This is a genomic window from Pseudomonas sp. GG8 (genome assembly GCF_052976945.1).
Window position 1 is genome coordinate 4,828,670 of record NZ_JBRIIP010000001.1, and the last position, 56,217, is coordinate 4,884,886.

Sequence of the window (56,217 nt, forward strand, 5' to 3'; positions counted from 1 at the left end):
CTGCACGCCGACGAAGATGTGCGCTTCGCGATCGGTGTGATAGCGGTAGTTGAATTCGGTGATCTGGCGTTTACCGATGGCTTTGCAGAAGGCTTTGAAGCTGCCCGGCTTCTCGGGAATGGTCACCGCGATGATCGCTTCGCGGCCTTCGCCCAGCTCGGCGCGTTCGGCAACGTGGCGCAGACGGTCGAAGTTGACGTTGGCCCCGGAGTCGATGGCCACCAGGGTCTGACCACTGACGCCGTAACGCTCGACGTACTTCTTGATCCCGGCCACGCCCAATGCACCGGCAGGCTCAGTGATCGAGCGGGTGTCGTCGTAGATGTCCTTGATCGCCGCGCAGATTTCGTCGGTGCTGACGGTGATCACTTCGTCGACGTAATCCTTGCAGATATCAAAGGTGTGCTTGCCAATCTGCGCCACCGCCACACCATCGGCAAACAGACCGACCTGACTCAGCACCACGCGCTCGCCTGCGGCCATGGCCGCTTGCAGGCAGTTGGAATCGTCAGGCTCGACGCCGATCACCTTGATCTCCGGGCGCAGGTATTTCACATACGCCGCGATGCCTGCGATCAAGCCGCCACCGCCCACCGGGACAAAAATCGCGTCCAGACGGCCCGGATGCTGACGCAGGATCTCCATCGCCACGGTGCCTTGCCCGGCAATGGTGTCCGGGTCGTCATACGGGTGGACGTAGACGTAGCCTTTTTCTTCGACCAGTTTCAGGGAGAACGCCAGCGCCTCGGGGAACGAGTCGCCGTGCAATACCACCTTGCCGCCGCGCGAACGCACGCCTTCGACCTTGATCTCGGGGGTGGTTTTTGGCATGACGATCGTGGCTTTGACCCCCAATACCTTGGCCGCCAACGCCAACCCCTGCGCGTGATTGCCGGCCGACGCGGTGACCACGCCCTTGGCCCGTTCGGCTTCGCTCAGTTGCGTCAGCTTGTTGTACGCGCCGCGAATCTTGAACGAGAACACCGGCTGCAAGTCTTCGCGCTTGAGCAATATCTGATTGCCGAGGCGCTCGGACAGCTGGCGAGCCTGCTGCAAGGGGGTTTCAACGGCCACGTCATAGACGCGCGAGGTGAGGATTTTCTTGACGTACTGTTCAAGCATCGGGAAAGCATCACTGGCGAATGGGGACGAGGTCGCGAAGTTTAACCCAGCACTCAGATACACGCCCACACGAATGACAGGGTTTTACGCCTGCCATGCCGCTATAATGCGCGTCCTTTTGCACACCTTTGGCACCGTGGAGCACGCATGACCCAGGATCAACTCAAACAGGCCGTGGCCCAAGCCGCTGTCGACTTCATCCTTCCAAAACTCAACGACAAGAGCGTTGTGGGTGTGGGTACCGGCTCCACGGCCAACTGTTTCATTGATGCGCTGGCCAAACACAAGGGTGCGTTCGACGGTGCTGTCGCCAGTTCCGAAGCCACTGCAGCGCGCCTCAAGGGCCACGGCATTCCGGTGTATGAACTGAATACCGTCAGTGACTTGGAGTTTTACATCGACGGTGCTGACGAAGCCGATGAGCACCTGCACCTGATCAAAGGCGGCGGCGCTGCGTTGACCCGGGAAAAAATCGTTGCGGCCGTGGCCCAGACCTTCATCTGCATCGCCGATGGCAGCAAGCTGGTGTCCGTGCTGGGTGCTTTCCCGCTGCCCGTCGAAGTGATCCCTATGGCCCGCAGCCATGTGGCCCGTCAGCTAGTGAAACTGGGCGGCGATCCGGTGTATCGCGAAGGCGTGGTGACCGACAACGGCAATATCATCCTCGACGTGTTCAACCTGAACATCACCAACCCGGTGGAGCTGGAAACCCAAATCAACGCCATCGTCGGAGTGGTCACCAACGGGTTGTTCGCTGCGCGTCCGGCTGACTTGCTGTTCTTGGGTACGGCTGAAGGCGTGAAGACACTTAAACGCTGAGACTACATTTGCAGCGGGACGCGTCCCGCTGCGAATGGTTTAGCGCACGCTGCTTTCGAAACGGCTCTTGCCGGTCAGCTCCAGCACGATTTCATCGCCCACATTGAGCGGACCGACACCCGCAGGGGTTCCGGTCATGATCACGTCACCGGCCTGCAAGGAGAAGTTCGACGCCATGTACTGAATCATCGGCACGATAGGGTTGAGCATCGCGCTGCTGTTGCCGTCCTGGCGCACTTCACCGTTGATGGTCAGGCGAATGCCGATATCGGTCAGGTCTTCATAGGCGTCAGCCGAGACGAAGGGCGCCAATACCGCAGCACCGTCAAACGACTTGGCGATCTCCCAAGGCAGGCCCTTTTCCTTGAGCCTGGACTGAACGTCACGCAAGGTCAGGTCGAGGCCAGGCGCAAAACCGGTGATCGCATCCAGCACTTCTTCACGCGACGGGTTACGCGTCAACGGTTTGCCGATCAACACCACGATTTCGGCTTCGTAGTGCACCGAGCCACGGTCGGCCGGAATAGTGAAACCACCGTCCAAAGCCACCACGCAACTGCCGGGCTTGATAAACAACAGCGGTTCGGTCGGCACCGGGTTATCCAATTCCTTGGCGTGTTCGGCATAGTTACGGCCGATACAGACGACTTTACCCACCGGGAAGTGGATCCGCGTACCGTCTACATACTGGTGCTGATAGCTCATGGGCGACTCCTGGGTCTCTCTATACGATACGGCCCGTTCAGGCCAACGGATCAAACAGCGAAAATTTTGCCAGGGTTCATGATCCCGTTCGGGTCGAACACCGCTTTAACCGCTTTCATGTACTCGATCTCTACCGGCGAACGACTGTACGTCAGGTAGTCACGCTTGGTCATGCCCACGCCATGCTCGGCAGAGATCGAGCCGTTGTACTTCTGCACGGTCTCGAACACCCACTTGTTGACTGTCGCGCACTTGGCGAAAAACTCATCCTTGCTCAGGTTGTCCGGCTTGAGGATGTTCAAGTGCAGGTTGCCGTCGCCAATGTGGCCGAACCAGACGATTTCGAAATCAGGATAGTGTTCGCCGACGATAGCGTCGATTTCCTTGAGGAACGCTGGCACTTTCGACACCGTCACCGAGATGTCGTTTTTGTACGGAGTCCAGTGTGAGATGGTCTCGGAAATGTACTCGCGCAACTTCCACAGGTTCTGCAACTGCTGGTCGCTCTGGCTCATTACGCCGTCAAGTACCCAGCCCTGTTCAACGCAATGCTCGAAGGTTGCCAGTGCATCGTTGGCCACGTCTTCGGAGATCGCCTCGAATTCCAGCAACGCGTAGAACGGGCAATCGGACTCGAAAGGTGCCGGAACATCGCCGCGCGCCAGCACCTTGGCCAGCGCTTTGTCGGAGAAAAATTCGAAAGCGGTCAGGTCGAGCTTGTTCTGGAACGCATGCAGTACCGGCATGATCGCGTCGAAATCACTGGTACCCAGGACCATGGCGGTCAGGTTTTTCGGCGCACGATCAAGGCGCATGGTGGCTTCGACAACGAAGCCAAGCGTACCCTCGGCGCCGATGAACAGCTGACGCAAGTCATAGCCGGTGGCGTTTTTGATCAAATCTTTATTGAGTTCGAGCAGGTCGCCTTTGCCGGTAACGACTTTGAGGCCCGCCACCCAATTGCGGGTCATACCGTAGCGAATGACCTTGATCCCGCCGGCATTGGTGCCGATATTGCCGCCAATCTGGCTGGAGCCGGCGGAAGCGAAGTCGACCGGGTAATACAGGCCGTTCTCTTCAGCCAAGGTCTGCAGCTGTGCGGTGATAACACCCGGCTGACAGGCCACGGTGCGGTCCGTGGTATTGAATTCCAACACCTGGTTCATGTAGTCGAACGCAACGACCACTTCGCCATTGGCAGCAACGGCCGCAGCGGAGAGCCCGGTCCGTCCCCCGGACGGTACCAGCGCAACCCGACGCTCATTGGCCCAACGGACAATGGCCTGTACCTGTTCGGTGCTTTTGGGAAACACAATGGCCAATGGCGCGGGCGCAAAATGCTTGGTCCAATCCTTGCCGTAAACGTTGAGGGAGTCGGCATCGGTCAGCACCTTGCCAGGCTCAACCAGGGTCTTCAGCTCATCTATCAAAGCAGGATGGGTCATCGAAGGAACTCTCGAACAATTCATGGTCATCCTGAGAACGCTTCACGTCCAGGAATGGGTGTTTCGCGGGGTGCATATGCTAGCATACGCCCCCCGCTAATCGTGCCTATGGCCGATCTGCGACCCCTGCCATTTTCTCCGGGACACAGGTTTACGCAGATGAGCAAGACTTCTCTCGATAAGAGCAAGATCAAGTTCCTTCTTCTCGAAGGCGTCCACCAATCCGCCGTGGACGTCCTCAAGGCGGCCGGGTACACAACTATTGAGTACCTCACCGGCTCTCTGCCGGAAGCCGAGCTGAAGGAAAAGATCGCCGATGCACACTTCATTGGCATCCGTTCCCGCACCCAACTGACTGAAGAAGTATTCGATTGCGCCAAGAAACTGGTCGCGGTCGGCTGTTTCTGCATCGGTACCAATCAGGTCGATCTCAATGCTGCCCGCGAACGCGGCATCGCTGTTTTCAACGCCCCCTACTCCAACACCCGTTCGGTGGCGGAGCTGGTACTGGCTGAAGCGATCCTGTTGCTGCGCGGCATCCCAGAGAAAAACGCTTCCTGCCACCGTGGTGGCTGGATCAAAAGCGCGGCCAACTCCTTCGAAATTCGCGGCAAGAAACTGGGCATCGTCGGCTACGGCTCGATCGGCACTCAGCTTTCGGTGCTGGCTGAAGGCCTGGGCATGCAGGTGTTTTTCTACGACACCCTGACCAAACTGCCGCTGGGCAACTCGACGCAGGTCTCCAGCCTGAACGAACTGTTGGGTCTGGCAGACATCGTCACCCTGCACGTTCCGGAAACCGCTGCGACCCAGTGGATGATCGGCGAAAAAGAAATCCGCTCGATGAAAAAGGGCAGCATCCTGATCAACGCCGCTCGCGGCACCGTGGTCGAACTGGATGCCCTGGCAGACGCCATCAAGGATAAACACTTGATCGGCGCGGCCATCGACGTCTTCCCGGTCGAGCCTCGCTCGAACAACGAAGAGTTCGAAAGCCCACTGCGTGGCCTGGACAACGTGATCCTGACCCCGCACATCGGTGGTTCGACAGCCGAAGCTCAGGCCAACATTGGTCTGGAAGTGGCTGAGAAGCTGGTCAAGTACAGCGACAATGGTACGTCGGTGTCCTCGGTCAACTTCCCGGAAGTGGCGTTGCCGGCTCACCCTGGCAAGCACCGTCTGCTGCACATCCACCAGAACATCCCGGGCGTGATGAGCGAGATCAACAAGGTCTTCGCCGAAAACGGTATCAACATCTCCGGTCAGTTCCTGCAAACCAACGAGAGAGTTGGTTACGTGGTGATCGATGTCGACGCCGAATACTCCGATCTGGCGCAAGAAAAGCTGCAGACCATCAACGGCACTATCCGTAGCCGCGTGCTGTTCTAGGTTTTTCAGATGTCAAAAAGGAGACCTTCGGGTCTCCTTTTTTATCGCGTCGAGTTCAGGTTACTTGACGTTTACCGTGATTTTCTTCGACTCGACCGGCGGGTTCAGCGGGATGTGGCTCTTGTCGCCCACCAGCAATTGCAGGGTGTGCTTGCCTGGCGTCAAGGTCAGTTCGGTTTCGGTCTGACCTTTGCCGAAGTGCTTGATGTTGTCGGTCACTGGCAGGGGTGCATCCATCGCGGGCTGATCTTTCACATCAATCAGCAGGTGATGGTGGCCGGTGTCTGGAATATCGACACCCGCAGGCGCAACGCCCATGCCTTTAAGGCCGAACTGGACCTTGAAGGTCTTGCCGACAGTGGCTCCATCTTTGGGTGAAATAATGTACACCTCGGCCCCCGCAGGTGAGGCGGTACGCGGAACATCGGCAGCGTTAGCTACTAAAGAAGCGCCTAACAAAGAGCCTCCCAATAACAACCCGGCGATAGTCGTTCTTGAAAATAAGGTCTTCATGGTTTCTCCAGGTAATTTTTTACACAAAATCGGACCTACAACAACAACTTCGGTTCATTTAAGTGTCCAAAGCTGCGGCCGACTAAGCTAAACACCATAAAGCATAGCGGTTGTGATTTCTTTTACCTTAGGAGCGTTCATGCATTTTGTGCCAAGCCTGTTATTTCTATCTGTCTTTTTGAGCCCCTTGGCTCATGCCGACTTGATCGACGAAGTGAATGATCGTGGCGAATTACGCATAGCCATGGAGGCAAACTTTGCGCCTTTCAGCTTCATGCAGGACGGCAAACTGACGGGCTTCGAAGTCGAACTCGGCCAGCTGTTGGCCGATGAGCTGGACGTACGCGCTTCGTTTGTCACTACCGACGCGGCCGACCTGCTGCCAGGTGTCGAAGGCGACAAATACGACATCGCCCTGAATCACATTGCGGTCACCCCGGAACTCAAGGCGCGCGTCGATTTCAGCGAGCCCTATAGCTATTCCAACGCGCAACTGATTGTGCGCAGTGAGGAAAAGCGCCCGTTGAGCACTCTGGACGCCCTTAAAGGTCTCTCGCTGGGCGTCGCCCAGAGCAGCCAGTTCGCCGAAGAGGCGCGTACCCGTGAAGGCATCGACCTGCGCAGCTACCCGGATGCACAGCAGCCGTTGAAGGCGCTGGCCAACGACCAGATCGACGCCGCGATCAGTGATCGCCTGCTAGTACCTTCTGCGATTCGTGACAGCCATCTGCCCGTCAAGCCCGGCAATGACGTCGGACCGCCCTTGGTCCTGGCAATCCCGTTTCAGAAGGGTAATCCAGCATTCCAGGGCGTGCTGGACGGGGCATTGCAGCGAATCAAAGCCGATGGCCGGTTGAGCGCGCTGTCTGAAAAATGGTTCGGTATTGATGCGAGCAAGCCGTCCAAACCGTAACCGGGTCAGAACGGATCATCCCCGCGTCGCCGAAACCAGCCCGTCAGGGAAAGGCGTTCGCGGGTCGACGGCAGCACCTCATGGGGAATTTCGCCAGAGAGGAACACCACCAGACAGCCGCCCTTGGGCTGCACGTCATGGTCGACGCCCTCTTTTAGAAACATGCGCAACTGGCCACCGTGCTCGGGCAACCAGCCTTGATTCAGGTAAAGCACCGCAGAGACCGTGCGCCGGTCATCGTCGCGGAAGCGGTCGACATGCTTGAGGTAGAACGCGCCCGGTGGGTAGAGCGAAAAATGGCTCTCATAGTCTTCCAGTCCGAGAAATAATCCGCGATTGAGCGCCTGGCGCAGGCTCTCCATCAAGCCCAGATAACGGTCACAGGCTGCGGACTCACTGGCTTCCAGCCACTGGATATGGTCACCGCGAACCCCCTCTCGCACTTCCTGAGTCGAGCCGCGTCCCACCGCCGCTGGCGACAGTTCGCCCTCAGCCGCACGCTCGCGGCACTCGGCGGCCAACTCGAGGGTCAGCGTTTCCGGCAAGAAAATATTCTGCTGTGACCAACCGTGAGCGGCCAGATCATCGACGATTCGTAGCAGTAGCGGGTGATCAGAGGGTATTTGCATGTCGCGCATAGTATCCATACGTCTTGAAAACCGACAGCACCGCCGAGCGAACGAAGTGTTAACTCGACAAGTCCCCGCCACCGCACTGAGAATAGCGGCCTGCTGACAGGAGTCCTTATGCGCCGTTTGTTTGTTTTGCTGTTGATGTTCTGCACGATGCCCGCGTGGGCAGACGGCCACGACCAGTTGTACACGGTCGCCGGTTGGCCAGAACAACGCGCGCATTTCAATGCTGCCTTGAGCGCGGCTCAACAACGCTATCGCAACAGCTTGCCGCCAGCGGTCTATGACGCATTGGTCAACAACAGCAATCAGCGCTTCGCTCCGCAGGCCATGGATCAGCGCGCCGAGCAACACTTGCGACAAGCCCTGAAAGACCCGGCGCCAGCGCTGCAGTTTTTCCAGTCGCCCCTGGGCCGCAAGATCGTCACCGCCGAACTGACCGCGACCCGCCCCGATCAACTGGCGAAAAACGCTCAAGGCCTGCCACACATTGAAGCCAGCGCAACCCGTCAATTACTGATCGGCCATCTGGCCCAGGACCTGCCCGCCCGTGAGGCGGGAGCCGAGGTCAGCCTTGCCATCGCCGGCGTTGCGGCCGACAGCCTGAGCCAGATGATCCCCGGCCTGCTGGGCGGTGGCCAGGCCCAAGGCATGTTGGATGGTCAGCGCGAACGCTTGATGGCGCAGATCGGCAACGACATGAACAACACCCTGCTCTACGTCTACCGCGACCTTTCAGACCCGGAACTGGAAGAGTTCACCACCTTCGCCGAATCCCCCGCAGGCAAAGCGTATTACAAAGCCGCGCTGGCAGCGATTCGCGCCGGGCTGGCGGTTGGGCAAAGTACATCGAGCCTGGCACCCGCAGGGCAGCCGGGGGGTTAAGCGCGGGTTAAGAACGCGCCTGCCCCATTCGCTCACTCAAAAATGCAAAATAACGCTGACGCAACGCAGGCAGTTCATTAGCCAGGTGATGCCGTGCCCCGCTCAGCATCAATATCTGTGGCTGGGCGAATTTATCCTTGAGCACCTCAAGGTTGTGACCCCAGTCGACGGTCATGTCCGCGTCACCCTGAACGATCAACGGGCTGCGGGTACTGCGTGGCGCGGCCTCGATACGTTTGATCCACTTGGCCAAGGCGCCTACCCAGGCGGTCGGCAGGCGTTGCGGTTGCAGCGGATCCGCCAACAAAAATGGCAGAAACGCAGGGTCATTGGAGTTTTCGCTGAAACGCCGGGCAATACCTTTGACGAAGGGGTTGAGCAGGTAATAACTGAGTTTCGACCAACCCCAGGCCCGTGGTCGGATCAACGGCGCCAGCAAGATCGCCTGCCCTTGCGCAGGGCTGTCGATGCCGTGGTTGAGCAGATGGTCGATCACTATCGCCCCGCCCGTACTTTGCCCGCACAGATGCCAGGGTTGCGGCAACTTTAGCCCCATCGCTTCGGCAAACAACGCGTGCAGCACCTCCTGGTACTCGGCGAAGTCATGGATGCTCGCGCGAGCACCGCTGGACAAGCCATGCCCCGGCAGATCGCAGGCAATCACTGCAAAATGCTGATCCAGCGCCCACTCGATGACATGCCGATACAAACCCATATGGTCGTAGAAACCATGGATCAAAAATAAGGTCGCGACAGGCTGTTCGGGCAGCCAGACCTGGCTGACTACTTGGTAACCACCAATGTCAAAGCGTCCCAGCCAACTGCGCACCGGAGCCGCGCGCCCGACAAACGTCAGGCCATAGAAGCGCTGATACGCCAGCCCTTGGCCGGACATTGGCTGCGCGGCGAGCAAAGGTTGCAGGCTGGATCGTAAAGAATCAGGGGCAAACGTGGCAGTCATGGGGTATCCAGGCAAAAACGGAGGTCATTTTCATCCGAACATGACAATGATTTGGCTGCGATATTCATCTGTCTCGTCAGGCATGGCAAGCTACGCCTCCCTAAACCGAACTGTCCCGCATGAACTCACGTCATCGCCCTACCCTCCTCGCGTGCCTGCTTGCCCTCATGTGCGCGGCCGGGCTGTGGGCGGCATACGATTGGTTCCAGGGCCGCTACATCCGCCCGTTCAGCGACCAGACGGCGCTGTTCGCCGGTGACGTACTGAGTCTGCCTGCCGAACTGGCCGGGCCGGGGCGAATTCGCCTGGTGCATTTCTGGGACCCGGCCTGCCCGTGCAACGTCGGCAATCAGCAGCACTTGAGCGAACTGGTCGAGCACTACGGCGGCGCACAGGGCGTGGACTTCTACTCGGTGCAGAAACCGGGAACCCACGGCCAATTACCCAGCACCCTGGACGCGATCAAACCGCTGGCCAGCCTGCCCGGTGCGGAGCGCATCACCGCCAGCCCCGCTGTCGCGATCTGGGACCGTGAAGGTCGCCTGGCCTACTTCGGTCCCTACAGCGAAGGCGCCACCTGCAATTCCGGCAACAGCTTTATCGAGCCGATTCTCCAGGCCCTGAGCGCCGGTCGCGCAGTCAATGCCACGCACACCATGGCTGTCGGTTGCTATTGCCCTTGGCGGGTCGGGCTGTGATCCGACATTCCGGACACTGATCAAGCCCCCGACGCCGCTACACAGGCCTAAAGCAACTCTGTAGCCTGCAAACCCCCGGCCTGAATCATTCACGAGAACGCAGATGAAGCGCAGCCTGACCGCCGTCACCCTCGTTATCACCCTCATCACGGGCGGTGGCGCCTGGTATATCCACAGCAAGCAGCCCGTGCGTCAGGGCGAAATGACCCTGGCCCACCTGCAGGCGCCAGTCACCGTACGTTACGACGAGCGCGGCGTGCCGCACATCCGCGCCGAAAACGAGGCGGATCTGTATCGCACCCTGGGTTATGTCCACGCGCAGGACCGGCTGTTTCAGATGGAGATGCTGCGGCGGCTGGCGCGTGGCGAACTGGCCGAGGTGCTGGGCCCCAAGCTGCTGGACACCGACAAACTGTTCCGCAGCCTGCGCATTCGTGAGCATGCCGACACCTACGTCGCCCAACAGGACAAACAAACGCCTGCCTGGAAGGCCCTGGAAGCGTATCTGGACGGTATTAACCAATATCAGGACACCCACGCCAAACCCATCGAGTTCGACCTGCTGGGCATCAAGAAGCGTCCGTTTACCGCCGAAGACACCCTGAGCGTCGGCGGCTACATGGCGTACAGCTTTGCCGCAGCCTTTCGCACCGAACCCTTGCTGACCTATGTGCGCGACCAGTTGGGGGCCGACTACCTGAAAGTCTTTGACCTCGCCTGGCAGCCACAAGGCGCGCTGGGCCAGGCACCCGCGCTCGCCAGTGCCGACTGGAAAGGTTTGAACGACCTGTCTCGCCTGAGCCTGCGCGCGCTGGAAGAGGCCGGCTTGCCGCAATTCGAAGGCAGTAACGCCTGGGCGATCTCCGGCAGCCGCACCCAAAGCGGTAAGCCGCTGCTGGCCGGCGACCCGCATATTCGGTTTGCCGTGCCGTCGGTGTGGTACGAAGCGCAATTGTCGGCGCCGGGATTCGAGCTGTATGGCCATCACCAGGCGCTCAACCCATTCGCGTCGCTGGGGCACAACCGCGACTTCGGCTGGAGCCTGACCATGTTCCAGAACGACGATCTGGACCTGATCGCCGAGAAGACCAACCCGGACAACCCCAATCAGGTCTGGTATCACGGGGCCTGGGTCGACATGATCCAAAGCGAGCAGCAAATCCTGGTCAAGGACGCGCCTGCCGTCACCCTGCACCTGCGCCAATCGCCTCACGGCCCGATCATCAACGATGCGTTGGGTGCGACAGCCGGCACCGCACCGGTCGCGATGTGGTGGTCGTTTCTGGCGTCCGAGAACCCGATTCTGCAAGGCTTCTACGAAGCTAATCGCGCCGACACCCTGAGCAAAATGCGCGCGGCGGCCGAAAAAATTCAATCGCCAGGGCTGAATGTGGTCTGGGCCAACGCCAAAGGCGACATCGGCTGGTGGGCCGCGGCACAACTGCCCATCAGGCCCGAGGGCGTGAACCCCACTTTCATCCTCGACGGCAGCACCGCGCAGGCAGACAAGGCAGGCTTCTACCCCTTCAGCGCCAACCCGCAGGAAGAGAACCCGGCACGCGGCTACATCGTCTCGGCCAACTTCCAGCCCGTGTCGCCGACAGGCATGGAAATTCCCGGTTACTACAACCTCGCAGACCGCGGTCAACAACTGAACAGGCAACTGAGCGACCCGGCCGTGAAGTGGGATCTGGAAAGCAGCAAAAAACTGCAACTGGGCACCCAGACCGACTACGCGCCACGGGTGTTGAAGCCACTGATTCCGGTCTTGCGCAGCGCCGTGGACGACCCCGAAGAACGGGCAATGGTCGAGCGCCTGGCCAACTGGAAAGGCGACTACTCACTGGATTCAGTCGGGGCGACGCTGTTCAATCAGTTCGTCTCGGACCTGATCCGGGAAGCGATGCACGATGAACTGGGCGATGGCTTTTTCGACACCTTGCTCTCGAGCCGTGTGATCGACGCGGCGCTGCCGCGATTGGTGGCCGATGCCGACTCACCGTGGTGGAACAACCGCAATTCACCCGCCGAAAAGAACCGGGCAGACGTGGTCAAAGCCGCGTGGCACGCCAGCGTCTTGCACCTCAAATCCCTGTATGGCGCTAACCCTGATGAATGGCGCTGGGGCAAGGCGCATACCTTGACCCATGGTCACCCGCTGGGTATGCAGAAACCGTTGGACGGGCTGTTCAACGTCGGCCCGTTTCCCGCGCCGGGCACCCATGAAGTGCCGAACAACCAGTCTGCCCGTATCAGTTCAGCGCCGTGGCCAGTGACCTATGGCCCCTCGACCCGACGCTTGATCGACTTTGCAGACCCGGCCCACAGCCTGGGCATCAACCCGGTTGGGCAAAGTGGCGTGTTGTTCGATGAGCATTATTCGGATCAAGCCAAGACCTACATCGAAGGCGGCTATGTGCAGGAGCATTTCGATGAAGGGGATGTAGCGGCAAATACGCGGGGGACGTTGAAGCTGGTGCCAGCCAGATAGAGTTCGCTGGCGCTGCCGGTCTCTCGGCAAAAGCCAAGTGCCAGACGCCGTTTATAACGACGTCCGGCACAATCAATCATGCGACTTCAGATACCTGCGCCCGACGTGGATCGGGTTGTGACCAGGTCTCGGCAGCAGCTTCGTCGATGGCGAGCTGGATAGCGCGCTTGCGCTGATCTTCAGCCCGACGGCTGAAGAACCAGACCATGAAGGTCGCTATCGAAACGGCCAACAGGATCAAGCTGGCGATGGCGTTGATTTCCGGTTTAACGCCCAGGCGCACGGCGGAGAACACTTCCATCGGTAAGGTCGTCGAGCCAGGGCCCGACACGAAACTGGCGAGGACCAGATCGTCCAGCGACAGGGCGAAAGACATCATCGCGCCCGCAGCCAGTGACGGCGCAATCATCGGGATGGTGATCTGGAAAAACACCTTCCACGGCCGCGCCCCCAGGTCCATGGCCGCTTCTTCAATGGACAGGTCCAACTCACGCAAGCGAGCCGAAACCACCACCGACACGTACGCCGCACAGAACGTTGTGTGAGCGATCCAGATGGTGACGATGCCGCGTTCCTGCGGCCAGCCGATCATCTGCGCCATGGCCACGAACAGCAGCAACAGCGACAGACCGGTGATCACTTCAGGCATCACCAGAGGGGCCGTCGCCAACCCACCGAACAGCGTCCGGCCTTTGAAGTGAGCGATACGCGTCAACACAAACGCAGCCATGGTCCCCAGCGCCACGGCGGCGATCGACGTATAGCACGCGATCTCCAGCGAACGCATGACAGAACCCATCAGTTGGGTGTTATCCAGCAGGCCAACGTACCACTTGATCGACCAGCCACCCCAGACCGTCACCAGCTTGGAGGCGTTGAACGAGTAGATAACCAGGATGACCATGGGGGCGTAGATAAATACCAGGCCCAATATCAGCATCATGTTCGAGAATCTGAAGCGCTTCATGCTTTAGCCTCCAGTTCTTTGGCCTGGCTACGGTTGAAGAGGATGATCGGCACGATCAGGATCGCCAGCATCACCACCGCCAGAGCAGACGCTACCGGCCAGTCACGGTTATTGAAGAACTCTTGCCACAGCACTTTACCAATCATCAACGTCTCGGGACCGCCCAGCAGTTCCGGGATCACGAACTCGCCCACTACCGGAATGAAGACCAGCATGCAGCCGGCGATAATGCCGTTTTTGGACAACGGCACGGTGATTTTCCAGAAGCTGTTGAAGGTGCTCGAACCCAGGTCCGAAGCGGCTTCAAGCAGGCTTTGATCATGTTTCACCAAGTTGGCGTACAGCGGCAGGATCATGAACGGAAGGTAGGAATACACCACGCCGATATAGACCGCCAGGTTGGTATTGAGTATCTGCAAGGGCTCGTTGATGACCCCCAGCCACATCAGGAAGCTGTTGAGCAGGCCGTTGTTGCTAAGGATGCCCATCCACGCGTAAACGCGAATCAGGATCGCGGTCCAGGTTGGCATCATGATCAATAGCAGCAAGACCGTCTGGCTTTCTTTGCGCGCCGTGGCGATGCCGTAGGCCATGGGATAGCCGATCAGCAAGCACAGCAGCGTGCTGAAAAACGCCATCTTCAGCGAGCCCAGGTAAGCAGCGATGTACAGCTCATCATCGCCGAGCATCGCGTAATTGCCGAGGTTGAGAATCAGCTGCAGTTTCTGTTCGATAACGTTGAAAATTTCGGTGTACGGCGGAATCGCAACGTCTGCCTCAGCGAAGCTGATTTTCAGCACGATGATGAACGGCAGCATGAAGAACAGGAACATCCAGAGGAAAGGGACCCCGATGACCAACTGCCGGCCACCGGGAATTATTCGGCTGAGCGTGCGTGTTATTTTTCGCATTTTCATGAGCGTAATACCACGCCGCTGTCGTCTTCCCACCATACGTAGACTTCATCGTCCCAGGTCGGACGTGCACCACGGCGTTCAGCGTTGGCAACGAACGACTGGACCATCTTGCCGCACGGCAACTCGACATAAAACACCGAGTGGCCCCCCAGGTAAGCGATGTCGTGTACTTTGCCGCGCGACCAGTTGTACTCGCAGCTTGGCATCATCGTGGTAACCAAAAGCTTTTCCGGACGAATCGCATAGGTAATGTGCTTGTCTTCAACCGACGTACTAATACCGTGGCCGACGAAGATATTGCGTTCCAGTTCCGGGCTTGCGATCAGCGCGTGACCTTCGGCGTCATCGACGACTTCGCCTTCGAACAGGTTGACGTTGCCGATGAATTCGCAGACCAGCCGGCTGGTCGGGGTTTCATAAATATCAATCGGGCTGCCAATCTGTGCGATCCAGCCCAGGTGCATAATTGCGATGCGCTGGGCCATGGTCATGGCCTCTTCCTGATCGTGGGTCACCATGATGCAGGTCACGCCAACGCGCTCGATGATCTCGACCAATTCCAGCTGCATTTGCGAGCGCAGTTTTTTGTCCAGCGCACCCATGGGTTCGTCGAGCAGCAACAGCTTCGGCTTTTTCGCCAGCGAGCGCGCCAGGGCCACACGCTGGCGCTGACCGCCGGACAACTGATGCGGCTTGCGCTTGGCGTACTGGCTCATCTGCACCAGCTTGAGCATCTCAGCCACGCGGGCATCGATCTCCTGAGCGGAAATCTTGTCCTGCTTTAAACCGAAGGCGATGTTCTGCGCGACGGTCATATGCGGGAACAGCGCGTAGGACTGGAACATCATGTTGATCGGCCGCTCGTAGGGCGGCATATCGGTGATATCCACGCCATCAAGGTAGATACGCCCCTCGGTCGGCCGCTCAAAGCCTGCGAGCATGCGCAGAAGCGTGGACTTTCCTGAACCAGAGCCGCCGAGCAAGGCAAAAATCTCGCCTTTATTGATTTGCAGGGACACGTCGTCCACGGCAATCGTCTCGTCGAACTTCTTCGTGACCCGGTCGATTTTGACCAGCACCTGTTTAGGTTGCTGACCACCTTCGAGGGCTTTCTTATAGGCGCCGGAGGCAACTGCCATTTGGTGAAACTCCCAACAAAATTTGCAGCCCGACCAGTACAGCCGGGCCTGGATTTTTCTTATTTACCCGACTTGACCTTAGTCCAGCTGCGGGTCATTAAACGTTGCACCTTCGGGGGCAACTCAGCATTGACGTAAAGCTTGTCCAGGACCTCTTGCGGTGGATAAACCGCGGCATCGGTGCGTACTTTCTGATCCATCAACGCGTCAGCCTTTAAGTTCGGGTTGGCATAGCCGACGGTGTCGCTGACCTGAGCAATCACCTCCGGCTTGAGCAGATAGTTAATGAAGGCATGGGCCTCTTTGACGTTGCTCGCATCACGGGGGATCGCCAGCATGTCAAACCACAGGTTGCCGCCTTCCTTGGGGATGACGTAAGCCACCTTCACGCCCTTGCCGGCTTCTGCCGCGCGGGCTCTTGCCTGGAACACATCACCGGAAAATCCGGCGGCCACGCAGATGTCGCCGTTGGCCAGGTCGGTGATGTATTTGGACGAGTTGAAGTACGTCACGTAGGGCCGGATGGCCAGTAACTTCGCTTCCGCTTTTTTGTAATCTTCCGGGTCTTCACTGTTGGGTTTCAGGCCCATGTAATTGAGCATGGCGGGAATCATTTCATCGCCAGAGTCGAGAAACGCTACGCCGCATTTAGAAAGCTTTTTGATGTTCTCGGGCTCGAACAACATTGCCCAGGAGTCGATCTTGTCGACACCCAGTACCGCCTTGATTTTATCGACGTTGTAACCAATACCATTGGTGCCCCATAGATACGGCACGGCGTACTGATTGCCCGGATCATTCTTCTGCAGACGCTTGAGCAGCGCCGGGTCGAGGTTCTGCCAATTGGGCAACTGGGCCTTGTCGAGTTTCTGGAACGCCCCGGCTTTGATCTGCTTGCCCAGGAAGTGGTTGGACGGAACGACCACGTCATAACCGGTATGCCCGGCGAGCAGCTTGCCTTCAAGCGTTTCGTTGGAATCGAATACGTCATACAACGGTTTGATGTGGGTGGCCGCTTCAAAGTCCACCAAGGTGGTCTCGCCGATATAATCAGACCAGTTATAAATATGCACCGTGGAAGCGGCTTGAACACTGACCGCCAAGGTCAAGCTCGCACCGACCAACAATGCGTTGTGAAAATAAGAAATAGACAATGGGGTGGTCCTCTTCTATTGCGGGCCTTTTGCCCGTGTCAGACAGCACGGTACCTGCCGAACAACAAAATCGGCGCGTAACTGACCTTCGATAAACCCATCCAGCCAAAAACACTTCAATAGCATGGGTGCGATCCCCTGCAAGAACCCATGTATTGGCGAAGGCGGCGTATCCATCACACCGCGTTGCGTTCTTCGCCAACACATCAGCCCCTGCAAGTGATCCACGCTGGTCTTACACGAGCATTACTTGCCCGATTTGATCTTGGTCCAGCTGCGCGTCAGAAGTCGCTGTGTTGCGGCATCCAAATCGCTGATGGCGTACAGTTTTGCCTGCACTTCGGTCGACGGATAAACGCCTGGGTCGGTACGGATATCTTCGTTGACCAACGGTGTTGCTGCGGCGTTGCCGTTAGGGAAGTGCACGCTGTTGGTGATTTCAGCCATGATTTCCGGTTTCTGCAGGAAGGTCATGAATTTGTAAGCACCTTCGACGTTCTCGGCATCCTTGGGAATCGCAACCATGTCGTAGAAGCTACCGGCCCCTTCCTTAGGAATGCTGTAGCTGACCTTGACCTTGCCACCGGCTTCTTCAGCACGGGCTTTGGCCTGGTAAACGTCACCCGAGTAACCGACCGCCACACAGATGTTGCCGTTGGCCAAGTCACCGATGTACTTGGAAGAGTGGAAATAGGTGATCGATGGGCGGATTTTCAGGAACAAGTCTTCAGCTTCTTTCAGCTGCTTTTTGTCCTTGGTGTCGGTTGGATAACCTAAGTAATGCAGGGCCACCGGAATCATCTCGGTTGGCGAGTCGAGGAAGCTGACGCCACAGCCCTTCAGCTTGGCTGCGTTCTCTGGCTTGAACAGCAAGTCCCAGGAATTGACCGGCGCATCAGCGCCCAAGGCTGCTTTAACTTTTTCGGCGTTGTAACCAATGCCGATCGAACCCCACATGTACGGGAAGGCATGCTTGTTACCTGGGTCGCTGGCTGCGCCCACGGTTTTGAGCAGATTCTCGTTCAGGTTTTTCCAGTTAGGCAGCTTGGAGCGGTCCAGTTCCTGATAAACGCCGGCTTTGATTTGCTTGGCCAGGAAGTTGTTGGACGGCACCACAATGTCGTAACCGGACTTGCCGGCCAACAACTTGGCTTCGAGTGTTTCGTTACTGTCAAAGACGTCGTAAACGACCTTGATGCCCGACTCTTTTTCAAATTTCGCGACGGTATCCGGTGCGATGTAGTCGGACCAGTTATAGACGTGCAGAACTTTGTCATCGGCCTGAGCAGCAGCGGCCACTACGCCCATAAGGGACAAGGCGAGGAGGGTCTTGCCAAATATCTTCATGCGTACAGCTCCGTTGTTTGAACACTAACCGTTGGGTAGCGGCAACTGAATCCGCCATGAGTCTGGCAAGATTCCGGGCGGGCTTTCAAGACCACATGGCCCGCCTTAATACCTGTCCACTGCATACATCAAAAACCAGCCCTGTTTAAAGTGAGTGAAAATCGTTGAACTTGCTACGGTTTCACTCACCTCAATCAAGCACTTTTCCACCTGATCCCAGCACTTAGCCTTGTATGGCACGTAAGGTCAGGTCCAGGCACGTACGAGCCTTGGTCACCAGCTCATCAATCTCAGCAAAACTGATCACCAGCGGCGGCGCAATGATCATGGTGTCGCCCACGGCGCGCATGATCAGGCCGTTATCGAAGCAGAACTGTCGGCAAATCATCCCGACGCCCTTGCCGGTATAACGCTCACGAGTGGATTTATCTTTCACCAGCTCGATTGCACCCAGCAGCCCTACGCCCCGAACTTCACCTACCAATGGGTGATCATTCAGCTCACGTAAACGCTTTTGCAAATAGGGTGCCGTTTCTTCCCGGACGTGCTCGATAATTTTTTCATCGCGCAAAATACGGATGTTTTCCAGGGCCACCGCAGCGGCAACCGGGTGACCGGAGTAAGTGAATCCGTGGTTGAAATCGCCGCCTTCGTTAAGCACGTCGACCACTTCATCGCGCACGATCAAACCACCCATCGGGATGTAACCCGAGGTCAGGCCTTTGGCGATGGTCATCATGTCCGGTCTCAGGCCGTAGAAATCGCTGCCGAACCATTCGCCGGTGCGACCAAACCCGCAGATCACTTCATCAGCGATAAACAGGATGTCGTACTTGGCGAGGATCTCTTTGATCTTCGGCCAGTAGGTGTCGGGTGGAACGATCACACCGCCCGCGCCCTGGATCGGCTCGGCAATAAAGGCGCCCACGTTGTCGACGCCCAACTCGAGAATTTTCTTCTCCAGTTGCTCGGCCGCCCAGACCCCGAATTCATCCGGGCTCATGTCGCCGCCTTCGCCGAACCAATACGGCTGTGCGATGTGGACGATGCCGGGGATCGGCAAGTCGCCCTGTTCATGCATGCCAACCATGCCACCCAAGCTGGCGCCAGCAACGGTCGAACCGTGATAGCCGTTGATTCGGCTGATGATTATTTTCTTCTTCGGCTGGCCTTTGATCGACCAGTAGTGACGCACCATGCGCAGCACGGTGTCGTTGCCTTCAGAGCCCGAACCAGTGAAGAACACATGGTTCATGCCTTCCGGCGCAATATCGGAAATGACTTTGGCCAACTCCAGGACCGGCGGGTGAGCGGTCTGGAAGAACAAGTTGTAATACGGCAGCTCGCGCATTTGCTTGCTGGCGGCATCGGCCAGTTCGTCACGGCCGTAACCGATGGCCACGCACCAGAGACCGGCCATGCCGTCGAGAATCTTGTTGCCTTCGCTGTCCCACAGATAAACGCCCTTGGCGCGAGTGATGATGCGCGGGCCTTTTTCTTTCAATTGTTTGAAGTCGCTGAACGGCGCCAGATGGTGATCATTGCTCAAGGCCTGCCAGACGCGCGTTTGTGGATTGTTATTACTCATGCCGCTCTCTCCGTATTCAAAGTGGCGCGGCCGACCATAGCCGCGCCCATCATAATCAGACCGCGAACAGCAGGAACTCACGTTCCCAAGAGCTGATCACGCGCTTGAAATTCTCATGCTCGGCACGCTTGACCGCGACGTAACCGACAATGAATTTCTTACCGAGGTATTTTTCGATTGTCTTGCTGTTTTCCATTCGCTCCAGCGCGTCTTCGATGGTCAACGGCAGACGCAGATTGCGTCGTTCATAACCACGCCCCACGACCGGCGCACTCGGATTGATTGCTTCGACCATCCCGATGTAGCCGCACAGCAGGCTCGCCGCGATGGCCAGATACGGGTTGGCGTCGGCACCCGGCAGGCGGTTTTCCACCCGACGGTTTTGCGGACCCGCATCTGGCACCCGAAGGCCCACGGTCCGGTTCTCTTCACCCCACTCCACGTTCACCGGTGCCGAAGTATCAGGCAGGAAGCGGCGGAACGAATTGACGTTCGGCGCGAACAACGGCAACAGCTCGGGGATGAATTTTTGCAGGCCACCGATGTGGCACAGGAACAACTCACTCATCGAACCGTCTTCGTTGGAGAAGATGTTTTTGCCGGTGGCGATATCGATCACGCTCTGGTGCAAGTGCATGGCGCTGCCTGGTTCGCCGGTCATCGGCTTGGCCATGAAGGTTGCCGCCACGTCGTGCTTCAGCGCGGCTTCACGCATGGTACGCTTGAACACCAGAATCTGGTCGGCCAGCGACAACGCATCACCGTGACGGAAGTTGATTTCCATCTGCGCCGTGCCGTCTTCGTGGATCAGTGTGTCCAGGTCCAGATTCTGCAGTTCGCACCAGTCGTAAACATCCTCGAACAACGGGTCGAATTCGTTGGCAGCTTCTATAGAGAACGATTGACGACCGGTTTCCGGGCGACCGGAGCGACCAATCGGCGGCTGCAACGGGAAGTCCGGGTCTTCGCAACGCTTGGTCAGGTAAAACTCCATTTCCGGGGCCACAATCGGCTGCCAGCCCTTGTCGGTATAGAGTTTCAGGACTTTCTTCAATACGTTGCGCGGCGACAGCTCGATCGGGTTGCCTTGCTTGTCGTAGGTGTCGTGAATCACCTGAGCCGTCGGTTCGATGGCCCATGGCACCAGGAACACCGCGTTCTGGTCCGGGCGGCAGATCATGTCGATGTCCGCCGGGTCCAGCAGTTCGTAATAGATGTCATCTTCGACATAATCGCCGGTGACCGTTTGCAGCAACACACTCTCGGGCAAGCGCATGCCTTTTTCGGCGATGAACTTATTGGTCGGTGAGATCTTCCCGCGAGTAATCCCAGTGAGGTCGGCAATCATGCATTCGACCTCAGTGATCTTGTGCTCTTTCAACCAATCGGTGAGCTGGTCGAGATTGGTACTCATAAATACCTCAGGAGGTAGACACCTTGGCCCCGAAGGGGTCAGGCACTTTCTGACGCGGCTGCGTCGCGTTGTATTGCCCGCTTTCTACAGGCATCGCCAAATGCCTGGAAAATCGCAAGATAATGCGGATTCGAGGTCACTTGCCACTCGGGGTGCCATTGCACACCTAAAGCAAAACCCGAGCCTGCCGCGACCGAGACCGCCTCGATCAACCCGTCAGGCGCCAGAGCCTCGACGCGCAAGCCCGGCGCCAGACGCTCAACGCCCTGACCATGAATCGAATTGACTTGAATGTCGCTTGGCAGGCCAAGGCCCGCGAGCACGCCGCCCGGCTGGATATGCAGGATATGGCTTGGCCCGTACTGGACTTCGAGCGGCTCGTTATCCTGTTCACGGTGGTCCATGAATGTTCCAACTTCATGAACACGCTGATGCAGGCTGCCACCGAAGGCCACGTTCATCTCCTGAAACCCCCGGCAAATTCCCAACACCGGTACGCCCGCCGCCACAGCAGCACGAATCAGGGGTAGAGTAGTGCGGTCACGATCAGGATCATGAGCGGTGCCCGGCGCGCTGGCTGGACCGTCGTAATAGGAGGGGTCGACATTGGAGGGCGAGCCGGTGAACAGGAGTCCATCGACGCTGGCGAGTATCTGGGCCGTGTTAAATAATTCAGCCAGTGACGGCAATATCAGCGGCAAGCCCTTGGCAGCGATTGCGACTGCGCGGACGTACTTGTCGCCACTGATGTGATAACTGTGCAGACCGATCTGCTTGGTGCAGGCGGTCACGCCGATTAACGGCAGGCGAGACATGGAACCCCCGAGTATTATTGCTGTTATGGGTTGCAATCGAGCTTAGCCTTGTTCATTTTTTTTCACAACACCCCCGTAAAAAATAGAACACAGCCCGCTCAAGCCCGCAGATTCTAAGGCTGTCAAAACGCAATACTTGCCCTAATTTGCGGCAAAAACGGCCTCTGAGCGCTTTTTGAGTGCAAAAAAGAGCTCTATTGACTTCATGATGGCTTTCGGATTGACTGAATCCCACGAAGCTCGATGATTGATATTTTTAACAACAAAGGTGTTGCATCATGTCGGTACCCCCGCGTGCCGTTCAGCTTAACGAAGCGAACGCGTTCCTTAAGGAACATCCTGAGGTTCTGTACGTTGACCTTCTGATTGCAGATATGAATGGTGTGGTGCGTGGTAAGCGCATAGAACGCACCAGCCTCCATAAGGTTTACGAGAAAGGCATTAACTTGCCTGCCTCTTTATTTGCCTTGGATATCAATGGCTCAACGGTGGAAAGCACCGGTCTGGGTCTGGATATCGGTGATGCTGACCGAATCTGTTATCCGATCCCGGGCACCCTGTGCAATGAGCCGTGGCAAAAGCGCCCAACCGCGCAACTGCTGATGACCATGCACGAAATCGAAGGCGAACCCTTCTTTGCCGACCCCCGCGAAGTACTGCGTCAGGTCGTCAGCAAGTTCGACGAAATGGGCCTGACTATCTGCGCCGCATTCGAACTTGAGTTCTACCTGATCGATCAGGAGAACGTGAACGGTCGCCCACAACCTCCGCGCTCGCCGATTTCCGGCAAACGCCCTCACTCGACTCAGGTTTACCTGATCGATGACCTGGACGAATACGTCGACTGCCTCCAGGACGTTCTGGAAGGTGCCAAGGAACAAGGCATCCCGGCTGACGCCATCGTCAAGGAAAGTGCCCCGGCGCAGTTCGAAGTGAACCTGCACCACGTTGCCGACCCGATCAAGGCATGCGACTACGCGGTACTGCTCAAGCGCCTGATCAAGAACATCGCTTACGACCACGAAATGGATTCGACCTTTATGGCCAAACCCTATCCGGGTCAGGCGGGTAACGGTCTTCACGTCCACATCTCGATCCTTGATCGCGATGGTAAAAACATCTTCACCAGTGAGGATCCCGAGCAGAACGCCGCATTACGTCACGCGATCGGCGGTGTGCTCGAGACCCTACCGGCATCAATGGCGTTCTTGTGCCCGAACGTTAACTCCTATCGTCGTTTCGGCGCACAGTTCTACGTGCCGAACTCGCCGTGCTGGGGCCTGGACAACCGGACGGTCGCGTTGCGCGTTCCGACCGACGCTCCCGATGCCGTGCGTATCGAACACCGCGTAGCCGGTGCCGATGCCAACCCGTACTTGCTGCTGGCCTCTGTGCTGGCGGGCGTGCACCACGGCTTGACCAACAAGATCGAGCCAGGCGCCCCCGTAGAAGGCAACTCCTACGAGCAGAACGAACAAAGCCTGCCCAACAACTTGCGTGATGCCCTGCGCGAGCTGGACGACAGTGAAATCATGGCGCGCTATATCGACCCGAAATACATCGATATCTTCGTCGCCTGTAAGGAAAGTGAGCTGGAAGAGTTCGAACACTCCATCTCCGACCTCGAATACAACTGGTACCTGCACACCGTCTAACGCTGTGCGATAAAAAGAACGCCGTCGGCCGCAAGGTTGGCGGCGTTTTTTTGTGGCCGCTGCACTGCAACCCGTACAATGCCCACTGCCCAAAACAGGAAATCACCCATGACGCGACTCGCCGCGCCCCGTAAACCCCGCGCACGCAGCCAGGCCCGGATCGACTCGATTCTCGATGCCGCCCGCACGCTGCTTGCCGCCGAAGGGGTGGCCAGTCTGTCGATCTACAGCGTTGCCGAACGTGCGCAAATACCACCGTCTTCGGTTTATCACTTCTTTGCCGGCGTCCCGGCCCTGCTCGAAGCCTTGACCGCAGACGTCCACGCTGCCTTTCGCGCCTGCCTGCAAGCGCCCATAGAACACGAACAGCTGACGAGCTGGCGCGACCTGTCACGACTGGTCGAGCAACGGATGTTGAGTATCTACAGCGCCGATGCCGCCGCCCGCCAACTGATCCTCGCACAACACGGCCTGACCGAAGTCACCCAGGCCGACCGGCAGCACGATATCGAGCTCGGCAATCTGATGCACGCGCTGTTCGCCCGGCACTTCCAGCTCCCTGCCCTGCCGGACGATGTCGACGTGTTTGCGTTGGCGATGGAACTCGGCGACCGGGTTTACGCCCGTTCGGTGCAGCTCCACGACCAGATCACCCCGCGCCTGGCCGAAGAAGGCATGCGGGTGTTCGATGCGTACCTTGGATTGTATTTACCGCCGTATCTGCCCAAGAAACACATCGCCCCCCTGTAGGAGCGCGCTTGCCCGCGATAAGACGGGGCAAGGGCGCTTACATGGATTGCGTTTTTCACATAAAAAACCCCGAAGGGCTTTGGCCGTCCGGGGTTGTCTGCAACGCATCGATCACAGCTTGGCGATCGATACCTCAGTGGATTTGACGAAGGCGATCACTTCGCTGCCAACCACCAGCTCCAACTCTTTGACCGAGCGGGTAGTGATCACGGAAGTGACGACACCTGACGCTGTTTGTACGTCGATTTCCGACAACACCGGGCCTTCGAGGATTTCTTTGATGGTGCCTTTGAACTGGTTACGAACGTTGATAGCTTTAATAGTCATGATGTATTTCCTGTAAGAGTTGGGGGTTCAAACGGTATCGGTACGGTTCGGTTATTGGGCCCAACGCAACTGCGTGGGCAACGGTGATACGGGCTCCGGTTCAGGCGGCGAGCCGGGTATCTGCAGCACCCGGTTCAGTACTTGGGTTTCAAGCGCAGCCAGGCGATGAGAGCCACGTACCCTTGGACGAGGCAGGTCTATCATCACGTCGAGGCCGACCTGGCCCTCTTCAATCAGGATCACCCGATCAGCAATCGCCACGGCTTCGCTGACGTCATGGGTGACCAGCAACACGGTGAAGCCATGCTGTTGCCAAAGGCGTTCGATCAGTTGCTGCATCTCGATACGGGTCAGTGCATCCAGCGCACCTAGGGGCTCATCGAGCAGCAGCAGTCGCGGTTGGTGAATCAATGCCCGAGCCAGGGCCACGCGCTGCTTTTGCCCGCCGGACAAGGCTGCCGGCCATTCATCGGCGCGCTCCGCCAGGCCCACAGCATCCAATGCGTCCAAAGCGCGTGGGCGCCAGTTGCCCTGTAAGCCAAGACCCACGTTATCGATAACTTTTTTCCAGGGCAGCAACCGCGCTTCCTGAAACATCAAACGGGTATCTTCCAGCGCATCACTGAGCGGTGCTGACCCCGCCAGCAGTTCACCGCCAGTCGGTTTATCAAGACCGGCCAACAAGCGAAGCAGGGTGCTTTTGCCACAACCGCTACGACCAACCACCGCGACGAATTGCCCCGCCGGGATATGCAGATCGATATCGCGAAGCACCTCGCGCTGACCGAAGGTTTTGCGCAGCTTGCGTACCGCCAGCGGAATACCGCGCAGCAGGTGGGGCGGCTGTTGCTGCTTAAGACTGCTCATACCGCACCGCCTTTTACCGTTTGATACGCCGGATGCCAGCGCAGCCAGACACGCTCCAGACCGCGCGCCGCAAGGTCCGCCAGCTTGCCGAGCACCGCGTAAAGAAGAATCGCCAGGACCACCACATCGGTCTGCAGAAACTCCCGGGCATTCATTGCCAGGTAACCGATTCCTGAACTGGCGGAAATGGTTTCAGCCACGATCAGGGTCAACCACATAAAGCCCAGAGCGAAGCGCACCCCCACCAGAATCGAGGGCAATGCGCCCGGTAAAATCACCTGCCGGAACAATGCGAAACCGGACAGGCCATAGCTGCGTGCCATTTCCACCAGCGCCGGATCAACGTTGCGAATCCCGTGATAGGTGTTCAGGTAAATCGGAAACACGGTGCCCAACGCCACCAGAAAAATCTTCGCAGACTCATCAATGCCAAACCACAGGATCACCAACGGAATAAGCGCCAGATGCGGCACGTTGCGAATCATCTGCACCGAGCTGTCGAGCAGGCGTTCACCCCATTTCGACAGGCCTGTGATAAAGCCCAGCGCCAGGCCGAGACCACCGCCAATGGCGAATCCGATCCCGGCACGCCAGCCACTGATTGCCAGGTGCTTCCAGATTTCGCCGCTGCGCACCAGGCTTATGCCCGCTTCGATGACGGCGCTCGGCGCCGGCAGGATGCGAGTCGAAAGCCAGCCCGCGCTGACCGAGAGTTGCCAGACCGCCAACAACAAGACTGGAAGTGCCCAAGGCGCCAGCCTGTGAATGATTTTTTGCGAAGCACTGAGGCTCATGGAGTTGTCTCCTCTAGGGGCCTGTTGATTACTGAGCCGTGGCTACTTTGGCCGGGGGCGTCCAGATCACGTCTTTGATGCTCAGCGGCTTGGGAATCAACTTGAGCTGGTAAAAGGTGTCAGCGATTTTCTGCTGCGCCGCGACCACGTCTGGGCTGATGAACAGTGCCCCGTAACCTTGGCGTTTGACGGCGGTGCGGGTGATGTCCGGCGTCAGGCCGAGCAATGGCGCGACCTGTTGGGTCACTTCATCGGGGTTGGCCTTGGACCACTCGCCGACGGCGCGAACTTCCTCGACCAATGCCTGAATCACTTGCGGATGTTTTTCAGCGTACGGCTTGGTTGCCAGATAAAACTGATGGTTGTCGACGATGCCGGTGCCGTCACGCAGAGTGCGCGCTTGCAGTTGTTGCTCGGCGGCCGCTTGGTAGGGGTCCCAGATAACCCAGGCATCCACACTGCCGCGCTCGAAAGCGGCACGCGCATCGGCCGGCGGCAAGAATACGGTCTGGATATCGCTGTACTTCAGACCAGCATCTTCAAGCGCACGCACCAGCAGGTAATGCACGTTGGAGCCTTTATTCAGTACGACTTTTTTGCCTTTGAGGTCCTTTATCGACGTGATCGGTGAATCTTTGGGGACCAGAATCGCTTCACTGGTCGGGGCCGGCGGCTCATACGCGACATACAGCAGGTCGGCACCGGCCGCTTGAGCGAACACGGGCGGTGTTTCGCCGGTCACGCCAAAATCGATGGAACCCACGTTCAGCCCTTCCAGCAACTGCGGACCACCCGGAAACTCGGTCCATTGCACTTGCACGTTTTGCTCGGCGAGGCGCTTCTCCAGCGTGCCTTTGGCCCTCAACAAAACCAACGTGCCGTACTTCTGATAACCGATGCGCAGGGTTTCTGCCTGAGCTTGAGTAATAGCGCCGAAGGTGACAGCCGCAGCAAACAGAGCGACCAAGCTTCGACGCAAAATGACAGTGCGCATGGCGCTCTCCTTTGCTGTAGCTATGAAGTTGCACCTGCTTGCCCGTTGGCGGGTGAGTAAGGTGGGGTTAGCGATTTCGCTAAGTGAACAGACATTAACAGGTGTTTTTTATATCTATAAATCTTATTTTTTCATTTGTTTATTCTTAAATTGCATATGCAATTTAAGCGCATGAAATTAGCAGGCCTCCAAATCGCAGACGAAAAAAAGGGCCGATTCAACGGCCCTCTTTTCAACAAAAAACAACCTCACCAGACAGCGAGGCTTATCGGTTAGGTTGCGGCGTCAGACGCAGGTAAGGCGTGACGGCCTTATAGCCTTTGGGGAAGCGTTTCTTGATTTCGTCTTCGTCCTTGATCGACGGCACGATGACCACGTCATCCCCGTCCTGCCAATCGGCCGGCGTTGCGACTTTGTAGTTATCGGTCAGTTGCAGCGAGTCGATGACCCGCAGGATTTCATGGAAATTACGCCCGGTGCTGGCTGGGTAGGTGATGGTCAGGCGAATTTTTTTGTTCGGATCGATCACGAACAGCGAACGCACCGTCAGGGTGTCGCTGGCATTGGGGTGGATCAGGTCGTACAGGTCCGACACCTTGTGGTCGGCGTCGGCCAGGATAGGGAAATTAACGATCGTGTTCTGGGTGGTATTGATGTCGTCAATCCACTTGATGTGGGAATCGACCGAATCCACCGACAGCGCAATCGCTTTAACCCCGCGTTTGGCAAATTCATCCTTGAGCTTGGCCGTAAAACCCAGCTCAGTGGTGCACACCGGCGTGAAGTCGGCCGGGTGGGAAAACAATACACCCCAGCTGCTCCCAAGCCACTCATGGAAATGGATTTTCCCCTCACTTGATTCCTGCTCGAAGTCGGGGGCGATATCGCCGAGTCGTAGGCTCATGGTGCGGCTCCTGGTTGACTATGAAGCGCCCTACTTTGCACCGATCCAAAAGAAATAAAAAAGAATGAATTTTAATTTGTTTATTCATTTTGAATCTAAAGAACCTCACTGCCTTCCTCTGCCCCCTTCAACTCAGCAAGGCTCTCACCCAGGACGCCCGGAACAGTTAAATTTTCACGCCTATTTCACCGTTCATTGACGTATGGACCTGCACACTAACCTCCTACTGGTGCTATTGGGCGTCGGGTTCAGAACCTTCACCCGTTGGAACGTATTTTGTTGTTTATCTGATGACGCGTTACAACGCTGAGAATTGCCGTGGGAGCGGTTTAAACATGGAGTACAGACTTTGCTGAGCGGAACCCGACGTTTGTTCCATCCAAGTAACTTCGCAAAAAACAAAACAAAACTGGCCGCGTTAGTCTGTGTAGCCGCTTTGGCAAGCGTGACATTTTTCCTGTTGAAACCCGCTGCGGTTCCTGACCTTGCAAAAGGCAACAACGTCACGATCACCGACTTCAAATCACGCTGGGCTCAAGGTGACATGATCGTCCTCGTGCGCCACGTCGAGCGCTGCGATCACTCCTCTGCGCCTTGCCTGGGCCCCGCAGACGGCATCACCCTGCCGGGCAAAAGTGTCGCCGAAGCCGTAGGGCAACACTTTCAAACGCTCGGTCTGGGGAAGGCCGACATTTACAGCAGCCCTATGACCCGAACGGCACAAACCGCAGCCTTCATGTTCAACTACACGGGCGCGGGTCAGGAGTGGCTGTCCAATTGTCGGCAAACCATGCTCAGCGACTCGCTTCAACACAAAGCGAAGAACCGCAATCTTGTTCTGGTGACCCACAGCGAATGCATGAACGCGCTGGCGAAAACCATGAAGTTTCGTGACTCACCGACGCCCGACTACGGATCGTCGCTGTTCATCACGGTTGATGATCAACAGCAACCCCATTTGCTCGGTTTTATCAACGCGAACGATTGGCCGAAAGTCCTGGCCAATTGAATTCAGCTGATAGCAAATAGTGTTGCACCGTCTGGACCATGAAAACCCAGACAACAAAAAGCCCCGCAAGCGGGGCTTCTTGTACTCAATACACTTACAGGAAAGAGTAGGTGTAGTTGAAGATCAGACGAGTCTGGTTTTGGGAATCAATACCAGTACCGTCGCCACGGTAAGCGCCGTTGCTCAGGGTGGTGCCGAAGCCTTTGAGGTAACCGGTCTGGATCACGTAATCCACACGCATGTCACGTTCCCACTCGGAGTGATCTACACCCGCGAGAGTCTTGTCTTTGATGTTATCGCCACTCAAGTAAGCGATCGAGGCTTTCAGGCCCGGAACGCCAAGCCCTGCGAAGTCATAGGTGTACTTACCGAACGTGGTGTTCTCACCGGCACGAACGAAACCATTGATCATGGAGTCAGTGAACAGGTAGAAGCTCGGGCCGCCGTTGCCTTCGTTTGCACCAGATGCCTTACCATTTGTAGTGACATTACCCTGGTTCAGGTAGACGAAACCGCCGTCGTTGCTGACACGCTGGTGACCCAGCAAGAACGAGTTGCCACCCAGTTGGTAGGTGAACATCGCACTCCAGGTGGTGTTATCAACCTCTCCTGGTTTCTTGGCGTAACCACCGTTGTTGTTGAACGCGTACCCAGCATCACCGGCGCTGCTCTTGCCATCGGAACTGCTGTTGAAATAGCGCACATCGGTTTTGAACGACTGATTGTCGCCGATTGGCAGAACGTGTACCAAGCCGAGGAAGTGCTGTTTGTAGAAGTCTTCCAGATTCGCGTAGTAGTACTGCAAGGTCAGGTCTTTAGTAACCTTCCAGTCAGCACCGGCGAAACGGAACTGGTTGCTGTCCATCGTGGCGCCGTTAACCGACAGGCCAGTGCTGTTGGTGGTTGCACGGCCGGTGGAGTGCTCCAGTTGACCACCGACAAATGTTACGTTGTCGAGGTCTTTGGAGGTGATGATGCCACCGTCGTAGTTCGCCGGCATGGTGCGGCTGTCGTTAGCCGTCAGAATCGGCAGTTGTGGGGCCAAGGCGCCACCCACGTGCAATTCTGTTTTGGAGTAACGGAACTTGACGTTCGCGTCGCCACGAGCAAGGTCATGTACGGCAGAGTTGTCGTGATCGCTTGGCCAGAATGTGTTTGGATCTGGATGGTTACCACGGCCACCATCAAGGTGCAGCCCGTAAATCAGCTGTGCGTCAACACCGACGCCAATGACGCCTTGGGTGAAACCGGAAAGGTAATCGAGTTTCAGAACCTCAGCCGTTTCGCGCTGATCTGCTTTGCCGGAATGGTTGTCATTGTCGAAGAAAAACGTACGGGAACTCAGGTTCAGCTTGCTGTCTTCGATGAAACCAGCAGCACCGGCTTGTTGGGCCAAAACCCCTACTGCGATGGCCAAAGCCAAGGTGGACTTGTTCATTGTTTCGCTCCTCGTGTATCTAATTTTTGTATTTCCACGGGTCTTGAGGCAAAAGCTCAAGCCCGCAGATGCGCGATTAGCGCCAGACCCGACCTGTTGAGTCAATGGTTACTGGTCGCTTCGAGACTAATTGATTAGACCGCGCGTGCGGGTCGCTGCACGGTAATCAAAAATTCCTCAACCTAAAAGGTATTACTTAATATTTTTTAGATCATCGAGTTATAAGTGACAAACTGTTTCTGTTCGTCGAGCCGGAGTGTATCGACCTCATGACTTAATTCCCAAAAATATTTCGGCGCGTTTTTCAGCAGGGAGTCTATTTTCTCCCACCAAATTGCCGACGTTCAGACCGACCGGTCACGTAATCGCCCAGTAATACTAAAGGATAAGGCGTTTTTGCTTCCCTACCCGTCGTCGATACCGGCCACACATATAGTCACACTTTTATGACTGGACGATGACAATTGGCCACTCAGCCATCGCTCCCAGAGAAATTCCCCTCATAAGCTAATACCAATAAGTTATTTACTTAATGTTTCTTAGATCATTTAGTCTCTATTTCAGCCGAACCTCGACCGCCTGATCTGGAGCTTTCAAATGAAACTACACACCCCCTTACGCGTGTTGGCGGCCCTATCCCTGGTCACCACAACTCTTCTCGCGCACGCCGCAGATTTTACCGTCGCGTACCAAACCACCGTCGACCCGGCCAAAGTTGCGCAGGCCGACGGGGCTTATGAAAAGGCCACCCACGCCAAGGTCGACTGGCGCAAATTCGACAACGGTGCCGACGTCATCACCGCCATCGCCTCGGGCGACGTACAGATCGGTTACCTCGGCTCAAGTCCGCTGACCGCTGCGGCTACACGTAAATTACCGATCGAAACCTTTTTGATCGCTACCCAGATTGGCGCCTCGGAAGCGCTGGTCGTGCGCAACGGTTCGGGCATCAATTCGCCCCAGGACCTGATCGGCAAAAAAGTCGCTGTACCGTTCGTTTCCACCGGCCACTACAGCCTGCTGGCGGCGTTGAAACACTGGAATATCGACCCGTCCAAAGTGCAGATCCTCAACCTTGCTCCACCTGCGATAGCGGCCGCCTGGAAGCGCGGCGACATTGACGCCACCTACGTTTGGGACCCGGCGCTGGGTGTTGCCAAAGAAACCGGCAAAGTGCTGATCACTTCTGGCGACCTGGCCAAGCTCGGCGCCCCGACGTTCGATGCGTGGATCGTGCGCAAAGACTTCGCCGCCAAGCACCCGGAAATCGTCAGCGCATTCGCCAAGGTCACCCTCGACGCCTACGCCGACTACCGCAAAGACCCGACCGCCTGGCTCGCCAACAGCGGCAATGTCGACAAGCTGGTGAAATTGTCAGGTGCAAAACCTGCTGACATTCCCGTGCTGCTGCAAGGCAATGCGTACCCGCTGGCGGCCGATCAGGTTGTCGCGCTGGGCGCACCGACCATCGACGCGGTGACCAAGACGGCTGCGTTCCTCAAGGAGCAAGGCAAGGTCGATGCAGTACTGGCCGATTATTCCCCCTACGTAAGCGCCAAGTTCATCACTCAATAATCAGTCAGGGGTTCTTGTCATGGCCTTATTACAGCTGGAGCGCATCAGCGCACAGTACCCCGGCGCAGTCGAGCCGGTACTGGCGGATATTTCCCTGAGCCTGGGCCCGCAGCAGTTGCTGGTCGCACTCGGTCCGTCCGGCAGTGGCAAGACTTCGCTGTTGAATTTGATCGCTGGTTTCGTCGAGCCCAGCGCCGGGCGCATTACCCTTGATGGCGTTGCCGTCAGAGGCCCAAGTGCCGAGCGCGGCGTGGTGTTTCAGGACGATGCCCTGCTGCCTTGGCAGGATGTTCTGGCCAACGTTGCCTTCGGTCTGCAACTGGCGGGAGTACCACGCACCCAACGTGAATCCAAAGCGCGGGAAATGCTGGCGCTGGTGGATCTCGCCGGGTTCGAGCAGCGGCGTGTCTGGCAGCTGTCCGGCGGGCAAAAACAACGCGTCGGCCTGGCCCGTGCCTTGGCCGCCGACCCGCGAGTATTGCTGATGGATGAACCCTTCGGCGCCCTTGATGCGTTTACCCGCGAGCAGATGCAGGAGTTGCTCCTGCACGTCTGGCAACGCACCGCCAAACCGGTGTTCCTGATCACGCATGACATTGAAGAAGCGGTATTTCTCGCCACCGATTTGATCCTGCTGGCCCCCCATCCGGGGCAGATCGTCGAGCGTCTGCAACTGGACTTCGGTCAGCGTTACGCGGCGGGCGAATCGGCGCGCGCACTCAAATCCGACCCGCGATTTATCGAGACCCGCGAGCACGTCCTGTCCAGGGTCTTTTCTCAACGCAGTATCCCGACATGGGAGCAGCGCGCATGAGCAGCTACGAATTACCGGTCACCGTGAAGGCCAGCAATAGCCCGTCCACCCTCGTACCCCTGCGCCGCAGCCTGAGCACCCGATGGATCAGCGTTCTGACTCTGGTGACCCTGCTGGCCATCTGGTGGGCAGTCACGGCGGCCGAATGGATTGAACCCCTGTTCCTACCGCCACCGGCGGCGGTGCTGGAAAAAGGCTGGCTGCTGGCAACCAAGGGCTATATGGATTCCACGCTCTGGCAGCATCTAGGCGCCAGCCTGCAACGTATCGGCCTGGGTCTGGGTTTCGCTGTGCTGACGGCCATTCCAATCGGCATCGCGATCGGTCATAACCGGATCGCCCGGGGCATCTTCGATCCGCTTATCGAGTTCTACCGGCCCATTCCACCGCTGGCGTACCTGCCATTGATCGTGATTTGGTGCGGCATTGGCGAGCTGTCCAAAGTGCTGCTGATCTACCTTGCGATTTTTGCGCCGATTGCGATCTCCACCGCTACCGGTGTGCGCACCGTAGACCCGGCAAAAATCCGCGCCGCGCAATCGCTGGGTGCAACGCGCTGGCAGCTGATTCGTCATGTGATCCTGCCCAGCGCCCTGCCGGACATCTTGACTGGCGTGCGCATCGGTCTGGGAGTGGGCTGGTCAACGCTGGTTGCTGCTGAACTGATCGCCGCCACCAGTGGCCTGGGCTTTATGGTCCAGTCGGCGGCGCAGTTTTTGGTCACCGACGTCGTGGTGCTGGGCATTCTGGTGATCGCGCTGATCGCTTTCGCCATGGAAATGGGTCTACGCGCCCTGCAACGTAAACTGGTGCCATGGCACGGCCAGACCCACTGACTAGCTCACGGGATCATCACCCCATAGGGGATAAACCGTTTAAGGCAGGAATACTGCGTGATGCCATTCGCGAAGGGCGAGAAATGCATCACTTTGGGAACCTGGCGTGCCTGGGTGCGCACATTATGTGCAGGAATACGGATCAAGAAACCGACCGAAACGTTTCGTACCTTCATTCGAAAATCGCGAAAAGCCCGCTTTTAAAGGCCTGAGCAACGAAAATAAGCATTTCCACTCAAACTGGCACGCCACCTGCAATAGGTTAAGTAACACCAGTTTTGGGGACCTTGGTACAGGCAGGCCGGGGATTCCCCTCTTTTATTCCTCCCGGAGGCTAATCTCCAGTCTCCAGCGCCCGTCCACCTTTGCACCGCGCCAGTCGCCGTGCAATGGACGGGCCGCCATCAGGTTAAGCAATACCCCCTTGTCACTGCGTTGTACCCTCCAGCGAACATCCTTCCCGTTTAGCTTGAACGCTCCGCGCTGCGCCACCCCGTGCACGTTGAACAGCAATGCCACCGCGCCTTCAATCTCCTCGCCATGCACTTGCGGCTCGTGGTTGAACCACACTGCCAGCCCGTTGGGCAGCGCCTCGATTTGTTGCAGCTCCAGCGGGTCGGGAGCGGTCAAACGGCCGATCATCAGACCCACCATGACCCCGACAATTGCCATAGAACCAAGAACTCGCGGCCAGAGCTTCGGTCGCGGGTCCTCTTCAGGAGTAGAATGCAGCCCGTCTTTCAGTTCGGAGCCGTGCATGTTTCACGTCATCCTTTTTCAACCAGAAATTCCGCCGAATACCGGCAACATCATCAGGCTGTGCGCCAATAGTGGCTGCACCCTGCATTTGATCGAGCCGTTGGGCTTCGAACTCGACGACAAGCGCCTGCGCCGGGCCGGACTCGATTATCACGAGTACGCCACTCTGCATCGCCATCCCGACCTGCCCAGCTGCCTGGAAAGCCTCGGGCACCCACGGCTGTTTGCTTTTACCACAAAAGGCTCACGGCCTTTCCACCAGGCGGCCTTCGAAAAAGGCGACGCCTTTCTTTTCGGCCCGGAAAGCCGTGGCCTGCCAGCGGACATACTCGACGCCCTGCCGAGCGATCACCGCCTGCGCCTGCCTATGCGTGAAGGCTGCCGCAGCCTGAACCTGTCCAACACCGTAGCCGTAGCCGTGTATGAAGCCTGGCGTCAGCTGGATTTCGCCTAAGTACGCGCCATAAAAAAGCGCCCCGAGAGGCGCTTTTTTCAATCCCAGCGTGTCGCTTATTGCACAGTCTGGCCTTCACCCGACTCTTGCATACGGGCCAGCTCTTGCGCGTACAACGCGTCGAAGTTGACCGGCGCCAGCATCAGCGCAGGGAACGAACCACGCACGACAAGGCTGTCGATCGTTTCGCGAGCATACGGGAACAGGATGTTCGGGCAGAACGCGCCGAGCGTGTGGCTCATGGCGGCTGCGTCCAGACCCTTGATCAGGAAGATCCCGGCCTGCTGCACTTCAACGATGAAGGCTACTTCGTCGCCGTTATTAACGGTGACCGACAGCGTCAGGACCACTTCATGGAAGTCGCCTTCCAGAGCGTTTTGACGGGTGTTCAGATCCAGGCTGACGCTTGGAGTCCATTCCTTGCGAAAAATCGCCGGGCTTTTTGGGGCTTCGAACGACAAGTCACGAACATAGATGCGCTGCAGGGAAAACTGCGGTGCTTCATCTTCGGTTGCTACACCGCCGTTGGTCGGTTGGTCAGTCATCTTAGATCCTTCTTACTTTTAAGGTCTTGTAGGGTTTCGGATTCAAGCCTGAAGCAGCGCATCCAGCTTACCGGCGCGCTCCAGGGCAAACAGGTCATCGCAACCGCCCACATGCAAGGCGCCAATCCAGATTTGCGGGACTGACGTGCGCCCGGCTTTCTTGGTCATGTCGGCACGAACTTGAGGCTGGCCATCGACTTTGATTTCTTCGAAGGCCACCCCTTTGCTCTGCAGCAACTGCTTGGCGCGCATACAGTAAGGGCACCAGTCGCTTGAATAGACGATGACGTCAGCCATTTTATTTCACCAAAGGAAGATTATCGGCGCGCCAGGAGGAAATGCCACCCGACAGCTTGGCTGCGGTGAAGCCGGACTTGAGCAATTCACGCGCAGTGGCGCCAGCGTGCTGGCCCATGGCATCAACAATGATCAGGGTCTTGGCCTTGTGTTTTTCCAGCTCGGCGATACGAGCGATCACCTTGTCCTGCGGGAAGTTCAGTGCGCCGACGATATGGCCTGCCGCGAAATCCTTGGCGTTACGCACATCGATAACCACGCCCTGATCGCTGTTGACCAGCGACGTCAGCTCACGGGTACTGAGGCTGCGGCCGCCTTTGCTCAGCTCGTATGCAATCAGCAGAGCCAACAGAACGACGAAAGCGCCAGCGAGCAAATAGTGGTTAGTGGCAAATTCAATCAGGTGAGCAACCATCAGTAGGTTCCAGGGCGTTAAAATGTCGGCCAGTATACACAGCACCCAAGGTCGGCCAAAGCCCGTAAAGCAGTGACGCCGTTTGAACTTGTCCTTAAAATGCCGATCTTTTTCAAGTTACTTCACTAGCCACGAGTGGGTTCTTATGACTGCCACACCAAAACCTTTGGTCCTGATCATCCTGGACGGCTTCGGTCACAGCGAGAGTCACGAGGGCAACGCCATCTATGCGGCGAAGATGCCGGTTATGGACCACTTGTACGCCACCCAGCCCCATGGCTTGATTTCAGGCTCCGGGATGGATGTCGGCCTGCCGGACGGCCAGATGGGCAACTCTGAAGTCGGGCACATGAACCTCGGCGCTGGCCGAGTGGTGTATCAGGACTTCACTCGCGTGACCAAAGCGATCCGCGACGGCGAGTTTTTCGAGAACCCGACCCTTTGTGGCGCGGTGGACAAAGCCGTCAGCGCGGGCAAAGCCGTGCACATCCTGGGCCTGCTGTCCGACGGCGGCGTACACAGCCATCAGGACCATCTGGTTGCCATGGCCGAATTGGCGGCCCAGCGCGGCGCTGAAAAAATCTACCTGCACGCCTTCCTCGACGGTCGCGACACGCCACCGCGTAGCGCCACGTCATCGCTGGAGCTACTGGATTCAACCTTCACCCGCCTGGGCAAAGGCCGCATCGCTACGATCATTGGCCGCTACTTCGCCATGGACCGCGACAATCGCTGGGACCGCGTAGCCTCCGCCTACAACCTGATCGTCGACGGCCAATCCGAATTCCAGGCCGCGAACAGCCAGGCTGGGCTTGAAGCCGCATACGAGCGTGGCGAAAACGATGAGTTCGTCAAAGCCACCCGCATTGGCGAGCAGGTCAGGGTCGAAGACGGCGACGCCGTGATTTTCATGAACTTCCGCTCCGACCGCGCCCGTGAACTGACCCGGGTCTTCGTCGAAGATGACTTCAAGGACTTCGAGCGGGCCCGCCAACCGAAACTGGCTGACTTCGTCATGCTGACCCAATACGCAGCGAATATTCCGGCGCCCTCAGCCTTTGCACCCGGCAGCCTGAATAACGTGCTGGGCGAATACCTGGCAAAAAACGGCAAAACCCAGCTACGTATTGCCGAAACCGAGAAATACGCCCACGTCACCTTCTTCTTCTCGGGCGGCCGCGAAGAACCGTTTCCTGGCGAAGAGCGCATCCTGATCCCGTCGCCACAGGTTGCCACGTATGACTTGCAGCCAGAAATGAGCGCACCGGAAGTCACCGACAGGATCGTCGAGGCTATCGAAAACCAGCGCTTCGACGTGATCGTGGTCAACTACGCCAACGGCGACATGGTCGGCCATAGCGGGATCATGGCCGCGGCGATCAAGGCCGTGGAATGCCTAGACGTGTGCGTTGGCCGGATCGTGACCGCGCTGGAGAAGGTCGGGGGTGAAGCATTGATTACCGCTGATCACGGCAACGTCGAACAAATGTCGGACGAATCCACAGGTCAAGCGCACACCGCTCATACCACCGAACCCGTGCCGTTCATTTATGTGGGCAAACGCGACTTTAAAGTGCGTGACGGCGGGGTTCTGGCCGATGTCGCGCCGACTCTGTTGCAGTTGATGGGCCTGGAAAAACCGGAAGAGATGACCGGTCATTCGATCCTTGTTCCCCGATAAACAGCACAAAAAGGCTCTAAACCGGCACGTTTAAAAACCATCGCGCCGGTTAATTGTCCGAAACGCCTCAAAGCAGTCGTCTTGAGGCGTTTTTTTTGCGGCTCGCGGCGGGCATACTAGGCTTTGTTCATCCTCTTTCCTTGGTGTCGCCCGCCCCATGCTTCGCGCCCTGATCGTCCTTGCTCTCACGTGTTTGCTCAATCCGGCGTTTGCCGATGAGCGCGCGCAAACCCAACAACAGCTGGATGCTGCACGCAAGGATGTTACCGAGCTGAAAAAGCGCCTCGGTGAATTGCAGCAGGAAAAATCCGGCGTGCAGAAAGATCTGCGCGGTACAGAAACCGAGATGGGCAAGCTGGAAAAGCAGGTGGAGGCCCTGCAAAAAGAACAAAAAAAGACTGAAAGCGAGCTGCAACGGCTCGACCAAGAGAAAAAAAAACTCCAAAGCGCACGCGTTGAACAACAACGATTGATCGCGATCCAGGCCCGGGCTGCTTATCAAAGTGGCCGCGAGGAATACCTCAAACTGCTGCTCAATCAGCAGAACCCGGAAAAATTCGCGCGCACCCTGACCTACTACGATTACTTGAGCCAGGCGCGCCTGGCTCAACTGCACGGTTTCAATGAAACCCTGCGCCAGCTGGCCGGCGTCGAAAAAGACATTGATCTGCAACAGGCACAGTTACTGGTGCAAAGAAGCACGCTCGATAGTCAGCGCGAAGAACTGGACAAAGTTCGCCAGGAACGCCAACAGGCGCTGGCCAAACTCAATCAGGACGTGAAAGCCCGCGATCAGAAACTGCAGACTCGCCAACAAGAACAGGCCGATCTGGCCAATGTCCTGAAAACGATTGAAGAAACCCTGGCCCGACAAGCGCGCGAGGCTGAAGAAGCCCGACAGAAAGCCTTGATCGCCCAGCAGGAAGCAGAAAAACAGCGCAAACGTGAAGAGCAGGCCCGCGCCCTGGCGAAAAACAGCAGCAGCAAAAAAAGCGCTGAGGACGATGACGAGGCCCCAGTAAAACGCCCGGTCAAAGCTCCGGGCGTGCTGGTTTCCAGTGCTGGCGTTTCCTATGGCGGACCTTTTGCCGAGGCACGCGGCAAACTTCCATGGCCTGTCGATGGTCGACTGTTGGCGCGCTTCGGCGAAACCCGCGGCGATGACGCTCGTACCAAGTGGGATGGCGTAATGATCAGCGCCGCTGCGGGCAGCCAGGTGCATGCTGTGCATGGTGGCCGTGTGGTGTTCGCCGACTGGTTGCGCGGTGCAGGGCTTCTGGTCATTCTCGATCACGGCAACGGCTTTTTGAGTTTGTACGGCCACAACCAGAGTCTGCTCAAAGACGCTGGCGACATTGTTAAAGCCGGCGAAGCGATTTCCACTGTGGGCAGCAGTGGGGGTCAGGACACTCCGGCGTTGTATTTCGCTATTCGTCAGCAGGGTCGCCCAAGTGATCCAGCGCAATGGTGCCATGCTCAAGGGTAAGCACTACTTTAGGTTTAGGAGTTCGTTAGACATGCTGCATTTGTCCCGCCTCACCTCGCTGGCCCTGGCTATTGCCATCGTTATCGGTGCTCCTCTGGCGCAAGCCGCCGAGGCCGTCAAGCCCGCAGCCGCCGCCACTTCGGCAGGCGCCAAGGCACCGTTGCCGCTCGAAGAGCTGCGCACCTTCGCTGAGGTCATGGATCGGGTCAAAGCCGCCTATGTCGAACCAGTAGACGATAAGACGCTGCTGGAGAACGCCATCAAAGGCATGCTCAGCAACCTTGATCCGCACTCTGCTTATCTCGGCCCGGAAGACTTCCTTGAACTGCAGGAAAGCACCAGCGGCGAATTCGGCGGGTTGGGTATCGAAGTCGGCATCGAAGACGGCTTTATCAAAGTGGTCTCGCCTATCGACGACACGCCCGCCTCCAAGGCTGGCATCGAGGCTGGCGACCTGATCGTCAAGATCAATGGCGCGCCGACCCGTGGTCAGACCATGCAAGAAGCCGTCGACAAGATGCGCGGCAAGATCGGTGAAAAAATCACCCTGACCCTGATTCGCGAAGGCGGCACCCCATTCGACGTGACGCTCGCGCGGGCAACCATCCAGGTCAAGAGCGTCAAGTCGCAGATGCTGGAAAATGGTTATGGCTATCTCCGCATCACTCAGTTCCAAGTCAAGACCGGTGAAGAAGTCGGCAAGGCGCTGGTCAAGCTGCGCAAAGACAACGGCAAGAAAATGAGCGGGCTGATCCTTGACTTGCGTAACAACCCCGGCGGCGTGCTGCAAGCCGCCGTTGAAACGGCCGACCAGTTCTTGACCAAGGGCCTTATCGTTTACACCAAGGGTCGTATCGCCAACTCCGAACTGCGCTTCTACGCCGACCCGGCCGACGCCAGTGAAGGCGTACCGCTGGTGGTGTTGATCAACGGGGGCAGTGCTTCAGCCGCTGAAATTGTTGCAGGTGCTTTGCAGGATCAGAAACGCGCCGTACTGATGGGTACCGAAAGCTTCGGTAAAGGTTCGGTGCAAACCGTTCTGCCGCTGGCCAATGACCGCGCGATTAAAATCACCACCGCGCTGTATTACACGCCCAATGGTCGTTCAATTCAGGCTCAGGGTATTTTGCCGGACATCGAAGTGCGTCGTGGCAAATTGACCAGCGAAGTGGATTCCGAGAACTACAAGGAAGCCGATCTGGCGGGGCACTTGGGTAACGGCAATGGCGGCGCGGACAAACCGACCACCAAGGCATCGGCCGGGAAGAAAGCTCGTCCACAAGACGATGACTTCCAGCTGAACCAGGCACTGAGCCTGCTTAAGGGCCTGAGTGTCACTCGCGGCAACTAGTGTCATGCGCTTATGGCTGCTACTGACGCTTTCATGCAGCCTGATCGGCGTTGCCCATGCAACGCCGGTTGAGCCTGAAAAGACAACCGGCCCACCGCGTGTTGCCTACCTCAGCCTGATCATCGATGACCTCGGGCAAAACCCGGCCCGCGACTATCGAGCCCTGACGCTTCCAGGCCCGGTCACGCTGGCCGTGATGCCAGACACACCCCACGCTGCCGATTTTGCTCGCGAGGCACATCGCGCGGGCAAAACGGTCATATTGCATATGCCCATGGACCCGGCGACCGGGCCCTTTGCCTGGCATCCCGAACTCCCGCTTGCCGAGCTGGAAAAGCGCCTGAACGCGGCGCTCCTTGCCGTGCCTTACGCGGTGGGGATCAACAACCATATGGGCAGCCGCATGACCGCCGAGCCAGAGGCCATGACGTGGCTGGTGGCTGAACTGCAACGCCGTCATCTGTTTCTGCTCGACAGCCGCACCAGCGCCAGCACCGTGGCCGCCGCCGAAGCACAACGCATCGGTCTGGCCAGTCTTTCGCGGGATATTTTTCTCGATGATGAACGCACGGCAGCAGCCATCACCGCTCAGTTCGAGGCTGCGATCAAGCTGGCGCACAAACAAGGTTCAGTGGTGATGATTGGTCACCCCTACCCGATGACTCTCGACGTCCTGGAACGCGAGCTGCCACGCCTGAAGGCGCAAGGCATCCAATGGATCGATCTACGGCGGATGATCAGCGTACGTGGCAATCAGGCGATGGCCGCGCACGGCAAGAATGGGATCTATCGCTGAGACCGCACCAAGTCCCTCACGATAGCGGCCGTTACAAGTAACGCCCAAGAATCTCGTCAATCCGTCCTTCGGCGCGCATTTGATCCAGCGCTTTCTGCAGCTTGGCGACGATTTCATCGGGGACGTCTTTGTTCAGCGCCAGGAACAACTCGGCGCTGTTGAAGCGCAGCACGGTTTTGAGACCGATAACGCCTTCCTCCCGAGCCAGATAACGACCCGCAGGATCGCCCGTGGCCCACAGGTCGATCTGCCCGTCGACCAGCTTCTTCGCGTTGTCCTGATCGCGCAACACCATGATCGGATTCATGCCCTCAGCGGTTAGCTGCTCGGCAATCGCGTCGCCCTTGTAGGCGCCGATCCGGTACCGCTTCGCTTGCTGCAGTGTCGTCAGCTCAATCGAGCTGTCGGCGCGAGCGAGCATGATCCAGTCGTCCGGGCCGATGGGGCCAACCCACTTGAAGAGCTTTTCACGCTCGGGCAGGCGCGCGGTGACGAACACGCCGTAACCGGGTTTTACCATCGCAAGCTTGTAGATACGGTCCCACGGGAAGCGCAGGGTCATGCTGTAGCCAACCCCCGCGCGCTTGAAGGTTTCGCGCAGGATCTCTGCGGCAATGCCCTTTATCCTGTCTTCGGGAGCGAAGTTCTTGCCATCGACCGCCATGTTGTAAGGCGGAAAATTTTCGGTCAGCAAGACCACTGAATAGGCGGGGGGATCTCCACCAGAAGCGCCTTGAGCCGGGGCGGCCTCACCGTGGGCAAGACCTGTCAGCAGAACACCCGCACTTGCGAGTGCAACGAGAAGACGTTTCAACACGTGCATCACCCCTATCCATGGCAATGCCCAGAGTGCAGTGCGTCGCGACTGATGTCCAGAGGACATCAGCCGGCGGGCTTAGCGGACCACAATGCCACGCTTGGCCATATAGGCCTTGGCTTCTGGAATAGTGTATTCACCGAAGTGAAAGATGCTCGCCGCCAACACCGCGCTGGCGTGCCCGTCCAATACACCAGCTGCCAAGTGCTCCAGATTGCCGACACCGCCAGACGCGATCACTGGAATACCCAGCGCGTCGCTGATCGCCCGCGTCACACCCAGGTCGAAACCGTTTTTCATACCGTCCTGATCCATGCTGGTCAGCAGGATCTCGCCGGCACCAAGGTCTTCCATCTTCTTCGCCCACAGCACGGCATCCAGGCCCGTCGGCTTGCGCCCGCCGTGAGTGAAGATTTCCCAGCGCGGCGTTTCGCCCGGCAAAGAGACTTTTTTGGCGTCGATGGCAACCACGATGCACTGCGAACCGAAGTGTGCGGCCGCTTCACCGACGAAATCCGGGTTGAATACCGCAGCGGTGTTGATCGAGACCTTGTCCGCACCGGCATTCAGCAGGTTACGAATGTCCTGCACGGTGCGCACGCCGCCGCCGACGGTCAGCGGGATGAACACCTGACTGGCCATGCGTTCGACGGTGTGTAGCGTGGTATCACGCCCGTCGACACTGGCGGTGATATCGAGAAAAGTGATTTCGTCCGCGCCCTGCTCATCGTAAAGACGGGCAATTTCCACCGGGTCACCGGCGTCGCGGATGTTTTCGAACTTGACGCCTTTGACCACTCGACCGTTGTCGACATCTAGGCAAGGGATGATGCGTTTCGCCAGCGCCATGAGTTGCTCCTTAGCCTTGGTAGCTGTCGCAGAAGGCTTGCGCCTCTGCCACGTCGAGTGTGCCTTCGTAGATCGCCCGCCCGGTGATCGCACCGATAATGCCCGGGGCTCTGGCGTTGAGCAGAGTCTTGATATCGCCCAGATTATGGATACCGCCCGAAGCGATCACCGGAATCCGCGTCGCCGCAGCCAGCGCCGCCGTGAAGGTTACGTTGCAGCCCTGCATCATGCCGTCTTTGGCGATGTCGGTATAAACAATGGCAGCCACGCCGTCCGCTTCAAAGCGCTTGGCCAGATCGATCACCTGAATGGTGCTGATTTCAGCCCAGCCGTCGGTGGCGACGAAGCCGTCTTTGGCATCCAGACCGACGATGACTTTGCCGGGGAATGCGCGGCAGGCTTCAGCGACGAACTCAGGCTCTTTGACTGCCTTGGTGCCGATGATCACGTAGCTGACGCCAGCCTTGATGTAATGCTCGATGGTTTCCAGCGAGCGAATACCGCCGCCAATCTGGATCGGCAAACGCGGGTAGCGCTTAGCGATTGCAGTGACCACCTCGCCATTGACTGGCTGGCCTTCGAACGCACCGTTCAGATCGACCAGATGCAAACGACGGCAGCCACCTTCCACCCACTTGGCAGCCATGCTCACCGGGTCATCGGAGAACACGGTGGAGTCCTCCATGCGGCCTTGGCGCAGACGCACACAGGCACCGTCTTTAAGATCGATAGCGGGGATAATCAGCATCTGGAAAACCTTCAAATTCAGTAGTTCAGCATCGCTCGGAAATCAGCTTTTCTCGAGCGCCCACACGTCGCTTTCGATGCTCTCGAACCTCTCTTTGAGGTGCGTCTGCACATCGAAAATCGCCCTGTTGTAATAATGCGGAGCAATTTCGCGGGTAAACAGTTCGAGGATTTCACCGGCCTCGAACGAACCAAGATCCAGCTCGAAGCGCTCCTCCATGAAGCGCTTGATCTTGTGATTCGCATCACGCTCCTGTTCGGGCGTGAGGGTCAAGATCGGCGGCTTGGTCTTCTTGCTCATTACCAGCGACCATCCCATGCGGCGAAGTTCTGCAACAGTTGCAGGCCATGGGTATGGCTCTTCTCTGGATGGAACTGCACGGCAAAGCGCGAACCGTCCGCCAGCGCGGCAGCGAAGTCGACGCCGTAGTGCCCGCGCCCAACGACTTGCCGCTGGTTGGCGGCATCGATGTAGTAGCTGTGCACGAAATAGAAACGCGCCAGGTCCGGGATGTCATGCCACAGCGGATGATTCACCGACTGAGACACTTCGTTCCAGCCCATATGCGGCACTTTCAGGTGCTCGCCGTCTTCATGCAGATCCTTGCCGAAGAAACGCACCTGACCTGGAAACAGACCGATGCAATCAACGCCGCCGTTCTCTTCGCTGCGATCAAGCAAGGCTTGCATGCCGACGCAGATGCCGAGGAATGGCCGATCCTGACTGACTTCACGCACCAGCTCATCGAAGCCCAGGCGACGAATTTCCGCCATGCAATCGCGGATCGCGCCGACGCCGGGGAATACCACCCGGTCGGCTTCGCGAATCACCGTGGCATCGCTGGTAATCAGTACCCGGCCGGCGCCGACGTGTTCCAGTGCCTTGGCAACCGAGTGCAGGTTACCCATGCCGTAATCGATAACCGCGACCGTCTGCATCAGAGCACGCCCTTGGTCGAAGGCATTTGCCCGGCCATACGGTCATCAAGCTCTATCGCCATGCGCAGGGCACGACCAAAGGCTTTGAACACGGTCTCGATCTGGTGGTGGGTGTTGTGCCCACGCAGATTGTCGATGTGCAGAGTGACGTTGGCGTGATTGACGAAGCCCTGGAAGAATTCCTGGAACAAGTCCACATCGAAGCCACCCACGGTAGCGCGGGTATACGGCACATGCATTTGCAAGCCAGGGCGGCCGGAGAAGTCGATGACCACGCGCGACAGTGCTTCATCGAGCGGCACGTAAGCGTGGCCGTAACGACGAATGCCTTTTTTGTCGCCAATCGCCTTGCTAAAGGCCTGACCCAAGGTGATACCGACGTCTTCCACCGTGTGGTGGTCGTCAATAGCGAGGTCGCCTTTGCATTCGATATCCAGGTCGATCAGCCCGTGTCGGGCGATCTGGTCGAGCATGTGCTCAAGGAAGGGAACACCGATATCGAATCGGGCCTTTCCGGTGCCATCCAGGTTGATCGAGGCTTTGATCTGGGTTTCCAGAGTGTCGCGCTCGACGGACGCCTTACGTTCGGCCATCACCAACTCCGCAAAATCATTGGGCGAAAAAGGCGAGCATTATAGGCCCAGAACCGGCTGGCATGAAGCAAACAGAAGCAGGGAAAGGAATATCACGGGTGCAACCGGTCGGATGCACCCGATTGGAGCGTGTTCAGCCCAGAGAAATGAGTACGTACAGGCGCCGTCGAAGGGTGCCTAAGCAAATCCCCACTGAACAATGGGAATCGTCCTACCCACCCTGTCAGCCATGGAATCTATATATCTATGATTTGCTGCTGGACACTTGCCGAGTCCTTCAGATATGGAAACCGGCCGATGTCCAACACCCCGACATTCACGCTCAGCATCAAAGGAGCTAAAGACAACGAGTTACTTGTTCTAGCCTTTTCCGGCGAAGAGGCCATCAGCGAGTGCTTCGAAATCACCGTCGATGTGGTCACCGACCGACCGCCGCGCGAGCTGGAAAGCCTGCTGCACAAAGAAGCCTATCTGGCCTTTGGCGATCAGGGCCTGCACGGCCATATCTACTCCATCCGGAAAGGCAAAGTGGGCACCCGGTTGAGCCACTACCAACTGGTAATGGTGCCGTTTCTGCGCTATTTGCAGCACGCCAGTAATCGGCGGATTTTCCAGAACCTGACCACTGAAGCCATCCTCCGCGACGTGCTCAAGGGGCATGGTTTGCTGAACGGTTTGCACGTGCTGTTCAACATCGGCCCGGAGAAACCGGTCCCGCATGAATATTGCGTTCAGTACGATGAATCTGACCTGCATTTCGTCAGCCGTTTGTGCGAGGCCGAAGGCTACTTCTATTACTTCAAGCACTCCCCGGAAGGGCACCAACTGATCTTCGCCGATCAGGAAACCGAGTTCTATCACGCGGGCAATCCCACCGTGGTGATGCCGTTTCGGCCGATCAACGGCATGGCGGCAGAGCATCCGGTGATCCAGGCGTTCGGCGTAGGCCTGAGCACCCGCGCCAGCCGCGTCACCCACCGTGATTACGACTTCCAAAACGCACACCTCTCGCTGGAAGCGGACCGGGACTCCAAGGTATTTCCGAACCTTGAGACGTACATCTACCCCGGAGAGTTTGATACCGCGCACCAAGGACGGGTACGCACGCGTCGGGCGCTGGAGCGACTTCGCGGCGATGCTGAACTCGCCCAAGGTCAGAGCGACCAGCCTTTGCTGCGCAGTGGCACGCCGTTAAAGGTAGAAGAACACCCGGAGCCGGCCTGGAACGTGGTCTGGTTACCGACTTGGGTGTTTCATGATGGTCGCCAGCCTGCTGTATTAGAGGAATACGCGGTCAGTGACGAGCCGGTGGAGTCCGGTCGAATCACTCAGGGTTATCGCAATGAGTTCATTGCTATCCGCGAGACCGTGCAATTTCGGCCTGCCCTCAAACATCCAGTCCCGAAGATTCAAGGCATGCAAACCGCCGTGGTGACCGGCCCTGCCGAAGAGGACATCCACTGTGATCAATACGGGCGGGTAAAAGTCCGTTTTCACTGGGACCGCAGTGAAGAAAACGAAAGCACCAGCTGCTGGGTGCGGGTGGCCTCCAGCTGGGCCGGCGCCGGATACGGCGCGGTCACCATCCCCCGCGTGGGCATGGAAGTGTTGGTCGCCTTCGAAGAAGGGCACGCCTGCAAGCCGATTGTGGTCGGATGCCTGAGCAACAACACCCATCAAGTGCCTCACAACCTGCCGGAAAACAAAACTAAAACCGTTTTGCGCAGCAAAAGCACCGGAAAAACGTCTGGTTTCAATGAGCTGAGCCTGGAAGACAGGAGCGGGGCAGAGCTGATCTACCTCCGCGCCCAGCGCGATATGGAGCAGTTGATCCAGAACGACAGCCGCATCGAAATCGGCAACGAACGTCTGGAAACCATCAAAGGCAACAGCACCACCGTGCTCAAGGCCGAGGAAAACGTCACCGTCACCGGCGCCCGCAAAGTGCAGTTGTTGGCCGACGATCACCTCGACGTCGCTGGCAGCAGTCACACCCGCGTCGGTGGCGACTTGTTGATGGCCGCCGGGCAAGAAGTGCACATCAGCGGTGACAACATCGTCATCAGCGGTGGCCTCAGCTTGACGCTGTCGATCAACGGTCAGCACATCGTCATCAATCCGGCGGGGATTTTCAGCAGTACACCGATCCAGATCGGCGGCGCACCGGTACCGGGGACGCTGGCCATGCCGCTGGCACCCGGCGAGGTACCTGTGCTGGTGCGCGATGTTCTACCGGGCGATCAGAAACATAACCTGGTCGTTGAGCATCGATCACGCTGCGTGCTCTGTGAGGAGGCCGTGAAAGCATGAATACGCTCACTGCACTTCCTCAGGACCTGCCTTGGGGTCAGGGGCAGGCCGTGCTGCTTCTCGATGGCGCAGCGGTACCCGACTTACCCCTCAGGCTGGCGGCATGTGCGCCCGGCATCCTCAAAATCCCGCTGTACAAGGAAACGCGTTTCAACGCCCTCCGCGATATTTCCCCCTTGTTGGTGACCATCGGACCGCCCGACGATCCGGCGTTTCAGTTCTACCTCGAACATGCCGCGCAAGAGTGGGGCTCGTTGCTGTTCACCCGCGAACCGCTTAATCAACTAACGAAACATCTGCGCAAACTGCTGACGGTACACGTCAGTGAGGGGCCCGAGGTGATGTTACGTCTGGCTGATCCAGCGGTGGCGCACGCTTTGATCAGTACGCAAACCCGCGACGAGCGATTGTTCGGGCCGATTCATACCTGGGTCATCCCTGACAGTGTCACGGGCGGTTGGCATCGGCACACACGTGCGTTGACAACGCCTGCCGACCTGCCAAAGCGTTATGAGTTGAGCACCGAACAGAATGCTGCGCTGGATGCCGTCGACCTGCGTCGAGCCACACTGAAACTCGATGCGCACCTGCTGGCGTATTTTCCCGACGACCGCGTCAGGCCATTGCCGGAGCGCTGGCCTGCGCTCGACCGACAGGTCCGCACCGCCTACGCGCAGGGTTTTACTAGCCAGTCCGACTTGACGTATTACGCCAACATTTTCGCGTGGCTGGGTTCGTCGCCTCTGGAGCAACACCCACAGATTGCGCGGCTGCTGAGCACCCCGTCGGCTCAGACACCCAGTGCTCGCATCGCCGCAGCCGCCCAACTGGCAAGCGCCTGGGCCTCGGCCTCGGCCCACTCGGCAGACAAGGACCGCCCATGACCCAAAATCGCCGCAAAGACCCCAACCTCGCTGCCGCCGCCGAATCCAAAGGCGATGTCCTCGGCTACGGCATGTGCCCCCTGCGCCAGCCCAAGGTGCAGTTACTTCCGTTGCGTTACGGTCTGGTCGAGCGCGCTGATCCGTCGACCGAATTGGCGCTGCCTTATGCGCTGAAAAGCCGGCCGCTGGGCGTGCGCCTGTTGCGTGACGGCTGGCTGTACATCATCGACAGCGCGACCCGTGAGCTGCACGAATACCGCGTTCTCGAAGGCGTCATCAGCGCGTTGCTCTGGCAAGGTGCCGAGGTCAGCAACGACCAGCGTGAACCGCAAAGTGCGGAACCGGCCTTGGTATTTGCCAGGAGCAGCACCCTGCATGTCAGTTTTGCCGACGTGCAATGGACCGCCGACCAATGCAACCGGATGCTGAATAGCGCCGACGAGCGCGCGCACTTCATGCAAGCTGTCGCGCTTGCCAACGTCAATTGCGAAACCGGTGGCAAGGACCTGCTCACCTTGCAACAGACTGAGCGCTGGCTGGCTGAATTGGCCGAAGATGATGCGCTGCTGCCCGACGCCGACCTGCCAGCGAAGGAGCGCATGCCTTATCTGTGGGAGACCCCCAAACGCTTTCGCGAGGCGCATGTCGGCGAACTGCTAACGCGCGTGCTGCCGCTTTACCAACACGACACGCTGTGTCTGGTGGTGCACGACGACATCGGCGTATTGACCGATCTGGCCAACTATCAAGACGCGGTGGTCGGCTGGATCGAGGGGTGGGCCGAGGGTGGCGCGCAGGAGAACGCCAACGAGCGCGATTACTTGCTGGCCTGTTACATCGAATCCCTGACCCTGCTCAATGAAAGCAACCTGACGGGACTGGCCAATGCCAGCGATGATCCGGCGATCAAGGCCATGCTTCAGGACCTGGATGACCTGCCGTCACCACAGCGCAACCATGCCGGGCGCGCATTACTCGATCATTTGAATAACAGCGGTCAGGCCGTTTCCAGTCAAAAAACCGATCCCCCCGAGGCCTTGCTGGAGGAGCGTCAGGAAGCGCTTGATCAGTTTCGCAAGGAGCAAGGCTTTTTCGGCAGCCTCGCCTTGGGGTCGATAAAGGTCGTGATCCTTCAGGATGTTGACTGGCGCTATCACACTCGCCAGTTCATGCGGCCAGCGCCGGACGACTTTGTCGAGCGCCACCTCAAGGCGCTGGTCCAGTTGGGCAAAGAGCAGAACCAACGCATCAAGGACGTGCTCGCGGGTGCAAAAATCGGGCAGCGCGGCGTCAATGAACTGATCGACCGTGCCGCCATGGATCACGTGCTGGCTGAGCACAGGGCAAATCTGGCGCGCTGGAATCCCTTGCTCGACCTCATCAGCGAAGACCGGGTGGCGTTGGTCGCTGCCGGCCGCTTCCATCGTGCCGCCTGGTATTTCGATGCACAACAGGCCGCGCAGCAACTGGCGGCGTTCAGCGCCGAATACGCCTGCCTGAAAGACATCTGCCGCAGCGACACGTCCAGCCAAGCGATGCTCGAGTGGCTGGAGAAAAATCCGCAGTTCAGCCTGCCGCTCCTGCATACCTTGCCGTTGAGCGAACAAAGCCAACTGACCACCCAGTACGCCACGCTGGTCAACGTCGGTTATGCGTTGCTCAACAATCTGCCGCACTGGATCAGCGAGTGGCAACGGATCACTCAGGGCAGACTCCCGGCCCTCGATCAATTGCCCGACAACGTTCGCGTGGTCGCAGAAGGCGCGCGCGATACCTTGGCGCCAGCCCTGAGTCGCGGAATGGAACGGATACAAAGCGCATTCATCCAGGGCATTCAACGCGAACAGATGCCAGACCTGGACCAACTGTTCCGCAACCTGCCCAAAGCCCTGCCGGGGCGAATTCTCGAAGCCGCAAAACGCGAAGGCGCGACCTTCACCTTCGCCACCCCGGCCGAACAAACCGCCTTGCAGAACGACCTCAAAGAAGTGCTTGAGCAGCGTCGAGCGCTCAAGCGGGTGACCCATGAACGCAACCAGATCCTCCGCAGCAGGGACCACAAGGAGCCCGAAGCGAAAAGACTGCAGACCGAAATCTACCAAATTCGCGGGACACTGGACACGATAGAGGCGCGCCTGGCCAAAGCCATCAGCCCCATCCCCGAGCTGCCCCATGAATCCGTCAGACTCTACGGCGCCGCGCAGGGCAAGGCGGGCGTGACCTTGCTGTTCCCGCCTGCGCAACAGCAGGAGTTGGGACATTTGATGGGGAACGTGCGCCAGGGGATACAGACTGCGCCGAAGCTGAATGTGCTGGGCGATGGGGTGGGGGTGCTGCTGTTTGTGGCGCAGATGGTGAATTTGGTGGTGGTGGGGAGGGAGGCCAAGGCGCAGACGTGGAACGATGAGGCGTTTCGTTCATTTGTTGTTGCCGGTACTGCTACGGCCACTTCTGGGTTTACGGCGGTTCGTGGAATTTTTGACACGGCCTTGACGGCGAGGGCTGCCGCGCTTGCGAGCGTTTTTCAGCGGCATGCTTTGAATAACGTGCATGTGCAGTTGGGCAAAGTGCATGTTGGGTTGGGGGGGCTAGGTTCGCTTTTTGGGGTTTTCGCAACTGGCGCTAGTCTCAACGCACATCATAGCAACTGGCAGCAGGCTGTGCGTAGCGGCAACCGTACACTTCAAAACAGCGCAACGTTGGCCATGGTAGGTGCAGGAGGGCAACTCGCGAGTCATTCTTATGACCTAGGTAATGTATTGCATTCGGCCTATAGAGTTATAGTTGCGCCTAATAGCGCCGCGCGCATCGCTGCTTGGGCCGCCGCCGGAGTACGGATGTCGACAGTGTTCTTTCGCGTCAATATAGCTGGCGCGTTTTTCACCCTCGTTGAACTGGGTGGCACCTGGCTCTACAACCGCCACAACACCTCGCCTCATGATCAATGGCTGGAAAGCACCCCCTGGAGCCTGGATGGCGACAAACGCAAATTCCTGAGCCTCGTTGAATATCAACGAAACCTGAAGTGGCTATTGCAGGCGCCACAGGTACAGGTCGGTCCTAAACTCCACAGCGACCGCTGGCAAGACATGCTGCGACAAGCCCGGCGAGGCAGTATCCATCTAACACTGCCCGGCCTCAGTCTCGCCAACCTGCGAACACCGCTGTCGGATACGCCCTCTCATCGCCTGAGCCTCGCTGCGTATCGGATCATCACCGCCCAATGGGACCGCGGATTCGACAGCGACCAATGGGCCATCGTCAGTGAGCGGGTGATCGCCAGCCTGCGGGTGGTGCAGTCCGCGCCATTGATACTTCAGCTGAATTACCCGGATGAATGGGAGAGACCCTCGACCGTGGCCAAGGCCGCACTGATCCTCGCTGTTGCCGTGCACACCTACAACAGCGAGGGTGAGGCCCAGACGCATCTCTACCACCTGCGGCTGGACCCAAATGGCGAAGGCACTTTCCCGGTGGCGCCCTTTGAGCCCCGATACGCTACGGCAGAGCTGTTGACGGTCGACCCGCTGACACTGGAGGGCGCTGATGAGTAAGGCCCCTGAAATTACCCTGCCCGAACCGCAGCTTCAGCAACCCAGGCAGGCGGGTGATATGGAGCCGTTTCCCAGCGGTCGTATTACCTACCTGGCTCCGCTGCCGCTGCCTACACAATCGCCACCCCACTGTCCCTATGTGGGAGAACTTAACGATGTGTATTTGGATTTTGGATTGGGGTGGCCGGGGGCTTTCTCATGGCAGGCCAACTTAGGCCTCCCATTTAATTTTTTTGTCTTGGCCAGTTTTGTGTTGCCGCTGATTTTGGGGTTGATAGTTATGTCGATGGGCGCTGAGTTGCCCGAGGTTTGGCAGGTGATCGTTGGAACGCACCGAGCTGGCTGGGGAATGACTGTGGGGGTCACCTTTTATGCACTCGCCATGGCTCTCCTTATCTGGTTCTACATGCACAACAAATACGAAGAAATCATCCCCACGCGCTTCAATCGCCAACGCCGTGAAGTCTGTTTCGTCCCCAACGACGAAAGCGAACCCGTGATCGTGCCTTGGGAATCGGTCACCGCCTGGGTGATTCAAGGCCAGGGCGCCAATCAATACGGTATGCAACGTCAATACGGCATGGGCGTGGGTTTTTACCATGAGGCCAGCGGCGAGCGTTTTACCTTGGAGTTCGTCTGCCCCGCACTGCCCATCGCCATCAGCAACTGGGAGGCCATCCGCGCGTACATGGAGTACGAAGTCCACACCCTGAAAGAGATCACCGACCCGCTCGATCTACAAGGTCCCGACGATCCACCCCACGAAGGCCTGCACACCTTCCGCAACGCCCGCGCTCGCCTGCATCAGGAGATTCGCGACAAGCAGCGCGGCTGGGTCTATGGCTTTTTCTGGTACCTGTTCCACGTCATGACCTTCTGGACTCTGCCGTTTTACCTGACTGAGTGGGAGGTTGGCCGAGTCAAACGCATGGCTCGTCAAGCGCTGCCAGAGGCGATGCGCGAATGGTCGGAGCCGCTGCGTCAAGTGCAATGGGCCAAGCCAAGTGCTGAGTTGCTGCGGATGAGCGCCCAGGTCCGGGCGCTGCACACACGTCATCCACAACGCCCGATCACCGATATTTTCGCCGAGGTTTATCGCGCCGAGAAGTCAGGGAAGCGCAGCGCATGATGGGCAGTCATACCGACCCGCTAAAGCTGGAGGGCGCTGATGAGTAAGTCGCCTGAAGTTGAACGGGGTGGCACCTCGCGCTACAACCGCCACAACACCTCGCATCGCCTGAGCATCGCTGCGTATCGGATCATCACCGCCCAGTGGGACCGCGGCTTCGACAGCGACCAATGGGCCATCGTCAGTGAGCGGGTGATTGCCAGTTTGCGGGTGGTGCAGTCCGCGCCATTGATACTTAGGCTGGATTACCCGGATGAATGGGAGAGACCCTCGACCGTGGCCAAGGCCGCACTGGTCCTGGCTGTCGCCGTGCAAACCTACGACAGCGAGGGTGAGGCCCAGACGCATCTCTACCATTTGCGGCTGGACCCTAATGGCGGAGGTGTTTTCCCGGTGGCGCCCTTTGAGCCCCGATACGATACGGCGAAGTTGTTCACGGTCGATCCGCTGACACTGGAGGGCGCTGATGAGTAAGGCGCCTGAAGTTACCCTGCCCGAACCGCAGCTTCAGCAACCCAAGCAGGCGGGTGATGTGGAGCCGTTTCCCAGCGGTCGCATCACCTACTTGGCCCCATTGCCTTTACCTACACAGCTGCCGCCGCAATGTCCCTATGTGGGGGAGCTTAACGACGTTTATTTGGACTTTGGATTGGGTTCGCCGCAGGTGTTTTCATGGCAGGTCACCTTAGGCCTTCCATTCAACGGCTTTGTCATGACCGGTTTTTTGTTGCCGCTGATTTTGGGGTTGATGGTTATGTTGATGGGCGCGGAGTTGCCAGAGGTTTGGGAGGTGATCGCTGGTACGCACCGAGCTGGCTGGGGAATGACTGTGGGGGTCACCCTTTTTACTCTCGCCATGGCTCTCCTCATCTGGTTCTACATGCACAACAAATACGAAGAAGTCATCCCCACGCGCCTCAACCGTCAACGCCGTGAAGTCTGTTTCGTCCCCAACGACGAAAGCGAACCCGTGATCGTGCCTTGGGAATCGGTCACCGCCTGGGTGATTCAAGCCCAGGGCGCCAATCAATACGGTGTCCAACGTCAATACGGCATGGGCGTGGGTTTTTACCATGAGGCCAGCGGCGAGCGTTTTACCTTGGAGTTCGTCTGCCCCGCACTGCCCATCGCCATCAGCAACTGGGAAGCCATCCGCGCGTACATGGAGTACGAAGTCCACACCCTGAAAGAGATCACCGACCCCCTAGACCTGCAAGGCCCCGACGACCCGCCGCACGAAGGCCTGCACACCTTCCGCAACGCTCGCGCTCGCCTGCACCAGGAGATTCGAGACAAGCAGCGCGGCTGGGTCTATGGCTTCTTCTGGTACCTGTTCCACGTCATGACTTTCTGGACTTTGCCGTTTTACCTGACCGAGTGGGAGGTGGGTCGAGTCAAACGCATGGCCCGTCAGGCGTTGCCAGAAGTAATGCGCGACTGGTCGGAACCGCTGCCTCAAGCGCAATGGGCCAAGCCCAGCCCCGAATTGTTGCGCATGAGCGCTCAGGTCCGGGCGCTGCACACACGTCATCCACAACGCCCGATCACCGATATTTTCGCCGAGGTTTATCGCGCCGAGAAGTCGGGGAAGCGCAGCGCATGATGGGCAGTCATACCGACCCGCTAAAGCTGGAGGGCGCTGATGAGTAAGGCGCCTGAAATAACTCTGCCCGAACCGCAGCTTCAGCAACCCAAGCAGGCGGGTGATGTGGAACCGTTTCCCAGCGGTCGTATTACCTATCTGGCCCCACTGCCTTTACCTACACAGCTGCCGCCGCAATGTCCCTATGTGGGAGAACTTAACGATGTGTATTTGGATTTTGGATTGGGGTGGCCGGAAGCTTTTTCATGGCAGGTCACCTTGGGTGGCCCTTTTAATTGTTTTGTCGCGGCCAGCTTTGTATTGCCGCTGATTTTGGGGCTGATTGCTATGTCGGTCGGCGCTGGCTCATCCGAGGCTTGGGCAGTGGTCGTTGGAACGCACCGAGTTAGCTGGGGGTTGACTGTGGGAGTCAGCCTTTGTGCACTCGCCACGACCCTCCTTATCTGGTTCTACGTCCACAACAAATACGAAGAAGTCATCCCCACGCGTTTCAACCGTCAACGCCGTGAAGTCTGTTTCGTCCCCAACGGCGAAAGCGAACCCGTGATCGTGCCTTGGGAATCGGTCACCGCCTGGGTGATTCAAGCCCAGGGCGCCAATCAATACGGCGTCCAACGTCAATACGGCATGGGCGTGGGTTTTTACCATGAGGCCAGCGGCGAGCGTTTTACCTTGGAGTTCGTCTGCCCCGCACTGCCCATCGCCATCAGCAACTGGGAGGCCATCCGCGCGTACATGGAGTACGAAGTCCACACCCTGAAAGAGATCACCGACCCGCTCGATCTACAAGGTCCCGATGACCCGCCGCACGAAGGCCTGCACACCTTCCGCAACGCCCGCGCTCGCCTGCACCAAGAGATCCGCGACAAGCAGCGCGGTTGGGTCTATGGCTTTTTCTGGTACCTGTTCCACGTCATGACCTTCTGGACTCTGCCGTTTTACCTGACTGAGTGGGAGGTTGGCCGAGTCAAACGCATGGCTCGTCAAGCGCTGCCAGAGGCGATGCGCGACTGGTCGGAACCGCTGCCCAAAGAACAATGGGCCAAGCCCAGCCCCGAGTTGCTGCGGATGAGCGCTCAGGTCCGGGCGCTGCACACACGTCATCCACAACGCCCGATCACCGATATTTTC

54 protein-coding genes (2 of these 54 only partly in view) are annotated in these 56,217 nt (G+C 58.0%); 24 read left to right on the forward strand and 30 right to left on the reverse strand.

Translation table 11 applies throughout. The features are described from left to right. Window positions 1-1,122, reverse strand: the 5' portion of a protein-coding gene (gene ilvA / locus ACVBEG_RS22835) for a threonine ammonia-lyase, biosynthetic (protein WP_447108329.1). Its footprint begins 393 nt before the window's first position; 1,122 of the gene's 1,515 nt are visible here — the first part of the coding sequence; its start codon is at window positions 1,120-1,122; its stop codon lies beyond the left edge, outside the window. Window positions 1,123-1,269: 147 nt separating this feature from the next. On the opposite strand from ilvA, the gene rpiA reads away from it, so the two are divergent. Further along, window positions 1,270-1,941 carry a ribose-5-phosphate isomerase RpiA gene (rpiA, locus tag ACVBEG_RS22840; RefSeq protein ID WP_322177400.1) on the forward strand — a complete coding sequence of 224 codons (672 nt, stop codon included), beginning with the start codon at window positions 1,270-1,272 and terminating at the stop codon, window positions 1,939-1,941. A 39-nt stretch (window positions 1,942-1,980) separates the two neighbouring features. Here rpiA and ACVBEG_RS22845 read toward each other — a convergent pair whose 3' ends face one another. Continuing rightward, window positions 1,981-2,646 (reverse strand): fumarylacetoacetate hydrolase family protein, encoded by a 666-nt coding sequence (locus ACVBEG_RS22845; protein WP_322177399.1) that lies wholly within the window; start codon window positions 2,644-2,646, stop codon window positions 1,981-1,983. A 50-nt stretch (window positions 2,647-2,696) separates the two neighbouring features. Further along, window positions 2,697-4,091, reverse strand: coding sequence for an FAD-binding oxidoreductase (locus ACVBEG_RS22850; protein WP_322177398.1), 1,395 nt, complete (start codon window positions 4,089-4,091; stop codon window positions 2,697-2,699). A gap of 159 nt (window positions 4,092-4,250) precedes the next feature. On the opposite strand from ACVBEG_RS22850, the gene serA reads away from it, so the two are divergent. Next, window positions 4,251-5,480, forward strand: coding sequence for a phosphoglycerate dehydrogenase (gene serA, locus ACVBEG_RS22855; RefSeq protein ID WP_322177397.1), 1,230 nt, complete (start codon window positions 4,251-4,253; stop codon window positions 5,478-5,480). Between the two features lie 60 nt (window positions 5,481-5,540). Here the strand turns inward: serA and ACVBEG_RS22860 are convergent, their stop codons facing one another. Beyond that, on the reverse strand, window positions 5,541-5,993 hold the full coding sequence (locus ACVBEG_RS22860) for a DUF4399 domain-containing protein (protein ID WP_322177396.1): 453 nt from the start codon (window positions 5,991-5,993) through the stop codon (window positions 5,541-5,543). A 139-nt stretch (window positions 5,994-6,132) separates the two neighbouring features. On the opposite strand from ACVBEG_RS22860, the gene ACVBEG_RS22865 reads away from it, so the two are divergent. Then, window positions 6,133-6,906: a transporter substrate-binding domain-containing protein gene (locus ACVBEG_RS22865; RefSeq protein WP_322177395.1), complete on the forward strand. Its 774-nt coding sequence runs from the start codon at window positions 6,133-6,135 to the stop codon at window positions 6,904-6,906. A 5-nt stretch (window positions 6,907-6,911) separates the two neighbouring features. On the opposite strand, the gene ACVBEG_RS22870 is transcribed toward ACVBEG_RS22865, so the two are convergent. Next, window positions 6,912-7,544 (reverse strand): 2OG-Fe(II) oxygenase, encoded by a 633-nt coding sequence (locus ACVBEG_RS22870; protein ID WP_322182986.1) that lies wholly within the window; start codon window positions 7,542-7,544, stop codon window positions 6,912-6,914. 108 nt (window positions 7,545-7,652) lie between these two features. On the opposite strand from ACVBEG_RS22870, the gene ACVBEG_RS22875 reads away from it, so the two are divergent. After that, window positions 7,653-8,423 carry a DUF2059 domain-containing protein gene (locus tag ACVBEG_RS22875; RefSeq protein WP_322277879.1) on the forward strand — a complete coding sequence of 257 codons (771 nt, stop codon included), beginning with the start codon at window positions 7,653-7,655 and terminating at the stop codon, window positions 8,421-8,423. A 7-nt stretch (window positions 8,424-8,430) separates the two neighbouring features. Here ACVBEG_RS22875 and ACVBEG_RS22880 read toward each other — a convergent pair whose 3' ends face one another. Beyond that, window positions 8,431-9,384, reverse strand: a complete 954-nt coding sequence (locus ACVBEG_RS22880; protein ID WP_447108330.1) for an alpha/beta hydrolase — start codon at window positions 9,382-9,384, stop codon at window positions 8,431-8,433. Window positions 9,385-9,503: 119 nt separating this feature from the next. Here ACVBEG_RS22880 and ACVBEG_RS22885 point away from each other — a divergent pair, with 119 nt between their 5' ends. Then, window positions 9,504-10,082, forward strand: coding sequence for a DUF6436 domain-containing protein (locus ACVBEG_RS22885; RefSeq protein ID WP_322277877.1), 579 nt, complete (start codon window positions 9,504-9,506; stop codon window positions 10,080-10,082). Window positions 10,083-10,185: 103 nt separating this feature from the next. Beyond that, the gene (locus ACVBEG_RS22890; RefSeq protein ID WP_447108331.1) at window positions 10,186-12,573 is read left to right on the forward strand and encodes a penicillin acylase family protein; all 2,388 of its coding nucleotides are present in this window, start codon (window positions 10,186-10,188) and stop codon (window positions 12,571-12,573) included. A 76-nt stretch (window positions 12,574-12,649) separates the two neighbouring features. On the opposite strand, the gene ACVBEG_RS22895 is transcribed toward ACVBEG_RS22890, so the two are convergent. The 8 genes from ACVBEG_RS22895 to ACVBEG_RS22930 form a co-directional block, all read right to left on the reverse strand. Continuing rightward, a complete protein-coding gene (locus ACVBEG_RS22895; RefSeq protein WP_322177390.1) occupies window positions 12,650-13,540 on the reverse strand; it encodes an ABC transporter permease subunit in 891 nt (296 codons plus the stop codon). Then, a complete protein-coding gene (locus ACVBEG_RS22900) occupies window positions 13,537-14,418 on the reverse strand; it encodes an ABC transporter permease subunit (RefSeq protein ID WP_322182984.1) in 882 nt (293 codons plus the stop codon). The genes ACVBEG_RS22895 and ACVBEG_RS22900 overlap by 4 nt, the downstream gene beginning before the upstream one ends. Before the next feature lie 35 nt (window positions 14,419-14,453). After that, window positions 14,454-15,596, reverse strand: a complete 1,143-nt coding sequence (gene potA / locus ACVBEG_RS22905) for a polyamine ABC transporter ATP-binding protein (protein WP_322177389.1) — start codon at window positions 15,594-15,596, stop codon at window positions 14,454-14,456. Window positions 15,597-15,655: 59 nt separating this feature from the next. Continuing rightward, entirely contained in the window at window positions 15,656-16,750 is a 1,095-nt protein-coding gene (locus tag ACVBEG_RS22910) for a polyamine ABC transporter substrate-binding protein (protein ID WP_322177388.1), read from the reverse strand. Window positions 16,751-16,996: 246 nt separating this feature from the next. After that, a complete protein-coding gene (locus ACVBEG_RS22915; RefSeq protein WP_322177387.1) occupies window positions 16,997-18,097 on the reverse strand; it encodes a polyamine ABC transporter substrate-binding protein in 1,101 nt (366 codons plus the stop codon). 223 nt (window positions 18,098-18,320) lie between these two features. Then, window positions 18,321-19,685: an aspartate aminotransferase family protein gene (locus tag ACVBEG_RS22920; RefSeq protein WP_322277875.1), complete on the reverse strand. Its 1,365-nt coding sequence runs from the start codon at window positions 19,683-19,685 to the stop codon at window positions 18,321-18,323. Window positions 19,686-19,740: 55 nt separating this feature from the next. Beyond that, window positions 19,741-21,099: a glutamine synthetase family protein gene (locus ACVBEG_RS22925; protein WP_322177385.1), complete on the reverse strand. Its 1,359-nt coding sequence runs from the start codon at window positions 21,097-21,099 to the stop codon at window positions 19,741-19,743. 38 nt (window positions 21,100-21,137) lie between these two features. Then, on the reverse strand, window positions 21,138-21,914 hold the full coding sequence (locus ACVBEG_RS22930; RefSeq protein WP_322177384.1) for a gamma-glutamyl-gamma-aminobutyrate hydrolase family protein: 777 nt from the start codon (window positions 21,912-21,914) through the stop codon (window positions 21,138-21,140). 278 nt (window positions 21,915-22,192) lie between these two features. On the opposite strand from ACVBEG_RS22930, the gene ACVBEG_RS22935 reads away from it, so the two are divergent. Continuing rightward, window positions 22,193-23,569, forward strand: coding sequence for a glutamine synthetase family protein (locus tag ACVBEG_RS22935; RefSeq protein WP_322177383.1), 1,377 nt, complete (start codon window positions 22,193-22,195; stop codon window positions 23,567-23,569). A gap of 108 nt (window positions 23,570-23,677) precedes the next feature. After that, window positions 23,678-24,319 (forward strand): TetR/AcrR family transcriptional regulator, encoded by a 642-nt coding sequence (locus ACVBEG_RS22940; protein WP_322177382.1) that lies wholly within the window; start codon window positions 23,678-23,680, stop codon window positions 24,317-24,319. 111 nt (window positions 24,320-24,430) lie between these two features. Here the strand turns inward: ACVBEG_RS22940 and ACVBEG_RS22945 are convergent, their stop codons facing one another. From ACVBEG_RS22945 to ACVBEG_RS22965, 5 genes are all read right to left on the reverse strand, one after another. Next, window positions 24,431-24,646, reverse strand: a complete 216-nt coding sequence (locus ACVBEG_RS22945; protein WP_219063645.1) for a TOBE domain-containing protein — start codon at window positions 24,644-24,646, stop codon at window positions 24,431-24,433. Window positions 24,647-24,697: 51 nt separating this feature from the next. Beyond that, window positions 24,698-25,513 carry an aliphatic sulfonates ABC transporter ATP-binding protein gene (gene ssuB / locus ACVBEG_RS22950; protein WP_323566094.1) on the reverse strand — a complete coding sequence of 272 codons (816 nt, stop codon included), beginning with the start codon at window positions 25,511-25,513 and terminating at the stop codon, window positions 24,698-24,700. Then, window positions 25,510-26,307: an aliphatic sulfonate ABC transporter permease SsuC gene (ssuC, locus tag ACVBEG_RS22955; RefSeq protein ID WP_322177380.1), complete on the reverse strand. Its 798-nt coding sequence runs from the start codon at window positions 26,305-26,307 to the stop codon at window positions 25,510-25,512. Before ssuC ends, ssuB begins: the two co-directional genes overlap by 4 nt. Window positions 26,308-26,335: 28 nt before the next feature. Then, window positions 26,336-27,301: a sulfonate ABC transporter substrate-binding protein gene (locus ACVBEG_RS22960; RefSeq protein WP_322177379.1), complete on the reverse strand. Its 966-nt coding sequence runs from the start codon at window positions 27,299-27,301 to the stop codon at window positions 26,336-26,338. A gap of 265 nt (window positions 27,302-27,566) precedes the next feature. Continuing rightward, complete coding sequence (locus tag ACVBEG_RS22965) at window positions 27,567-28,205, reverse strand: peroxiredoxin (RefSeq protein ID WP_447108332.1); 639 nt, start codon at window positions 28,203-28,205, stop codon at window positions 27,567-27,569. A 349-nt stretch (window positions 28,206-28,554) separates the two neighbouring features. Here ACVBEG_RS22965 and pmrG point away from each other — a divergent pair, with 349 nt between their 5' ends. Next, window positions 28,555-29,214 (forward strand): lipopolysaccharide core heptose(II)-phosphate phosphatase PmrG, encoded by a 660-nt coding sequence (pmrG, locus tag ACVBEG_RS22970; RefSeq protein ID WP_330201373.1) that lies wholly within the window; start codon window positions 28,555-28,557, stop codon window positions 29,212-29,214. 94 nt (window positions 29,215-29,308) lie between these two features. On the opposite strand, the gene ACVBEG_RS22975 is transcribed toward pmrG, so the two are convergent. Then, window positions 29,309-30,652: an OprD family outer membrane porin gene (locus ACVBEG_RS22975; protein WP_322177376.1), complete on the reverse strand. Its 1,344-nt coding sequence runs from the start codon at window positions 30,650-30,652 to the stop codon at window positions 29,309-29,311. 597 nt (window positions 30,653-31,249) lie between these two features. Here ACVBEG_RS22975 and tauA point away from each other — a divergent pair. Genes tauA through tauC form a run of 3 tightly spaced genes read left to right on the forward strand, consistent with a single transcriptional unit; the run spans window position 31,250 to window position 33,877 of the window. Next, the gene (tauA, locus tag ACVBEG_RS22980) at window positions 31,250-32,227 is read left to right on the forward strand and encodes a taurine ABC transporter substrate-binding protein (protein ID WP_322177375.1); all 978 of its coding nucleotides are present in this window, start codon (window positions 31,250-31,252) and stop codon (window positions 32,225-32,227) included. Window positions 32,228-32,246: 19 nt separating this feature from the next. Continuing rightward, a complete protein-coding gene (tauB, locus tag ACVBEG_RS22985; RefSeq protein ID WP_322177374.1) occupies window positions 32,247-33,041 on the forward strand; it encodes a taurine ABC transporter ATP-binding subunit in 795 nt (264 codons plus the stop codon). Further along, window positions 33,038-33,877 carry a taurine ABC transporter permease TauC gene (gene tauC, locus ACVBEG_RS22990; protein ID WP_322177373.1) on the forward strand — a complete coding sequence of 280 codons (840 nt, stop codon included), beginning with the start codon at window positions 33,038-33,040 and terminating at the stop codon, window positions 33,875-33,877. Before tauB ends, tauC begins: the two co-directional genes overlap by 4 nt. A 318-nt stretch (window positions 33,878-34,195) precedes the next feature. Here the strand turns inward: tauC and ACVBEG_RS22995 are convergent, their stop codons facing one another. Further along, complete coding sequence (locus ACVBEG_RS22995) at window positions 34,196-34,636, reverse strand: hypothetical protein (protein ID WP_447108333.1); 441 nt, start codon at window positions 34,634-34,636, stop codon at window positions 34,196-34,198. Between ACVBEG_RS22995 and trmL the strand changes: the two genes are divergently transcribed. Continuing rightward, entirely contained in the window at window positions 34,635-35,090 is a 456-nt protein-coding gene (gene trmL, locus ACVBEG_RS23000) for a tRNA (uridine(34)/cytosine(34)/5-carboxymethylaminomethyluridine(34)-2'-O)-methyltransferase TrmL (protein ID WP_322277867.1), read from the forward strand. The two genes, ACVBEG_RS22995 and trmL, sit on opposite strands and share 2 nt — an antisense overlap. Window positions 35,091-35,146: 56 nt before the next feature. Here trmL and secB read toward each other — a convergent pair whose 3' ends face one another. The 3 genes from secB to ACVBEG_RS23015 are packed head-to-tail and all read right to left on the reverse strand — an operon-like array spanning window position 35,147 to window position 36,347. Next, the gene (secB, locus tag ACVBEG_RS23005; RefSeq protein ID WP_322177370.1) at window positions 35,147-35,635 is read right to left on the reverse strand and encodes a protein-export chaperone SecB; all 489 of its coding nucleotides are present in this window, start codon (window positions 35,633-35,635) and stop codon (window positions 35,147-35,149) included. Window positions 35,636-35,677: 42 nt separating this feature from the next. Beyond that, window positions 35,678-35,932: a glutaredoxin 3 gene (gene grxC, locus ACVBEG_RS23010; protein WP_322177369.1), complete on the reverse strand. Its 255-nt coding sequence runs from the start codon at window positions 35,930-35,932 to the stop codon at window positions 35,678-35,680. Window position 35,933: 1 nt separating this feature from the next. Beyond that, window positions 35,934-36,347, reverse strand: a complete 414-nt coding sequence (locus tag ACVBEG_RS23015) for a rhodanese-like domain-containing protein (protein ID WP_322177368.1) — start codon at window positions 36,345-36,347, stop codon at window positions 35,934-35,936. Window positions 36,348-36,492: 145 nt separating this feature from the next. On the opposite strand from ACVBEG_RS23015, the gene gpmI reads away from it, so the two are divergent. The 4 genes from gpmI (at window position 36,493) to ACVBEG_RS23035 (ending at window position 41,661) form a co-directional block, all read left to right on the forward strand. After that, window positions 36,493-38,028: a 2,3-bisphosphoglycerate-independent phosphoglycerate mutase gene (gene gpmI / locus ACVBEG_RS23020; protein ID WP_322277866.1), complete on the forward strand. Its 1,536-nt coding sequence runs from the start codon at window positions 36,493-36,495 to the stop codon at window positions 38,026-38,028. 157 nt (window positions 38,029-38,185) lie between these two features. Beyond that, window positions 38,186-39,514 (forward strand): murein hydrolase activator EnvC family protein, encoded by a 1,329-nt coding sequence (locus tag ACVBEG_RS23025; protein ID WP_322177366.1) that lies wholly within the window; start codon window positions 38,186-38,188, stop codon window positions 39,512-39,514. A gap of 31 nt (window positions 39,515-39,545) precedes the next feature. Continuing rightward, on the forward strand, window positions 39,546-40,865 hold the full coding sequence (locus ACVBEG_RS23030) for a S41 family peptidase (protein ID WP_322177365.1): 1,320 nt from the start codon (window positions 39,546-39,548) through the stop codon (window positions 40,863-40,865). Between the two features lie 4 nt (window positions 40,866-40,869). Beyond that, window positions 40,870-41,661: a divergent polysaccharide deacetylase family protein gene (locus ACVBEG_RS23035; protein WP_322177364.1), complete on the forward strand. Its 792-nt coding sequence runs from the start codon at window positions 40,870-40,872 to the stop codon at window positions 41,659-41,661. Window positions 41,662-41,692: 31 nt separating this feature from the next. Here the strand turns inward: ACVBEG_RS23035 and ACVBEG_RS23040 are convergent, their stop codons facing one another. The 6 genes from ACVBEG_RS23040 to hisB all read right to left on the reverse strand — a co-directional run bounded on the left by ACVBEG_RS23040 (window position 41,693) and on the right by hisB (window position 45,606). Beyond that, window positions 41,693-42,478, reverse strand: coding sequence for a substrate-binding periplasmic protein (locus tag ACVBEG_RS23040; RefSeq protein ID WP_322182982.1), 786 nt, complete (start codon window positions 42,476-42,478; stop codon window positions 41,693-41,695). A gap of 78 nt (window positions 42,479-42,556) precedes the next feature. Continuing rightward, window positions 42,557-43,327, reverse strand: a complete 771-nt coding sequence (hisF, locus tag ACVBEG_RS23045) for an imidazole glycerol phosphate synthase subunit HisF (protein WP_322177363.1) — start codon at window positions 43,325-43,327, stop codon at window positions 42,557-42,559. Window positions 43,328-43,337: 10 nt separating this feature from the next. Further along, entirely contained in the window at window positions 43,338-44,075 is a 738-nt protein-coding gene (hisA, locus tag ACVBEG_RS23050) for a 1-(5-phosphoribosyl)-5-[(5-phosphoribosylamino)methylideneamino]imidazole-4-carboxamide isomerase (RefSeq protein WP_322177362.1), read from the reverse strand. 42 nt (window positions 44,076-44,117) lie between these two features. Further along, window positions 44,118-44,375 (reverse strand): DUF2164 domain-containing protein, encoded by a 258-nt coding sequence (locus ACVBEG_RS23055; RefSeq protein ID WP_322177361.1) that lies wholly within the window; start codon window positions 44,373-44,375, stop codon window positions 44,118-44,120. Further along, window positions 44,375-45,013, reverse strand: a complete 639-nt coding sequence (hisH, locus tag ACVBEG_RS23060) for an imidazole glycerol phosphate synthase subunit HisH (RefSeq protein WP_322177360.1) — start codon at window positions 45,011-45,013, stop codon at window positions 44,375-44,377. The genes ACVBEG_RS23055 and hisH overlap by 1 nt, the downstream gene beginning before the upstream one ends. Further along, window positions 45,013-45,606, reverse strand: coding sequence for an imidazoleglycerol-phosphate dehydratase HisB (gene hisB / locus ACVBEG_RS23065; protein WP_219063669.1), 594 nt, complete (start codon window positions 45,604-45,606; stop codon window positions 45,013-45,015). Before hisB ends, hisH begins: the two co-directional genes overlap by 1 nt. Before the next feature lie 297 nt (window positions 45,607-45,903). Here hisB and tssI point away from each other — a divergent pair, with 297 nt between their 5' ends. The 7 genes from tssI to ACVBEG_RS23100 form a co-directional block, all read left to right on the forward strand. Next, a complete protein-coding gene (gene tssI / locus ACVBEG_RS23070) occupies window positions 45,904-47,916 on the forward strand; it encodes a type VI secretion system tip protein TssI/VgrG (protein WP_447108334.1) in 2,013 nt (670 codons plus the stop codon). After that, the gene (locus ACVBEG_RS23075; protein ID WP_323566413.1) at window positions 47,913-48,800 is read left to right on the forward strand and encodes a DUF4123 domain-containing protein; all 888 of its coding nucleotides are present in this window, start codon (window positions 47,913-47,915) and stop codon (window positions 48,798-48,800) included. Before tssI ends, ACVBEG_RS23075 begins: the two co-directional genes overlap by 4 nt. Continuing rightward, window positions 48,797-52,354, forward strand: coding sequence for a toxin VasX (locus ACVBEG_RS23080; protein WP_322177357.1), 3,558 nt, complete (start codon window positions 48,797-48,799; stop codon window positions 52,352-52,354). Before ACVBEG_RS23075 ends, ACVBEG_RS23080 begins: the two co-directional genes overlap by 4 nt. A 382-nt stretch (window positions 52,355-52,736) precedes the next feature. Next, window positions 52,737-53,483: a hypothetical protein gene (locus tag ACVBEG_RS23085; protein ID WP_447108335.1), complete on the forward strand. Its 747-nt coding sequence runs from the start codon at window positions 52,737-52,739 to the stop codon at window positions 53,481-53,483. 39 nt (window positions 53,484-53,522) lie between these two features. Further along, window positions 53,523-53,957, forward strand: a complete 435-nt coding sequence (locus tag ACVBEG_RS23090) for a hypothetical protein (protein WP_322177355.1) — start codon at window positions 53,523-53,525, stop codon at window positions 53,955-53,957. Then, window positions 53,950-55,086, forward strand: coding sequence for a hypothetical protein (locus tag ACVBEG_RS23095; protein WP_322177354.1), 1,137 nt, complete (start codon window positions 53,950-53,952; stop codon window positions 55,084-55,086). Before ACVBEG_RS23090 ends, ACVBEG_RS23095 begins: the two co-directional genes overlap by 8 nt. Window positions 55,087-55,125: 39 nt before the next feature. Then, window positions 55,126-56,217, forward strand: the 5' portion of a protein-coding gene (locus ACVBEG_RS23100) for a hypothetical protein (protein WP_447108336.1). It continues 45 nt past the right edge of the window; the window shows 1,092 of its 1,137 coding nt (coding positions 1-1,092); its start codon is at window positions 55,126-55,128; its stop codon lies off the right edge, out of view.

What these genes read in the sequence shown, in the direction of transcription:
- rpiA (WP_322177400.1), top strand. Translation starts at nt 1,270, where the DNA reads ATGACCCAGGATCAACTCAAACAGGCCGTGGCCCAAGCCGCTGTCGAC.
- ACVBEG_RS22845 (WP_322177399.1), bottom strand. Translation starts at nt 2,646, where the DNA reads ATGAGCTATCAGCACCAGTATGTAGACGGTACGCGGATCCACTTCCCG.
- ACVBEG_RS22850 (WP_322177398.1), bottom strand. Translation starts at nt 4,091, where the DNA reads ATGACCCATCCTGCTTTGATAGATGAGCTGAAGACCCTGGTTGAGCCT.
- serA (WP_322177397.1), top strand. Translation starts at nt 4,251, where the DNA reads ATGAGCAAGACTTCTCTCGATAAGAGCAAGATCAAGTTCCTTCTTCTC.
- ACVBEG_RS22860 (WP_322177396.1), bottom strand. Translation starts at nt 5,993, where the DNA reads ATGAAGACCTTATTTTCAAGAACGACTATCGCCGGGTTGTTATTGGGA.
- ACVBEG_RS22865 (WP_322177395.1), top strand. Translation starts at nt 6,133, where the DNA reads ATGCATTTTGTGCCAAGCCTGTTATTTCTATCTGTCTTTTTGAGCCCC.
- ACVBEG_RS22870 (WP_322182986.1), bottom strand. Translation starts at nt 7,544, where the DNA reads ATGCGCGACATGCAAATACCCTCTGATCACCCGCTACTGCTACGAATC.
- ACVBEG_RS22875 (WP_322277879.1), top strand. Translation starts at nt 7,653, where the DNA reads ATGCGCCGTTTGTTTGTTTTGCTGTTGATGTTCTGCACGATGCCCGCG.
- ACVBEG_RS22880 (WP_447108330.1), bottom strand. Translation starts at nt 9,384, where the DNA reads ATGACTGCCACGTTTGCCCCTGATTCTTTACGATCCAGCCTGCAACCT.
- ACVBEG_RS22885 (WP_322277877.1), top strand. Translation starts at nt 9,504, where the DNA reads ATGAACTCACGTCATCGCCCTACCCTCCTCGCGTGCCTGCTTGCCCTC.
- ACVBEG_RS22890 (WP_447108331.1), top strand. Translation starts at nt 10,186, where the DNA reads ATGAAGCGCAGCCTGACCGCCGTCACCCTCGTTATCACCCTCATCACG.
- ACVBEG_RS22895 (WP_322177390.1), bottom strand. Translation starts at nt 13,540, where the DNA reads ATGAAGCGCTTCAGATTCTCGAACATGATGCTGATATTGGGCCTGGTA.
- potA (WP_322177389.1), bottom strand. Translation starts at nt 15,596, where the DNA reads ATGGCAGTTGCCTCCGGCGCCTATAAGAAAGCCCTCGAAGGTGGTCAG.
- ACVBEG_RS22915 (WP_322177387.1), bottom strand. Translation starts at nt 18,097, where the DNA reads ATGAAGATATTTGGCAAGACCCTCCTCGCCTTGTCCCTTATGGGCGTA.
- ACVBEG_RS22920 (WP_322277875.1), bottom strand. Translation starts at nt 19,685, where the DNA reads ATGAGTAATAACAATCCACAAACGCGCGTCTGGCAGGCCTTGAGCAAT.
- ACVBEG_RS22925 (WP_322177385.1), bottom strand. Translation starts at nt 21,099, where the DNA reads ATGAGTACCAATCTCGACCAGCTCACCGATTGGTTGAAAGAGCACAAG.
- ACVBEG_RS22930 (WP_322177384.1), bottom strand. Translation starts at nt 21,914, where the DNA reads ATGTCTCGCCTGCCGTTAATCGGCGTGACCGCCTGCACCAAGCAGATC.
- ACVBEG_RS22935 (WP_322177383.1), top strand. Translation starts at nt 22,193, where the DNA reads ATGTCGGTACCCCCGCGTGCCGTTCAGCTTAACGAAGCGAACGCGTTC.
- ACVBEG_RS22940 (WP_322177382.1), top strand. Translation starts at nt 23,678, where the DNA reads ATGACGCGACTCGCCGCGCCCCGTAAACCCCGCGCACGCAGCCAGGCC.
- ACVBEG_RS22945 (WP_219063645.1), bottom strand. Translation starts at nt 24,646, where the DNA reads ATGACTATTAAAGCTATCAACGTTCGTAACCAGTTCAAAGGCACCATC.
- ssuB (WP_323566094.1), bottom strand. Translation starts at nt 25,513, where the DNA reads ATGAGCAGTCTTAAGCAGCAACAGCCGCCCCACCTGCTGCGCGGTATT.
- ssuC (WP_322177380.1), bottom strand. Translation starts at nt 26,307, where the DNA reads ATGAGCCTCAGTGCTTCGCAAAAAATCATTCACAGGCTGGCGCCTTGG.
- ACVBEG_RS22960 (WP_322177379.1), bottom strand. Translation starts at nt 27,301, where the DNA reads ATGCGCACTGTCATTTTGCGTCGAAGCTTGGTCGCTCTGTTTGCTGCG.
- ACVBEG_RS22965 (WP_447108332.1), bottom strand. Translation starts at nt 28,205, where the DNA reads ATGAGCCTACGACTCGGCGATATCGCCCCCGACTTCGAGCAGGAATCA.
- ACVBEG_RS22975 (WP_322177376.1), bottom strand. Translation starts at nt 30,652, where the DNA reads ATGAACAAGTCCACCTTGGCTTTGGCCATCGCAGTAGGGGTTTTGGCC.
- tauA (WP_322177375.1), top strand. Translation starts at nt 31,250, where the DNA reads ATGAAACTACACACCCCCTTACGCGTGTTGGCGGCCCTATCCCTGGTC.
- tauB (WP_322177374.1), top strand. Translation starts at nt 32,247, where the DNA reads ATGGCCTTATTACAGCTGGAGCGCATCAGCGCACAGTACCCCGGCGCA.
- tauC (WP_322177373.1), top strand. Translation starts at nt 33,038, where the DNA reads ATGAGCAGCTACGAATTACCGGTCACCGTGAAGGCCAGCAATAGCCCG.
- trmL (WP_322277867.1), top strand. Translation starts at nt 34,635, where the DNA reads ATGTTTCACGTCATCCTTTTTCAACCAGAAATTCCGCCGAATACCGGC.
- ACVBEG_RS22995 (WP_447108333.1), bottom strand. Translation starts at nt 34,636, where the DNA reads ATGCACGGCTCCGAACTGAAAGACGGGCTGCATTCTACTCCTGAAGAG.
- secB (WP_322177370.1), bottom strand. Translation starts at nt 35,635, where the DNA reads ATGACTGACCAACCGACCAACGGCGGTGTAGCAACCGAAGATGAAGCA.
- grxC (WP_322177369.1), bottom strand. Translation starts at nt 35,932, where the DNA reads ATGGCTGACGTCATCGTCTATTCAAGCGACTGGTGCCCTTACTGTATG.
- ACVBEG_RS23015 (WP_322177368.1), bottom strand. Translation starts at nt 36,347, where the DNA reads ATGGTTGCTCACCTGATTGAATTTGCCACTAACCACTATTTGCTCGCT.
- gpmI (WP_322277866.1), top strand. Translation starts at nt 36,493, where the DNA reads ATGACTGCCACACCAAAACCTTTGGTCCTGATCATCCTGGACGGCTTC.
- ACVBEG_RS23025 (WP_322177366.1), top strand. Translation starts at nt 38,186, where the DNA reads ATGCTTCGCGCCCTGATCGTCCTTGCTCTCACGTGTTTGCTCAATCCG.
- ACVBEG_RS23030 (WP_322177365.1), top strand. Translation starts at nt 39,546, where the DNA reads ATGCTGCATTTGTCCCGCCTCACCTCGCTGGCCCTGGCTATTGCCATC.
- ACVBEG_RS23035 (WP_322177364.1), top strand. Translation starts at nt 40,870, where the DNA reads ATGCGCTTATGGCTGCTACTGACGCTTTCATGCAGCCTGATCGGCGTT.
- hisF (WP_322177363.1), bottom strand. Translation starts at nt 43,327, where the DNA reads ATGGCGCTGGCGAAACGCATCATCCCTTGCCTAGATGTCGACAACGGT.
- hisA (WP_322177362.1), bottom strand. Translation starts at nt 44,075, where the DNA reads ATGCTGATTATCCCCGCTATCGATCTTAAAGACGGTGCCTGTGTGCGT.
- ACVBEG_RS23055 (WP_322177361.1), bottom strand. Translation starts at nt 44,375, where the DNA reads ATGAGCAAGAAGACCAAGCCGCCGATCTTGACCCTCACGCCCGAACAG.
- hisH (WP_322177360.1), bottom strand. Translation starts at nt 45,013, where the DNA reads ATGCAGACGGTCGCGGTTATCGATTACGGCATGGGTAACCTGCACTCG.
- hisB (WP_219063669.1), bottom strand. Translation starts at nt 45,606, where the DNA reads ATGGCCGAACGTAAGGCGTCCGTCGAGCGCGACACTCTGGAAACCCAG.
- tssI (WP_447108334.1), top strand. Translation starts at nt 45,904, where the DNA reads ATGTCCAACACCCCGACATTCACGCTCAGCATCAAAGGAGCTAAAGAC.
- ACVBEG_RS23075 (WP_323566413.1), top strand. Translation starts at nt 47,913, where the DNA reads ATGAATACGCTCACTGCACTTCCTCAGGACCTGCCTTGGGGTCAGGGG.
- ACVBEG_RS23080 (WP_322177357.1), top strand. Translation starts at nt 48,797, where the DNA reads ATGACCCAAAATCGCCGCAAAGACCCCAACCTCGCTGCCGCCGCCGAA.
- ACVBEG_RS23085 (WP_447108335.1), top strand. Translation starts at nt 52,737, where the DNA reads ATGGCTCTCCTTATCTGGTTCTACATGCACAACAAATACGAAGAAATC.
- ACVBEG_RS23090 (WP_322177355.1), top strand. Translation starts at nt 53,523, where the DNA reads ATGAGTAAGTCGCCTGAAGTTGAACGGGGTGGCACCTCGCGCTACAAC.
- ACVBEG_RS23095 (WP_322177354.1), top strand. Translation starts at nt 53,950, where the DNA reads ATGAGTAAGGCGCCTGAAGTTACCCTGCCCGAACCGCAGCTTCAGCAA.